The organism is Armatimonadota bacterium, from assembly GCA_016125185.1.
In the GTDB taxonomy this organism is placed as follows: Bacteria; Armatimonadota; Fimbriimonadia; order Fimbriimonadales; family Fimbriimonadaceae; genus Fimbriimonas.
Genome location: WGMG01000002.1, coordinates 461236 through 509399, shown reverse-complemented (window position 1 = coordinate 509399; position 48164 = coordinate 461236). Strand labels below are relative to the sequence as shown.

At 57.6% G+C, this 48164-nt stretch carries 31 protein-coding genes and 1 pseudogene (1 of these 32 running past the window's edge); 25 read left to right on the top strand and 7 right to left on the bottom strand.

From position 1 onward, the window contains the following. Window positions 1-149: 149 nt before the first annotated feature. The 6 genes and pseudogenes from GC165_05385 to ilvD all read left to right on the top strand — a co-directional run bounded on the left by GC165_05385 (window position 150) and on the right by ilvD (window position 8904). A pseudogene (locus GC165_05385) lies at window positions 150-392 on the top strand (hypothetical protein). A 1622-nt stretch (window positions 393-2014) separates the two neighbouring features. Further along, entirely contained in the window at window positions 2015-3721 is a 1707-nt protein-coding gene (gene ilvB, locus GC165_05380) for a biosynthetic-type acetolactate synthase large subunit (GenBank protein ID MBI1332292.1), read from the top strand. Further along, window positions 3718-4203 carry an acetolactate synthase small subunit gene (gene ilvN / locus GC165_05375; protein ID MBI1332291.1) on the top strand — a complete coding sequence of 162 codons (486 nt, stop codon included), beginning with the start codon at window positions 3718-3720 and terminating at the stop codon, window positions 4201-4203. The genes ilvB and ilvN overlap by 4 nt, the downstream gene beginning before the upstream one ends. A 3-nt stretch (window positions 4204-4206) precedes the next feature. Then, on the top strand, window positions 4207-5202 hold the full coding sequence (gene ilvC, locus GC165_05370; GenBank protein MBI1332290.1) for a ketol-acid reductoisomerase: 996 nt from the start codon (window positions 4207-4209) through the stop codon (window positions 5200-5202). A gap of 202 nt (window positions 5203-5404) precedes the next feature. Then, a complete protein-coding gene (ilvA, locus tag GC165_05365; GenBank protein ID MBI1332289.1) occupies window positions 5405-6943 on the top strand; it encodes a threonine ammonia-lyase, biosynthetic in 1539 nt (512 codons plus the stop codon). A gap of 275 nt (window positions 6944-7218) precedes the next feature. Further along, on the top strand, window positions 7219-8904 hold the full coding sequence (ilvD, locus tag GC165_05360) for a dihydroxy-acid dehydratase (GenBank protein MBI1332288.1): 1686 nt from the start codon (window positions 7219-7221) through the stop codon (window positions 8902-8904). Between the two features lie 251 nt (window positions 8905-9155). Here ilvD and tnpA read toward each other — a convergent pair whose 3' ends face one another. Then, window positions 9156-9596 (bottom strand): IS200/IS605 family transposase, encoded by a 441-nt coding sequence (gene tnpA, locus GC165_05355; GenBank protein ID MBI1332287.1) that lies wholly within the window; start codon window positions 9594-9596, stop codon window positions 9156-9158. Window positions 9597-9835: 239 nt separating this feature from the next. Between tnpA and GC165_05350 the strand changes: the two genes are divergently transcribed. Next, window positions 9836-13024, top strand: a complete 3189-nt coding sequence (locus GC165_05350) for a hypothetical protein (protein MBI1332286.1) — start codon at window positions 9836-9838, stop codon at window positions 13022-13024. Here the strand turns inward: GC165_05350 and GC165_05345 are convergent. Further along, window positions 12999-14090, bottom strand: coding sequence for an FAD-dependent oxidoreductase (locus GC165_05345; GenBank protein MBI1332285.1), 1092 nt, complete (start codon window positions 14088-14090; stop codon window positions 12999-13001). The two genes, GC165_05350 and GC165_05345, sit on opposite strands and share 26 nt — an antisense overlap. An 83-nt stretch (window positions 14091-14173) precedes the next feature. Between GC165_05345 and GC165_05340 the strand changes: the two genes are divergently transcribed. The 6 genes from GC165_05340 (at window position 14174) to GC165_05315 (ending at window position 21648) form a co-directional block, all read left to right on the top strand. Further along, window positions 14174-15139: a helix-turn-helix domain-containing protein gene (locus GC165_05340; protein MBI1332284.1), complete on the top strand. Its 966-nt coding sequence runs from the start codon at window positions 14174-14176 to the stop codon at window positions 15137-15139. A gap of 199 nt (window positions 15140-15338) precedes the next feature. After that, window positions 15339-16667 carry a family 43 glycosylhydrolase gene (locus tag GC165_05335; GenBank protein ID MBI1332283.1) on the top strand — a complete coding sequence of 443 codons (1329 nt, stop codon included), beginning with the start codon at window positions 15339-15341 and terminating at the stop codon, window positions 16665-16667. After that, window positions 16664-17980, top strand: coding sequence for an extracellular solute-binding protein (locus GC165_05330; protein MBI1332282.1), 1317 nt, complete (start codon window positions 16664-16666; stop codon window positions 17978-17980). Before GC165_05335 ends, GC165_05330 begins: the two co-directional genes overlap by 4 nt. Beyond that, complete coding sequence (locus GC165_05325; GenBank protein ID MBI1332281.1) at window positions 17977-18855, top strand: ABC transporter permease subunit; 879 nt, start codon at window positions 17977-17979, stop codon at window positions 18853-18855. The genes GC165_05330 and GC165_05325 overlap by 4 nt, the downstream gene beginning before the upstream one ends. Window positions 18856-19329: 474 nt before the next feature. Next, complete coding sequence (locus GC165_05320) at window positions 19330-20151, top strand: ABC transporter permease subunit (protein ID MBI1332280.1); 822 nt, start codon at window positions 19330-19332, stop codon at window positions 20149-20151. Between the two features lie 3 nt (window positions 20152-20154). Further along, window positions 20155-21648, top strand: a complete 1494-nt coding sequence (locus GC165_05315) for an alpha-N-arabinofuranosidase (GenBank protein MBI1332279.1) — start codon at window positions 20155-20157, stop codon at window positions 21646-21648. Between the two features lie 70 nt (window positions 21649-21718). Here GC165_05315 and GC165_05310 read toward each other — a convergent pair whose 3' ends face one another. Further along, window positions 21719-23383, bottom strand: a complete 1665-nt coding sequence (locus GC165_05310) for a hypothetical protein (GenBank protein MBI1332278.1) — start codon at window positions 23381-23383, stop codon at window positions 21719-21721. 266 nt (window positions 23384-23649) lie between these two features. Then, the gene (locus tag GC165_05305; GenBank protein ID MBI1332277.1) at window positions 23650-25440 is read right to left on the bottom strand and encodes a hypothetical protein; all 1791 of its coding nucleotides are present in this window, start codon (window positions 25438-25440) and stop codon (window positions 23650-23652) included. A 183-nt stretch (window positions 25441-25623) separates the two neighbouring features. Between GC165_05305 and GC165_05300 the strand changes: the two genes are divergently transcribed. From GC165_05300 to GC165_05275, 6 genes are all read left to right on the top strand, one after another. Further along, window positions 25624-26427, top strand: a complete 804-nt coding sequence (locus GC165_05300; GenBank protein ID MBI1332276.1) for a prepilin-type N-terminal cleavage/methylation domain-containing protein — start codon at window positions 25624-25626, stop codon at window positions 26425-26427. 81 nt (window positions 26428-26508) lie between these two features. Next, window positions 26509-26715 (top strand): hypothetical protein, encoded by a 207-nt coding sequence (locus GC165_05295; GenBank protein MBI1332275.1) that lies wholly within the window; start codon window positions 26509-26511, stop codon window positions 26713-26715. Window positions 26716-26766: 51 nt separating this feature from the next. After that, window positions 26767-28275: an alpha-N-arabinofuranosidase gene (locus GC165_05290; GenBank protein MBI1332274.1), complete on the top strand. Its 1509-nt coding sequence runs from the start codon at window positions 26767-26769 to the stop codon at window positions 28273-28275. Continuing rightward, complete coding sequence (locus tag GC165_05285; GenBank protein MBI1332273.1) at window positions 28272-29678, top strand: fucose isomerase; 1407 nt, start codon at window positions 28272-28274, stop codon at window positions 29676-29678. Before GC165_05290 ends, GC165_05285 begins: the two co-directional genes overlap by 4 nt. After that, window positions 29671-31317 (top strand): ribulokinase, encoded by a 1647-nt coding sequence (locus tag GC165_05280; GenBank protein ID MBI1332272.1) that lies wholly within the window; start codon window positions 29671-29673, stop codon window positions 31315-31317. The genes GC165_05285 and GC165_05280 overlap by 8 nt, the downstream gene beginning before the upstream one ends. Further along, window positions 31314-31961 carry a hypothetical protein gene (locus GC165_05275; protein ID MBI1332271.1) on the top strand — a complete coding sequence of 216 codons (648 nt, stop codon included), beginning with the start codon at window positions 31314-31316 and terminating at the stop codon, window positions 31959-31961. Before GC165_05280 ends, GC165_05275 begins: the two co-directional genes overlap by 4 nt. A gap of 110 nt (window positions 31962-32071) precedes the next feature. Here the strand turns inward: GC165_05275 and GC165_05270 are convergent, their stop codons facing one another. Both GC165_05270 and GC165_05265 read right to left on the bottom strand, forming a co-directional pair. Beyond that, on the bottom strand, window positions 32072-35200 hold the full coding sequence (locus GC165_05270; protein MBI1332270.1) for an MMPL family transporter: 3129 nt from the start codon (window positions 35198-35200) through the stop codon (window positions 32072-32074). Then, window positions 35187-36833, bottom strand: coding sequence for an efflux RND transporter periplasmic adaptor subunit (locus tag GC165_05265; protein MBI1332269.1), 1647 nt, complete (start codon window positions 36831-36833; stop codon window positions 35187-35189). The genes GC165_05270 and GC165_05265 overlap by 14 nt, the downstream gene beginning before the upstream one ends. A 420-nt stretch (window positions 36834-37253) precedes the next feature. Between GC165_05265 and GC165_05260 the strand changes: the two genes are divergently transcribed. The 6 genes from GC165_05260 to GC165_05235 all read left to right on the top strand — a co-directional run bounded on the left by GC165_05260 (window position 37254) and on the right by GC165_05235 (window position 47655). Further along, window positions 37254-38699 carry a hypothetical protein gene (locus GC165_05260; protein MBI1332268.1) on the top strand — a complete coding sequence of 482 codons (1446 nt, stop codon included), beginning with the start codon at window positions 37254-37256 and terminating at the stop codon, window positions 38697-38699. Then, window positions 38699-39700: a hypothetical protein gene (locus GC165_05255; GenBank protein MBI1332267.1), complete on the top strand. Its 1002-nt coding sequence runs from the start codon at window positions 38699-38701 to the stop codon at window positions 39698-39700. The genes GC165_05260 and GC165_05255 overlap by 1 nt, the downstream gene beginning before the upstream one ends. Before the next feature lie 202 nt (window positions 39701-39902). Beyond that, window positions 39903-44156 carry a hypothetical protein gene (locus tag GC165_05250; GenBank protein MBI1332266.1) on the top strand — a complete coding sequence of 1418 codons (4254 nt, stop codon included), beginning with the start codon at window positions 39903-39905 and terminating at the stop codon, window positions 44154-44156. A 1106-nt stretch (window positions 44157-45262) separates the two neighbouring features. Next, on the top strand, window positions 45263-45712 hold the full coding sequence (locus tag GC165_05245; GenBank protein ID MBI1332265.1) for a hypothetical protein: 450 nt from the start codon (window positions 45263-45265) through the stop codon (window positions 45710-45712). A gap of 179 nt (window positions 45713-45891) precedes the next feature. Next, window positions 45892-46146 carry a hypothetical protein gene (locus GC165_05240; GenBank protein ID MBI1332264.1) on the top strand — a complete coding sequence of 85 codons (255 nt, stop codon included), beginning with the start codon at window positions 45892-45894 and terminating at the stop codon, window positions 46144-46146. Between the two features lie 222 nt (window positions 46147-46368). Continuing rightward, window positions 46369-47655, top strand: a complete 1287-nt coding sequence (locus tag GC165_05235) for a hypothetical protein (GenBank protein ID MBI1332263.1) — start codon at window positions 46369-46371, stop codon at window positions 47653-47655. A 466-nt stretch (window positions 47656-48121) separates the two neighbouring features. On the opposite strand, the gene GC165_05230 is transcribed toward GC165_05235, so the two are convergent. Next, window positions 48122-48164 carry the end of a glycoside hydrolase family 92 protein gene (locus GC165_05230; GenBank protein MBI1332262.1) on the bottom strand. It continues 2078 nt past the right edge of the window, so the window shows 43 of its 2121 coding nt (coding positions 2079-2121); the start codon falls outside the window, past its right edge; the stop codon is at window positions 48122-48124.

The window sequence follows — 48164 nt, the reverse complement described above, 5'->3', positions numbered from 1 at the left end:
GGCTCACGGCTCACGGCTCACGGCTCACGGCTCACGGCTCACGGCTCACGGCTCACGGCTCACGGCTCACGGCTCACGGCTCACGGCTCACGGCTCACGGCTCACGGCTCACGGCTCACGGCTCACGGCTCACGGCTCAGAAATCGCTGCTAGAATCGCCACCACCGCCAGAGTCACCGCCGCCTCCGAAATCGAAGCCGCCGCCACCAAAGTCGCCGCCGCCCCCTCCGAAGTCGAACCCACCTCCGCCGAAGTCGCCTCCGCCGCTATTGTTGTTATTGCCAAAGTCGAAGCCGGAGCCGCCGAAGTCGCCTCCTCCTCCGCCAAATCCGCCGTTGTTATTGTTGCTCTCGTAATAGTTGTTGGTGACGTAGGTGTTGCCGCCACCACCATAATATCCGCTGCCTCCGAAGAGGCCGCCGCCCCAGCCGTAGCCGTAGTGGGGCATGAACATATTCGACAGGGCGCTGATCCCGATCATCTGCCAGATGAAGTTGTTGGACCCGTAGTCGCGGTAGGGGTCGTAGCCCGGCACCGAATACCACGGCATGAATTGGCCGTTCGGGTTATACGTGCCGCGCATCTGCGGCATTCGCCCGGCCATCAGTTCGTCTCGCTCCTCGGGCGTGACCATGACGGTCTTGCGAGAGCCGCCGAAGTTCACCTCGATGGGCACCAAATTGTCGGACGGCTGGCTGGAGAAGTAGGAAACGCCCTTGACCGGCTCGAAGAGCGGCGCCTTCTGCTGGTCGATGATGGGCGGTATCGTGTAGGCGACGCCCGAGCCGCCGGTGAGATTATTGAGGTGCTCTTTCGCACTCTCGAAGTCCTGTAGGACGCTTTGGAAGGTGTAGTTGGCTTGGTCGAACTCCTGCGTCGTGTTGGCGCGTTGGAGCATCGAGAGAGCCTGATCGTAGTTCTCTCCCATGCGGGTGCGGTACTGGTTCAGGGCGTCGGCGTCCTGTCCGTCCTTCGACAGCAAACCATCGTACGAGTCGATATAGGCAAGAGCGTCGGTGGCCATACGCTTGCGGTCTTCAGCGGCTCTTCGCGACCGTCCGATGGCTCCCTTCTTGCCGAGCACGACGGCACCGACGATGAAGGCAATGGGTACCGCGCAACAGGCGAGGCCGAAAATCGGAGAGATTCCCGACGACGGCTCGGGGTCGGGAATCGGCGACGAATTCGGGCCCGGGCCTGAGTACAACATCTTAACCGAATCGGCTTTGGCCTTCACGGACTTTGCCAAATCAGTAATGGCGATGTTGATGTCGCGAGTATCTCGGTACTCCTGGGCGGCGGTGGTGCTCAGCGAAGACAGTTCGGAAGCGGAGAGCTTTTGGTTGTAGGCAGAAAGTCCTTTGGCGGTCAGGACGATCATGATGCCCCTGTTGCCAAGGTCCAGCTTGGAGTCCATCACGTATTTGGCAAACGCACCGCGCTGCTCTTGTCCATTCTTGTTCCACTTGGTGCCCAATTTGGGCACCGCCAGCAGACGCAGTTCGTACGGCTTGACCTGATCGGCGGCGGCGCGAACCTTCGCGGTGTCCACTTTCCCGTTGAACGAGGGGTGGACGAACGAGGTGCTCGTCTTGAGGTCGCGATACACCTGGTCGGGATCCTGAGCCTGCGCAAACGCAGCGAGAAGGATCAAAATGCCCGGAAGCAGGCCCTTCGATTTCATATTGTCATTATTTGTTACGGCCCGGTAGGAATGCCGGATGCAAGCAAAAACACGTTAAAAAATCCTGGCAATGTTGCAATAAGGACTTTTTTCGGCTAACCTATAACTTAATGCGATCTTCTCGCACGGCCAATAACGGCATCCTAACAGGGCAAATTAGCCTTCTAGGTCTTGTCGTCATTAGCCTCCTTCTAGGCCTTATTATTTTGTGCTAGAAACCGGGAAGATTCAAAACCAGACTTGAGAAGCCTTCCCGGAATCCGGGAAGGCTTTTTTTGTTGCTCGACAATGACGTCGAAATCCAGTCCAGCGTGGGGCTAGGAACAGATGATGAATCAGAGATCAGGAGCAAAGATCGTCATGGAGAGCTTGGTGCGCCAGGGAGTCGATACGTTATTCGGCTATCCCGGTGGAGTCGTGCTTCCCCTTTACGACGAAATGTTAAATTGGCCGCAAGTGAAGCACGTTCTCGTTCGGCACGAACAATGTGCGGCACATATGGCGGATGGATACGCGCGTTCGACCGGCAAGGTTGGCGTGTGTTTGGCGACCAGCGGACCAGGGGCTACCAACCTCGTCACCGGCATTGCAACGGCGATGATGGACAGCATTCCGATGGTGGCCCTGACCGGCAACGTGAATTCGTGGGCGATCGGTACCGACGCCTTTCAGGAAACGGATATCCAGGGCATCACGATTCCTATCACGAAGCACAACTACCTCGTGCAGAACGTCTCCGACCTCCCGCAGGTTTTGGAGGAAGCGTTCTATTTGGCGAACAGCGGCCGCAAAGGTCCGGTGCTCGTCGATATTCCCAAGGACGTCTTCATTGCGACGACCGATGCTCCGTTCCCGGACAAGGTTGGACGGCGTGGCTACCGACCGGCGGCCGACATCAATCCGCTGTCGTTCGAGCGTGCGGCTCGCCTGCTGAAGGAAGCCGAGCGACCGATCGTCATCGCCGGTGCCGGCGTCATTTGGTCGGATACGTCCGAAATCCTCCGCCAACTCGCCGAGAAGTGCGACCTTCCCGTTATCTCCACTCTGCTTGGACTCGGGAATGTCGACCGAAACGACTCGCGATCGCTGGGCATGATGGGCATGCACGGCGAATACACGGGTACTCGGGCGGTTCAGGAGGCCGACCTGATTATCGGTATCGGCATTCGGTGGGACGACCGCCTGACTGGTAAGGTCAGCGGCTTTGCGCCCAAGGCGAAGATCATTCACTTCGACATCGACTACAGCGAATTCAGCAAGATCGTGACGACGGAAGTCGTGGTCCCCGGCGACCTCTCGATCAGCCTGCCCGAGTTCTTGGCGAACGTCGCCCCGAAGAAGAACCCCGAATGGTGGGGCATGATTCGCGAGTGGCAACGAGCCAACCCGATCGTGATCCCAGACAGCAAGAAGTTTGTGGCGCGGCACGTGCTCGATAAGCTCAACGAGCTTTCGAACAGCGACGCGTACGTCAGCACCGATGTCGGCCAGCACCAGATGTGGACGGCGCAGGTTTACAAGTTCCGGCGACCGTACCAGATGATGACGAGCGGCGGCCTTGGCACGATGGGCTTCGGCTTCCCGGCGGCGATGGGCGCAGCGTTTGCGCATCCTGGCGAGGAAGTGTGGGCCGTCGTTGGCGACGGTGGTTTCCAGATGACTCTGCAGGAGCTTCAGACTGCAGTCGAAAACCACCTGGACATCAAAATCTGCCTCATCAACAACGGCTTCCTCGGCATGGTTCGACAGTGGCAGGAGCTGTTCTACGACAATCGCTACAGCCACGTGTCGATGGGCAACCCCGACTACGCCAAGCTGGCCGAAGCGTACGGCGTCACCTTCTTCCGATGCTCCTCGCGAGCCGAGGTCGAATCGACGATCGAAAAGGCGCGCGCGGCCAAGGGGCCGGTGCTGTGCGAATTCCTCGTCGAGATGGAAGAGAACGTCTTCCCGATGGTCGCCGCTGGCGCTTCGAATGACAACATTATCACCGACCCGGCTCTGAGCCAACCGGCGATGGCGGAGGCCACTCAGTGAGCACCCGACTGCACACGATCACCGCGCTCGTACACAACGAATCGGGCACGTTGAACCGCCTCTCGTCGCTGTTCCGCCGACGCATGTTCTCGCTGGCTAGCATGAACGCGGGCGACTGCGAACAGGACGGCCTCTCGCGGGTCACGATGGTGGTCCAAGGCGACGACCACGACCTTCGGCAGTGCGTCCGCCAGCTCGATAAGTGCATCGACGTGATCGAGGTTCAGGATCTGAACAGCAATCAGTCGGTCCAGCGCGAGTTGGCGTTCATCCAGGTGCAAGCCGACGTGGAGTCACGCCGCGCGATCCTGGACATCGCCCAGGTGATGCACTGCGAAGTGGTCCACCTGGAACCCAATAGCATCACTCTTCAAGTCACGGCTGAGCCCAGCCGAATCGACCAAGTCGTGGCCCTTCTCAATCCGATCGGGATCACGCAAATCGTCCGCAGCGGCCTTGTCGCGATTCGGGTGAGCAACTAAACCATGGCAACTATCTATTACACGCAAAACGTCGACACCGACCTCATCAAATCGCTCAAGGTAGCCATCATCGGCTACGGAAGCCAAGGCCACGCTCACGCGCTGAACCTGAAGGACAACGGCGCCGACGTGAAGGTCGCGCTGTACGAAGGGAGCAAGAGCTGGGCGAAGGCGGAGGCCGACGGGCTTGAGGTTCTGACCGTTGCGGACGCGACGAAGTGGGCCGATGTGCTGATGTTCTGCACCCCGGATGTGCCGATGGCGGCGATCTACAACGACCACGTTGCGCCGAACCTGCGGGACGGCCAGACGCTGTTGTTCGCACACGGATTCAACGTCCACTTTGGACGCATCACCCCGCCGGCGAACATCAACGTTGCCATGATCGCTCCGAAGGGCCCTGGCCACCGGCTCCGTGCCGAGTTCGTGAGCGGAAACGGCATGCCCGCGCTGATCGCTGTCTACCAAGACGCGACCGGCAAAGCGAAGCAGATCGCCCTCAGCTACGGTTGGGGAATCGGCTCGGCGGCGGCTGGAATCCTCGAAACGACGTTCAAGGAAGAGACCGAAACCGACCTGTTCGGTGAGCAAGCTGTGCTTTGCGGCGGCCTTTCGGCGCTGATCAAGGCTGGCTATGAGACGCTGGTGGAAGCCGGTTATCAGCCCGAGGCGGCGTACTTCGAGTGTCTGCACGAGACTAAGCTGATCGTCGATCTGCTGTACGAAGGCGGCCTCAACTACATGCGGTACAGTGTCAGCGACACCGCCGAGTGGGGCGACTATGTGGCCGGACCGAAGGTCATCAACGACCAAAGCAAGGCGGCGATGAAGGAGCTTTTGGCCGACATCCAGAGCGGCAAGTTTGCCGACGAATGGGTGAAGGAGAACGAGAACGGTCGTCCGAAGATGGACGCGATTCGGGCTTCGGAGCAGTCGCATTCGATCGAGGAAGTGGGCAAGAAGCTTCGCGGCATGATGCCGTTCATCAACGCGAAATAGGAAGGGGCTCGACTGACATGAGGGCTCTCATCAATCCCCCGGTTCGTTCCTCACCCTCCACTTCGTGGACCCTCTCTCCATTCGGAGAGGTCTCTGGATTTGGAATCCATAGAAGGGCCGGTGAACGAGGTGCGAGTGAACCGGGTGAGGCGACCGAGCGAAGTGAAGAAAAGCTCCTGATGAGGGACGCCCAAAGAAAGAAATGACCAATCCTGCGACACTGGATCATCTGACACCTGCCGAGTATCTGCAACGGATACGGTCGTCAGCCGTGTACAACGTCGCGATCAAATCTCCGCTGGAATGCGCTCCTGTGATCTCTCAGCGGACCGGTTGCGAGGTCTTCCTCAAGCGGGAAGATCTCCAGCCGGTGTTTAGTTTTAAGCTTCGCGGGGCTTACGCCGCGATGTCGCGACTATCGCCCGCCCAGCTTCGGCGAGGGGTGGTGGCGGCGAGCGCGGGCAACCATGCGCAAGGCGTGGCTCTTGCCGCGCGGCAACTCTCGTGTTCGGCCACCATCGTGGTGCCGGTCACCACGCCCGAGGTGAAGACCCGAGCCATCGAGGCGCTGGGGGCGACGCTGGTGAAGCATGGCGACACCTACGATGACGCCTATGCCCACGCTCGCGAACTGGAATCCGAGCATAACTTTGTTTTTGTCCACCCTTACGACGACCCCGACGTGATCGCGGGCCAGGGGACGATCGGATTGGAACTCGACGAACAGCTTCCCAAGGATTGCGAGGCCGTCTTTGTCGCCATTGGCGGTGGCGGACTGATCTCGGGGATTGCCCTCGCGCTCAAGCAGTTGAGGCCTGGAATCAAGGTCATTGGGGTTGAGCCGGAAGACTCGGACGCGATGTTCCTGTCCCTCCGAGCGGGCGAGCGCGTGATGCTCGACCGAGTGGGCATCTTTGCTGACGGCGTGGCCGTGAAGCAGGTCGGAGCCGAGACTTTTCGGATCGCGAAAGACTGGGTGGACGAGGTGATCGTGGTCACCAACGACGCGATCTGCGCCGCCGTCAAGGACGTTTTTGAAGATCGGCGGGCGGTTTTGGAGCCAGCGGGAGCGTTGGCGATCGCGGGCCTGAAGGAATTTGCCGAGCGAAACGGTTTGCAGGGTGCGAGGCTCGCGGCGGTGGCGTGCGGTGCGAATGTGAACTTCGACCGTCTGCGCCATATTTCGGAGAGGGCGGCTCTGGGCGAGCATTCCGAGGCGATTTTGGCTGTGCGCATTCCCGAGCGCCCGGGGAGTTTTCGCCAGCTTTGCGAGACCTTGGGCAACCGGAGCATCACCGAATTCAACTATCGGATGGGCGATGCCGACGACGCGATCATCTTCGTGGGCTTGCACACTAAGTCGGCAGGCGAGGTAGAGACGATCCTTGCTGAGCTGTCGGCGAAAGGGTTCGAGGCGTTCGATCTGACCACAAACGAGATCGCCAAGACGCACGTTCGGCACATGGTGGGCGGCAAGAGCGCGCACGCCACCGACGAGCGGCTATTTCACTTCGATTTTCCCGAGCGCCCGGGGGCTCTGCTGAACTTCCTGAATAGTCTTGGGCAGAGTTGGAACATCTCGATGTTCCACTATCGGAACCATGGCGCCGACAAGGGTCGAGTTCTGTGCGGAATCCAGGTCCCGGCGGCTACGGAAGACGACTTTCAGCGGTTCTTAACCCAACTTGGGTACGACTATTCGGAAGAGACGGAAAACTTGGCGTTGAGGCTATTCTTGTGACGAAAGGCTTTGAGATATCGTCGTGTTCCCCTCACCCGGTTCGCCGCTCAAAGCGGGTTGAACAACAAAATATGTTGAGCGGCTTACCGGCCTCTCCATCCGAAGAGGCACCTTTCGGCCGTCAATTTCCCAAGTGTTCTCGTACTCAAGGAGGCTTCCCGTTTCAGGACCTTTTGAGCCTGTCGCCTGGTGAACAAGGAACGAGATGAACCGGGTGAGGGGAGTCGCCTGAGCACAACGACATACGATTTAAAATACTATCCAAAACACGAACCATGAGCAAACCATTCGATCCCCGCCAAAAATCTCGAACCATCACCGAAGGCGCCGATAAGACGGCCAACCGAGCCATGCTCCGCGCCATGGGGCTGGGCGACAAGGACATGACCCAGTCGTGGGTCGGTGTCGCGACCGTGTGGAGCGAGAGCACGCCGTGCAACGTAAACCTGGACGCCCAGGGGATTCGGATCGCGGAGGAGGTTACCAAGCGGGGGGCGACAACCCGGCGATTTAACACGATTTCGGTCGCCGACGGCATCGCGATGGGGCATGAGGGCATGCGCGCCTCGCTGGTCAGCCGTGAAGTCATCGCCGACTCGGTGGAGTTGATGATGCGGGGCCACTGTTACGACGCGCTCGTCGGCGTGGCGGGGTGTGATAAGAGCTTGCCGGGCATGCTGATGGTGATGGCGCGGCTCGATGTGCCGTCGATCTTCCTCTACGGTGGAACGATCCTTCCTGGTCGATTGCATGGTAAGGATGTCACGATTCAGGACGCATTTGAAGCCGCAGGAGCTTATGCGGCCGGAACGATCGATTCAAAGGAACTCCACGCGGTGGAGTGCGCGGTTTGCCCCGGAGCGGGCGCGTGCGGCGGTCAGTACACTGCCAACACGATGGCCTGCGTTGCCGAGGCGCTAGGGATGGCGTTGCCGGGTTCCTCGAGCCCCCCCGCCGAGGACCCGGATGGCAAGCGCGACGAGTTTTTTGGCCGCATTGGCGATGCGATGATGAACCTGCTGGAGAATGGCATCCTGCCCAGCCAGATCATCACGCGCAAGTCGCTGGAGAACGCGGTGATGGTCGGCGCGGCGACGGGCGGATCGACGAACATCGCCTTGCACCTTCCGGCGATCGCCAACGAGCTTGGCATTTCTCTGACGTTGAAGGACATCCACGAGATCAGTCAGCGAACGCCGATCCTGGCCGACCTGCGACCGGGCGGCAAGTACGTGATGTTGGACCTGCATAAGGCGGGCGGCGTTCCGGCGGTGCTGAAGGCGCTGTTGGATGCCGGATGCCTGCATGGCGACTGTATGACGGTGACGGGTAAGACGATGGCTGAGAACCTGAAAGACGTGGTGGTCCCGACCGACCAACTCGTGGTTCGGACGAAGGACAACGCGGTCTCGCCAACCGGGGGCCTGGTGGCCGTTTTTGGCAATTTGGCGACCCAGGGCGGAGTGATCAAGACGGCGGGCGTGAAGAAGCTAGCGCATACTGGCCCGGCGAAGGTTTTCGATTCCGAGCAGGAGGCGATGGCGGCGGTCCAGGCGCGCAGGATTGAGAAGGGCGACGTTGTGGTGATTCGAAACGAAGGTCCGAAGGGCGGTCCGGGAATGCGCGAAATGCTTGGCGTGACGGCGGCGATCGTGGGTCAGGGCCTGGGCAACGACGTGGCTCTGCTGACCGATGGGCGGTTCAGCGGCGCGACCAAGGGGCTGATGGTCGGGCACGTGTGCCCCGAGGCGTCCGAAGGCGGCACGATTGCGCTGGTTCAGGATGGCGACTCGATCACGGTCGATGCCGAGAAGTTCGAGCTAACCGTGCATGTTTCGGATGAAGTGTTGGCCGAGCGGAAGAAGGATTGGAAACCTTTGGCGCCGCGGTATACGAAGGGCGCGTTGGCGAAGTTTGCTCGGACGGTCGGACCGGCGTGCGATGGTGCGGTGACGCACTAGCGGCGGCTATTAGCTTTTGTAATTCTTACCGAGGGAGTCACCGGCGAATGGTCGGTTCGCACTCCCCCGGTTCACTTTGTTCACCGGCCCCCTCCATCCGAAGGGCATTTGGGTTGTCGAACACCTTAGGTTTGGAAGCGTTATCGGGAGCCGTGGATGACCCTGGAAGGGTCACGGAACTTAGCGCGGGGTCGAAGACCCCGGGTATGGGCCATCACAAGCGTTGCGACCCCGGAGGGCGTCGCGGAAAACTACTCTTGTTCCTCCGCATGATATTCAAGGCCCGCCATCTTCAGCAACATTTCCCTTTCCTCTTCGAATGACATTGTGTGGTGATGTTCTCGTTGGTTGGCGATGTACTTAATGACTCCGGCCATCCGTTCGGGGCTGACCGAAAGCGCCGCATATCCGATCTGCCACTCAAAATCCGGGTTTGCCTCTCGAATCCATAAGGTCGAGCGCTTCTTGACCTCGCGAACTATGTCAGCGATGCAATGATTAGCCTTAAGTCCGACCAGGAGATGAATATGGTCCTCGATGCCCCCAATCTGAACCGGAACAACGCCGAGCTTGCGAATGATGCCGCCGACGTACGCGTGCGTTTGTTCGAGGGAATCGCGGTTAAGAAGCAAGTCTCGGCGCTTGGTGGCAAAGACGATGTGTGCATTCAGACTTAAATAAGTCGATGGCATGAGAAGTTCATGTTATCCGAGTTCTCCGCGACGCCCTCCGGGGTCGCTGTTGGTCAACGGCCTATTCCCGGGGTCTTCGATCCCGCGCTAAGTTCCGTGACCACTCCGTGGTCATAGATCGCCACGGTAACTATCAGGGAAGGCGTGACCGCCTGCTTCGCTCAAGTCACCCACGGATTACGGCCAAAACCCAAAACCAAAGGACTGACAACTAACGGCCAAAGGCTAAAATAGACCTTATGCTGGTCGCCGCCCTCGCATCCCTCATCACAATCGACAAAGACGAATGCCTGATGTTCGTCAGCCGGAACCTGGCCAAGGGCGACAGCAACTGGTACACCTACTACACGATTTCCGACGCCAAGGTCACCTTCAAGAAAGGCGACAAGTTCACGTACGACATCTTCCTTGACCCTCAGAATCCGGTGGCCAAGGGCGCGATCGACATCGACGTTGACTCCGGCGACCCGCTTCGCGACTCGAATGTGAACGACACCAGCGGACATCGAGCGCACGGCGATACGGTGCTCGACGAGGCAAAGGGTCACTGGCTCCACCGCGAGATTCCGCTGGACAAGCTGAGCGGCAAGACGTCGGTGGCGTGGAACCTCAACTTTGAAGGCGATCCATACGGACGCTACATGATGGTGGTCGACAACGTGAAGGTCACCCACCCGGACGGCACGGTGGACGTGATCTACGAAGGCGGACGACCGAAGGTCGCCAAGCTCGACACCGCCGCAGGCTATTCGAAGTTCCCAGCCTGGCGCATCGTGGACCGAGCGGATATTCAGCCCGGTAAAGACCTGGAACCGATCATCGCCGCGACGATGGAGCAGGCGTCGAAGAAGCAGGCGCTTGAAGCGATCGACCAAGAGCTTGGCATCGTCGAGAAGTACCTAAAGGATAAGCCGATGGACATCCACACTCGGCAGCACCTCGACCAGACGCGCCAGTACCTCGATGCGCTCTATGCCAGCGACAACGTGACGCCCCAGCAGATCGAGGCCGCGCTCCATATGACCAGCCAGGCGATGGAGCACGCCCACCCCGAAATGCAGAAGTACACCGGACACCTGGTGGGCCACGCGCACATCGACCTCCAGTGGCTGTGGGAGTGGCAAGAGGGCATCGTCGCGAGCCACGACACTTTCAATCAGGCGGTCAAGTTCATGGACGAGTTCCCGGGCTTCACATTCAGCCAGAGCTCATCGGTCATCTACAAAGCGGTGCAGGACGCCTACCCGGACCTGTTTAAGAAGGTCCAAGCGAAGGTGAAGAAGGGCCAATGGGAGATCGTCGGCGGACGCGTGTGCGAAGGCGATACGAACATGATTTCGCCCGAATCTCACGCCATGCAGTTCCTGTATGGCCAAACGTATTTCAAGGAGAATTTCGGCAAGACGGCGGTCGTGGGCTGGGAGCCAGACACCTTTGGCCACACCATCCAGATGCCGCAGATTTTGAAGATGGGCGGCTGTAAGTACTACTACTTCTGCCGAGGCGGAAAGGGCAAGCCGCTGTTTTGGTGGCAGGCGCTGGATGGCACCAAGGTGCTGGCTTTCGACGAACCGGCGAGCGGGTCTTGGTACAACAGCGATATCTCGTACAAGCAGTTCCAGGAGATGTTGGACTTCGAGAACAACACGGGTAGCAAGGACGCGCTGATGGTGTACGGCGTGGGCAACCACGGCGGCGGACCCAGCCGCGAAATGATCCAAGAGGCGATGAAGATGATGTCCAACAAGGACCTTCCGCCGATCAAGTTCAGCACCGCCACCCAGTTCTTCAAGAAGCTGGAAACGTATGACCTGAAGAAGATTCCCGTCATCAACGAAGAGCTGAACCCGGTATTCGACGGATGCTACACCACACACAGCGAGGTCAAACAGCTCAACCGAGAGGCCGAGAACACGACGGCGACGGCCGAGGCGGTAGCGGTCATGGCGAATCAGTTCGGCTTTGCCTACCCTCATGCACAGTTCCGCAAATCGTGGGAAGATATCTGCTTCAACCACCACCACGATACGCTCCCGGGTAGCGGCATCCACGCGCCGTACGAGAACACGAAGGTGACGCTCGGACGCGCGATCGCCGACAGCAATGAGACGATCACGAAGGCGATGGAGCTTCTTTCGCTCCGGGTCACACCGAAGACGGGAGGTATGAGCTTCGTCGTCGCCAACCCGCTGGGTTGGAAGCGAAGCGGCTGGGTCGAGACGCTGGCGGTGCCGAGCGGCTGGAACGGGCAGAACATGGACCTCGATCAACTCGTCGCGTACGGACCCGATGGAACCTCTTATCCGGTCGAAGTGCTCGACCGAATCACGCATCGAATCCGATTCTATGCGGGCGACGTGCCGAGCTTCGGCTACAAAGTCTTCCAGGTGAAAAACGGATTGCCCGACACCATGAAGACGGTCAATCTGAGTGGTGAAGACGTCCTAGGCGATGGCCTGCATGCCAAGATCGATGGGGTTCATGGTGGCTTTAGCGAGTTGACTTTCCGCGGGAAGACTTTTAAGAATGTTGGTCAACTCCGGTTGGACTACGAACGACCGGGAGGCATGACGGCGTGGGTGATTCAGGGCATCGCTAAGTCTGAAACTTGGAAACCAGAACGGTATGAAGTTACCAAGCATAAAGACGGACTCGACGTGACCATGTACTATGCGATGGACAGCGTGAATCGTCCTGGAACGGCCACCACTGTAATTCAAAAGTTCGCTTTTCGCGATGGTGCGACCGAGATTCCAGTGACCGTCGATTGCGATTGGCACAACGTCGGTAGTTCGAGCACCGATAACCCAATGCTACGAGTGGCGTTCGATGTCGAGGGCGATAGCCCGAAGGCCGAATACGACGTGCCGTTCGGGTACCTGGAGCGACCGGCCGACGGCAAAGAGTATCCGGCGCTGAAGTGGGGGGCTCTGGGCGATCTCGCCATCTTGAACGATTGCAAGTACGGCTATGAAGCGACCGGCAACACGCTGACGATGACCTTGATCCGAAGCAGTTACGAACCCGATCCCGAGCCGAACCCCGGCCACCACACCTGGCATTACTCGATTCGTCCGAAGGGCGACGATGAGACATGGGCCGACGTGACGCGGGCCGGTTACGACCTTAACCAGCCTCTGCTGTGTGCGACGGTGCCTTTCGATGCCAAAGGCGCGGCTCCGCTGGAGTGGAGCGCGTTGTCGATGGACGATCCGTCGGCGATCTCGTACGGCCTGAAGCTGGCGGAAGGCTCGAACGACCCGATCGCCCGGCTTTATAGCTGTGGACCGGATGCGACCAAACTCGGGGTGCAGACGGTGTTCAGCGGTAAGAAGGTGAACGAGGTCAACTTCCTGGAAGACCGATTGAACGCCTTTAACCCCGTCCTGCGCGGATTTGAAATTAAGTCAATCCGCTGGTCGAAGTAAAGCGCGCGACGTCGAGAAAGGAAAGGTCATCTTCGAATTCCACCGTGGAATCGAGGATGACCCTGCCAATGATCGAACCAAATTTGAATCCGTGACCGCTAAACCCGCACGCAACGGTCAGGCCAGGCTCTAGTTCACCGATGATGAAGTGTCCATCTGGCGAGGAGTCATAGTCACAAGTGCGGCGATGGCATACAGACTTTGAGAGCGTGGGCAAAAACCTCTGGGTAAGTTCGCACAAACCACGTTCTTGCTGCGAGAGGGATTCACTCGAAAAGCGGTGATGCCCTCCAACCTTGACACCGGGCACATCGTCCACTGCCGGGAACCCGTAGAGCATTTCCTCTTCTTCGTTCATAATGCCAAAGCCAGGCAGTCCGGTCCAGTCGGGCGAATCGAACCATGCCACCAAATGGGGTTCACGGTCTACATACCGGCGAAGGGAAGGGATTAGGTCGACGGTTGCCGCTCCAGCGGCGACGATCAGCCGATCGCAGAAGTAAAGGCCGTTGGCAGTTGAAACCTCCCAGCGATGACCAATCGGAGAAATGGAGAACGCTTGATCGACGATCACTTGGACGCCGAGCCGTTCAGCCTTCGCGGCCATGGCGCGGGTGGCCTTTGCGGCGCGAATATAGCCGCCATCGGCCTCCAAAAAGCCGACGTACTCCTTGGGCAAGTCGAACTGGGGATAGCGCGAACGGACCTCGGCGGAGGTCAGAAGTTCATATTGGATTTCGTGCTCTAGGGCGCTTTCCAGCGACCCGGTGACGAGCACGCTGTCGGCGGGGCCGGCATAGAGTCCACCGACCGGAACATAGAGGTCCTCGTCAAGGCTCCGCCAAGCCTCGATCGCCTCGCGGAGAAGCGGCACGTAGGAAGCATGTTCGAAATAGCTGAGACGAAACAAACGGAGCCCATCGCCGCTGGCACTGAGCGGATTAGCGACTCCGTGGGCGTCGATGCAGGCGACCTGATTGGGCAGATTGTAGGCGGCTTCGACGGCGGTCGAGAGGCCCACGATTCCCGATCCGATGACGATTGTTTCGAATTCGCTAAATTGCATCGGTCAGTTGACCATACCCCTCGCATCCGGGCAAATGGTCAACGAGATATAATTGACTTAATCTCTCCCGGATAACGTAGTCCATGCCCTATCACATCAGCGATTTGTCGGCCGCCGAAAGTGTCGCCATCTTTCGAGCCCTAGCCTCGGAGTCCCGGGCGCGAATCATGGAAATGCTGGGCGAAAGGGACATGAACATCAACGAGCTCAGCGTCGCGCTGGGCCTAGCTCAGCCGAGCATCACCAAGCATATCCAGATTCTCGAAGAGGCCGGATTGGTCATCAGCGACTACCTGAGTGGCGCGCAAGGCATGCAGAAGCGGTGCCGAAAAGTGCACGACCGACTCATTGTAGATATGAGCGGCAAGGCGAAGGAAAAGGACTACGTCATCGAGATCGAGGTGCCAGTTGGGATGTACACCAAGGCCGAAGTCGTGCCGACGTGCGGCCTCGCGACCCGCGACCGTTTGGTCGGCGTCATCGATGACCCCTTGGCGTTTTCTTTCCCTGATCGGGCTCGCGCCGAAATTCTATGGTCCGGCGGCGGCTTTGTCGAGTACAAGTTCCCGAACTCGTTGCCGGTGACGAGCTTCATCGAGTCAATCGAGTTCATCGCCGAGGTGGCTTCGGAAGCGCCGGGCTACGCGAACGACTATCCGTCGGACATCACCATCTGGATCAACGATGTGGAGGTCGGGACCTGGATTTCGCCCGGTGACCCAGGTGGCGAAAAGGGTCGATTGAACCCGTCTTGGTGGGCCGACTACATGAACCAGCACGGCTTCCTGAAGGCGTGGCGGATCAACAACGAAGGAACCTACGTCGATGACCAAAAGCTTTCGAACGTGTCGATCGCCGATCTGAATGTTCAACCGTGGCAGGCGACCCGGATTCGAATTGGTATCAAGCCGGAAGACGCCAACCAGGGCGGCTTTACGCTTTTCGGCAAAGGGTTCGGCTCGTTTGAACAGGATTTGCTTCTGCGAATTCATCACTCCACGCGAGGCGGGGATTTGCCTGAGAACGTGAAGAAGCCTCCGGCGAAATGAGCCTCACGAGGCTTCAGCGGCTTTGTCGATTTCCCGCATAGCCTTCGGCTATACGGGCCACTAGAGTCACGGAATAGCTGTGCTCTGATCTCCGTCTTCTGATTCCTGTAAAAATCGACATACTTATTCCCGATTAGCTATGATGTATCGTATAATCGGGAGACGCTTCATTGTAGGTCAATGATGAACTCTACAGGTCATGCTCATCGCTGCGCTTGCCATTCACGCTATCGCCACGGGGTTGCCCATGCAACGCCCCGACGATAATTGGTCGATTTTTCCGGGGGACGGCGCGTACGCCGAGCACTCGGAGAACACTCACGACCCGATGATCATCGATCTGGGCGGGCAGGTTTTCTGCCTCAGTACCAGCGGAAACGGCTTCGGCGTGATGAAGTCCACCAAAGACTTCAAGACGTGGAAGGTCTGGGGGCCGATCATCCCCGAAGCGCCGGACTGGCTGAAAAAGCTGATTCCCGAGCATCGTTCTATCTGGGCACCGGACGCGGTTCAGGTGGGCAAGTCAGTCTGCGTTTACTACTGCGCCAGTCGGTATTTTGGTGGCAATGACTCGGTCATCGGCTTCCTGCAAAACGACCACTTCGACCCGGAAAAGCCGCACGACGGCTGGGTCGATCACGGCAAAGTCATCGAAAGCTCGAAGGCGAACGGCGATCACTACAACTGCATCGATCCCGACGTCAAGATTGACGAAGCGGGGCGGCACTGGCTGTACTTCGGTTCGTATTATTCGGGCCTTTACGTGGTTGAACTCGACCCCGAAACGGGCAAGATCAAGGACGGCGCGAAGCCTGCTCCGGTGGCGAACAACAAATCGAGCCGAGAGAACGCGCTCGAGGGAGCCGCGCAATGCTACCGCGACGGCTACTACTATCTGTTTGTGTCGTACGGTCTTGCGGCCCAAGGCGTACGCAGTACCTATCAGATCATGGTCGGGCGGTCAAAGACTCCCGACGGACCCTTTGTGGACGCCAATGGCACCACGATGACGGACGGCGGGCACGTCAACTTTCTCAAGACCTCGCCGCCGATGTTCTCGCCAGGGCACTGCGAAATCCTGCACCATAGCGACGGCCGCTGGCTGATGAGCTACCACTATTATGACGGTCGCCGGTTCTGGGTGGGCGACAAGTGGGGCTTGCCACGCCTCCAGGTGCGCGAGGTTCTATGGTCGAAGGACGGCTGGCCGTTGCCCGGTCTGCCGGTGGAATACCTGAATACCATTCACTTAAAGGAGCAGAAGTCGATGGTGGGCAAGTGGATCCACCAAGCCGACTTTACCGATGCCGACGAAGTGGAGTTCCGCGCCGACGGGACGATCAAGACCTCTCGCGAAGACGGAAAGTGGTCTTTGGACGGGAAAATGCTCACCCTGCGGTGGCCTAAGTTCAATTCTCCGGGCGAATACTGGACAGATGCGGTCCAACTGGAATATAAGGGGAATTACTACGTCGGGAGGAACCAGCAGGGAATGGTCATCCGCGGCGTGCGGAGCGACCTAAAGTGAGCACGAAAGCATCTTTAATTCTGTTGGTGGCCATCTGCGTCGTCCTCGGCTTCCTCCGGGGCGATTTTTTGTGCGGAACGTCGCTTTCGCATAAGACGGAAATCAGTTTTTGGAACGGCTTCACCGGGCCGGACGGCGTGGTCATGCTCCGTATGATCCGCGAGTTCAACCAGGAGAACCCGGACGTGGAGGTCACGATGCAGCGCATCCCATGGGCTCTGTACTACAACAAAGTCATGGTTTCCGGGCTCGATGGCCGCGGGCCAGAGGTATTCGTGGTCCACGCCAGCGCCTTGACGCGCATGCACCGCGCGGGTGTCCTGGCCGACGAAACGTCGCTGTTTGAGGGGCCCGACGCGATCCCCGCGAACGACTTCGACCCGTACGTTCTGGATCAGACGATTTTCGACGGGAAGCACTTTTCGGTACCGCTGGATATCCACCCGCAGGGCATGTACTGCAACGCGGACATGCTAAAGAAGATCGGAATGGTGAACCCGGACGGCTCTGCGCGGCCGCCGCAGACCAAGGAAGAATTCCTTCGGGCGGCGCATGCGATGATGAATCCGCCGAACAGCGAGCACCCCGACACCTACGGCTTCGCCCTCACGGCTTGGCAAAACAACTTCATGTCGCTCCTGCCGCAGTTCGATGGTCGGTTCCTCGACGAGAATGGGAAGTGTGACCTCAACAACCCAAATAACGTCAAGGCGCTGGAGTTTTTGGGCTCGCTTCACGACAAGGAGAAGCTCATTCCTCCGCCCGATAACCAGCTTGGCTGGGTGGGCTTCCGCCAGCAAAAAGTCGGCATGGTTTGGGAAGGCGTTTACATGCTTGGCGACCTGCTTCGGCTGGAAGGCATGAACTACGTCGGCGCACCGATACCCACCATCGGCAACCACCCGGGAACGCTGGCCGACTCGCACACGCTTTGCATTCGTCCGAACCTGAACCCGAAACAGCGCGAAGCGGTCGAGCGATTCATCCGATTCCTTTCTAAGAACAGCATCAAGTGGGCGGCAGCGGGCCAGGTTCCGGCGCGGCTGAGCGTGCGCAATACACCGGAGTTCAAGTCGATGCAGGTGCAGTACGCGTTCTCCAAGCAGATTCCGTACATGAAGTACATGCCCAGGATCACGACGCTATTCGAGATGGGTGTCGAAATCAACCTGGCTGTCGAGAAGGTGATTCGCGGACGGACGACAGCCAAGGAAGCTCTCGACATTGCCAACGCCAACTCCCAAAAGGCGATGGACCGGGATGAAGCGACCGAGAGGCGAGCGCGGGAGTTGCGCCAAGGGGTGCAACAGTGACCTACAAGAAGCAGACGGCGCGGACGGGCTACCTGTTTTTGGTGCCGTACGGGGCGGCATTCTTCGTATTTTTGGCCTTGCCGATCATCGTCGCCGGGGTGCTTTCGGTCATGCAGTTCGACCTGACGTCGAAGGAGACCACGCGGTTTATCGGTGCCCAGAACTACAAGGAAATGTTCGGCGACACCTACTTTTGGCAGGCGTTGGTAGCGACGACACGCTACGTCGTTTGGATGGTGCCGTGCGCGGTGATCACTTCTCTGGCCATCGCCCTTGGGTTGAACGCGATGTCGAAGGGGCGAAACATGATTCGCGCGTTGATTTTCCTACCCGGCATGTTCACGATTGCGGTGACGGCGATCATCTGGCAATGGTTCTACAACCTCGAGTTCGGCTTCTTCAACTATGTTCTGAAGCAACTTCACCATGACCCGATTCCGTGGCTCTCAGACAAGGCGCTGGCGATGCCGAGCATCGCGATGATGGCGCTTTGGTGGACGGCGGGCGGAACCTCGATCATCATCTTGACTTCGCTCCAACAGATTCCGAAGATGTACTTCGAGGCGGCGGCGCTCGACGGTGCGGGCGTTTGGCAACTGTTCCGGCACGTCACTTTTCCGCTCCTAAAGCCAGTGTTGTTGTTCGTAGTCTTGACGAGCACGATTGCCGCGTTCCAGATGTTCCCGCAGGCGTCCTTGCTGACGAACGGCGGACCGGAGCTTTCGACTCGCGGCGTGGTGCAGTACATCTATGAGACGGCGTTCCAGAACTACCGATTGGGTTACGCGGCGTCGATCAGTTGGGTGCTTGCGGCCATCACGATGGTGTTCGGTTTGATCCAATTTGCGCTGATGCGGAGGAACGCTCATGCGTAACCAAAGTTATTTGCCTGATGCGCTGGGGCGGGGTTTTACAACGGTTGCGAGGTTCGCCTCACCCGGTTCGCCAAAGCAGGAGTGGTCGCAGAAAGTCGATCCTTGCTGGCTCACCGACCTCTCCATCCGGAGAGGTATCCGTGTCGATGCATTCATGATCTGCCCTCGTCAACGCGACATTAGAACAGATTTTGCACCCTCATGCCAAAGACCTCTCGACGCCTTATGCGAACCCAAGGTGCCTCTCCAGATGGAGAGAGGGTTCACGAAGTGGAGGGTGAGGTACGAACCGGGTAGGTCGCCTGGTCAGAGCCGACAGATAGATAGAGTCCTGGAGAATCCCATACGACACGGTTCTGTCAGGCCGATGGAAGCGGGTTTCGATGCTGAGATGGTAGGAACTGGGATACCTCTCCGGATGGAGAGGTCGGTGAGGTACGAACCGGGTGAGGGGAATAACACGGGAGGCCGACGTTGAAGCTTTGGAGGCTGGCGACCTCGGCCGTGATGACGGCGGTGGCGATCATCTTTCTTTCGCCCATCGTTCTGATGATCCTGACCTCATTCAAGCGGGAGGCGGACGTGCTGAATCCGTCGTCGCCGATCCCCAAGATTTGGACGTTAGAGAACTACCGCAACGTCTTGGGCTGGGCGGAAGAAGCGCCGTTTGGTCGGTGGCTGATGAACAGCATCTTCGTGTCGTGTTGCGTGACGTTGCTGGTGCTTCTGTTCTCGTCGATGGCGGCGTATGCGATCACGCGGCTGAAGGTGCCAGGCGGGCGGACTTTCCTGACGGTCGTGGTTTTCTCGATGATGATCCCAGGCCAGCTCTTCCTCGTGCCGGTCTACTATATCCTCAGCAAGCTCCACTGGTTGGACACGCCGCTCGCGCTGATCGTCCCGGCCACGGCAGGCGGATTTGGGGTGTTCATGCTTTGCCAGTTCATGCGCGCGGTTCCGACCGCCATCGAGGAGGCCGCGCTGATCGACGGTTGCTCACCGGCTGGCGTTTACTCGCGGGTGACGCTCCCACTGGTTGCTCCTGCATTAGCGACGCTTGGCGTGTTTACCTTCATCGGGTCTTGGAACGACTACGTCGGGCCGTTGGTGTTTATGGATTCGGTGCGGAACTACACCTTGCCTGTCGGCATCGCCATGTATCAGTCGTCGTACTTGACCGAATATGGCAAGACCCTCGCTATCGGCACGATGGCATCGTTGCCGCTGATGCTCATTTTTCTCATCTTCCAGAAACAGATCGTGGACAGCATGTCTGCCACGGGATTGAAAGACTAGACCATGAAAAAGTCCACCCTTCACCTGCATTCTCGCTTCACCGTCGACGTTGTCGATCCCCGCATCTTCGGCGGATTTTTGGAGCATCTTGGCCGCGCCGTGTATGAAGGCGTCTACGACCCTTCGAGCCAGCATGCCGACGACATGGGTTGCCGAACCGACGTGCTGGACGCTTTGCGACGGCTCCGGTTTACGGCGATGCGCTATCCGGGCGGTAACTTTGTAAGCGGCTACCATTGGATGGATGCGGTGGGTCCGCGCGAGAGTCGGCCGCGAACCCGTGACTTGGCTTGGCAAAGCATCGAGACAAACCAGTTCGGCCCGAATGAATTTTTGGAACTTTCGAAGCGGATGGGTTGGACGCCGATGATGGCCGTCAACCTGGGCACTGGAACACCGGAGGAGGCTCGCAACTGGCTGGAATATTGCAACATCGACGAAGGTACCAAGTACGCCGATCTGCGACGCGAGCATGGGTATGAACAGCCTTTCGACGTGAAGCTGTGGTGCCTGGGCAACGAGATGGACGGCCCTTGGCAGATCGGCCATGTGCCGGCGGAGACCTATGCCATTAACGCCCAGCAGACGGCGAACATGATGCGCATGTGCGACCCCAATATCGAGTTGGTGGTGTGCGGATCGTGCGCCATCGATCTGCCGACGTACTTGGAGTGGGACCGCAAGGTTCTGGAGCATTGCCGCGACTACGTGGACTACATCAGCGTGCACCGCTACGTGGAGAACCACGAGCACGATACGCCGAACTTCTTGGCGGTGACGAACAGCATCGACGACCAAATCGAGGCGACGGCGGCGGTGTGCCATGCGGTGCAGAAGACGAAGAAGACTAAGAAGCGAATTGGGCTGAGCTTCGACGAATGGAACGTTTGGTACCGCGCTCGAAGCGGCGACCATCTCGACGGGCGAGCCAAGGTCGCCCCTCCGTTGTTGGAAGAGGTCTATAACCTGGAAGATGCGCTGATCGCAGCGGGCTTTCTCAACAGCTTCATTCGCCACGCGGATACGGTGAAGATCGCCAACATCGCCCAGATCGTGAACGTCATCGCGCCGCTCCTGACCCGCGGCGACGACCTCGTATTCCAGACGATCTTCTATCCCATCGAAATGATGGCTAAGCGGCGCGAGGGCGTTTCATTGCAAGTCCGTGTGGAAGGTGATGGTTACGAGTCGAAGAAGTATGGCTACGTGAACACGCTGGATACGAGCGCGATTCTGAATAGGAATGAACTAAGCGTGTTCCTGACCAACCGAGACGTGTCTCAGCCGCTCGAGGTGACCGTCGATCTGAGCGACCGAGCCGTTACGAAGCTGTTGAACGCGGAGATCGTGCATGGAACCGATCCGCGAGCGGAGAACACGTTCGACAATCCGAACCAGATTACGGCGGTTGACTTTGCCGAGGTGAGCATTGCCAACGGCAAGGCGACGGTGAAGTTGCCTCCGCTGTCGTTCTGCGCGGCGACATTTGCGGTTTAGGTTCGGCCAATACCCAGTTCTTCGAAACACTCACCGACCCCCTCACGCTTGAGGGGGAATGGATTTGTTCCTAACTTTGGGCGAGAAAGAGTTCGATCCTATTCTTTTCGGATCGAACTTCCCATTCGGAAAGCTTGCCGACTATTGCACCTTGGCGTACTTTCATCGCATACGACTGACCCTGCCATTCGTATCTCGCCTCACGAGCGTGGATTCCCACGAGGCTGGATTTAGCCAAATCCCATCGGAATGCGATGTTCAACTCCTCGCCATCCAGTTCGGCGGTCATCCTCTTCTCTTCGAACTGAATTCGAAGCGTCTTGCCGCCTTGGACGGGCAGTTCCACGGTCATACCTGAGCCATGCTCGACGATCTTGGGTGCGCCGGTTGCTCGAATTAAGGTTTCGCCGATACGGAACAAAGCGCCAGCCCAAGGCTCCTCGGCGGGATGCTGGTCGCGCCGCCAGTGATAGCCGTCGAGCACGGGAGGCATTTTCTGCTCGACGTCATTGAGGCGAGTTGCCTTGTCCAAGAAGGGCTGAGGAAACTCGTCACTATAGACCGTGATGTCTCGCAAGTAGGGAAGGTCTCCTTTCAGGTGGAGGTTCGCGCGGTAAAAGCGGCTTTGGTACCAAATTGAGCCTTCGGAGGGGTTGGTGTTCTCGAAGGGGTCTTCGAGTTGGACCTGTGTCTGGACAGGCGTTTGTGAGAATGCTTTTTTGAATCGACGTCCGGTCTCGCCCATCGTCTCGACGTGCACTTTTCCGGTTTTGGCGAGGGCGGCGAGGGCTTCCATCTGCATCGGATAGCCGTCCTTCTGCTGGTCCCAGGGGAAGGTATTTTCTTGGCCCATTTGGCAATAGGCGAAGCGGCCGGTTTGTTCGTCGGCGATCATGTGGAGGAAGCCTTCGACGAAGTGCTTGGATCGACCCGAGGTCCACGCCGGTTCCATCGTGTCCGGCTCGCCGATGCGTCGTCCGTCCGGGAGCGGGTACGAGCGTTCGTAGTAGTAAACCGGGTCTTGGCCGAGCATGCGGAAGATCGGCGTTGCGATCTGGTTTTTCTTTTCGAGAGCAGGGCTCCAGCAGTTGAGCTTGCTGGGGTAGTAGCCCGCGATGGGCGCGCCCCAAATGGTGAAGCCGTCGGTGGCGATTTGGTCGCGACAGACGGCATAGGCATCCACGCCGTACTTCTCGGTGAGGTGTTGAAGGGTGAAGGAGTCGAGATTCCAACTAGCAATCGACTTGGGATAGTGCCCCCAGATTTCTTTAAAGCGGTTCATCGCGGTGTCGGCGAGTTTGATGCGCTCGTCCTTGGTGTAGCCGATGGTGAAGGCGACCAGCGGCAGATGGTCCCACTCGTAGCCGGGGCGACCGCGCCACTCGACTCCGGCGGCTTTGACGTGCTTCTCGTTCATCTCGAACCAGAAGCCGACCTCGTGGTTCTTGCCCATATGCTCTTTCAGGTAGGGCACGAAGGGACCGGAGACCAGCGCGTCGAATTGAAGGAGCCATGTAGCCGGGAGGCCGTGTTTGAGGATCAGCTCCATTTGGCTGGTGACTGGGAGCATCATGTCCATCTTGAATCGCGGCTCGATTTCGCGAATGAAGTTGACGACGTTGATGCATCGCATCGCGCCGGATTCGAACGGAGTTGAGGCCAGGGCTCTCATGAGAGGGTTGGTTGCCAAGGCGGCGGTGCCGGTGGTTTTGAGAATCTCACGGCGCGTGATCACCTTTCGAGGGTACCTGGGGGATCGAATGGTTGGAAATCGCATTCTGAGAAAGGAGATTGCGGATTAAGGTCGGTGGGCATTCTCGACCTCACCTCTTCCCCCCGATTCAGCTTCGCTTCATTCCCTTTGCGATGCTCGACGGGTCTAACGACAAGCCTCTGACGTCACGGGAGGGTCCTCTCCTAGGAGGAGAGAAAAACGGGGCCTATCCGCGATTTCTTGAGTCCAACGTACGATGCGTCGATTGGCTTCGACGGCATTCTCCTTCATTTTGATATTCGCAGGAGGACGCAACCGTGCCAAGGGATATCGAGGTGGGTGGTTTTAGTGGTCAGAGTCCAGGTTTTGCCAGTCCAGAGATCGGTGACTTTTTTGCCGACTGCGCCGCCCACCGCGCTGAGGTCAAAGTTCATGTCGTAGGAGTCGCGCTCGTGGGGACCACCTTTCTTGAACCCGAAGACCAGCGGTTGGATCGTTCCGCCTTCTTTTTCCGGCATGGCCGTATCGTTGAGGGCGGCGAAGGCAGAGAAGGTTTCGGCGTCCTTGGGAAGGTCGAAGGTGACGATGGAGGGCGCGTGGGCGAAGATGCCTTCGGTGACTGGATTGCCAGCGACGGCGAGCGGCTTTTCGCCGACGGCGGCCGTGGTCGATATCTGACCGTAGCCGACTTGGGCGGTGTCCCACTTGGTCTTGGCGAGGTGAAGTTGGATGTTCTCACCAAGGTCGACCACTGGATCGACCCAGACGCCATGGTCCCATCGGTTGCCATCGCCGCCATCGGTGAAGACGAGGGCCATAGCAGAGAAGCCTTCGAGGTTCGCGAGGACTTTTGCACCTTGGCCAGGGGTCTGGCGATTGATGACCGGACCTTCGGAAATGAGCTCGCCGCGGGCGGGGTCAAAGCGGTCTTGAGCGTTGAAGATAGCGACGAAATGATCCTTGGTTTTTGGGTCGATAGCGGTCCAAGCGACGATTTTGTCTTGGGAGTAGAACGGATGGTTGTCGATGCTGTTTTGGTTGACATCGAGGACGGCGTCATTGGTCAGCAGGGACTCGGTGAACGGATCGAGCTTGGTCATGTTCGCACCGAGCATCAGGGGCGACTTGGCGATGGCCCAAAGGGTCATCAGAGTGTATTGCTCGTCCTTGGTGAAATTGGTTTTCCGAGTATCGAGTTGCAGGCTGCCGAGGGGAAGCATGTCGGCGTCCGGGTAGTGGCCGGGGCCGCGATACTGGTTCCACTTGACGAGGCGATCGAACTGTTCGAGAAGGGCTGGCCAGCTATCCCAAAAGTCGTCGCTGATGCGCCACATGTTGGCGTGGGTGATGACATGCTGGGCACCTTGGATATCGGTCTCGCCCGGCGAGAGACTGAGGACGATTTTGCGGTGGGTCTGGTCGATCGCCTTGCGAATGGCTTCGACCTCGGGGATGTTTTGGAGGTAGGGGCGGCTGAGGTCGTCGACCTTCACGAAGTCCACGCCCCACGAGGCGATGAGATCGAAGACGCTGTTGTAGTACGCCTGTGCGCCGGGCTTGCTCATGTCGACGCCGTACATGTCGGGGTTCCAGGGGCAGACGTGTTCCTTGTCGGCTATCTCGGAAGCTTTGAATTTGGTGCCGAGGATCGGGAGGTCTTTCTCGACGGCTTGGCGGGGAATGCCGCGCATCAGATGGATACCGAATTTGAGACCCTGGCGGTGGACCCAGTCGGCGAGGGGCTTGAAGCCTTGGCCTTCGGCGGCAGAAGGGAAGCGATTGGGCGCGGGCAGGAGGCGGCCGTTGGCATCGAGGGTGAGGACGGCTTTGGGGTTGTAGTCGAAGCCCTTGGCGTTGGGTTCGTACCATTGGATATCGACGACGGCGTATTGCCAGCCGTGGGGCTTCAGCTTTTCGGCCATGACCTCGACATTGGCGCGGAACTGTTCTTCAGTGATGGACGTTCCGTAGCAGTCCCAGCTATTCCAGCCCATGGGGGGCTTGGGAGCCCATTTCAGAAAATTTGGCACGTTTTGGCACGCGGTGCAGGCTAGGAAAGCAAAGGTAGGGAGGATCATCTTTGGAAACTCTGAGTTCGAATAGGGTACCTATATCCGAAATTTCGAATGGTCTCGAAAAAAAGTGCAAATATATTCCCACTTTTGAATAACCATATCATATAATGGTTCCAACTCTGCAACGAAGCTTTGTCTGCCCAATGGCAGAGTGCCATCATCACTTCACCGTTTGAAGGAGAAATCATGAAAACTCGAAGACGAGCCTTTACACTCATCGAACTTCTCGTGGTCATTGCGATTATTGCAATTTTAGCCGCGATTCTCTTCCCCGTCTTTGCTCAAGCCAAGGTTGCCGCTAAAAAAGCCTCCTGCCTTTCCAACCTTAAGCAGCACGGCCTGAGCTTCATCATGTACGCCACGGACAACGACGACATGAGCGTGCGACAGGGACTCGACCCCAATGGCTGGATTTATTGGTTTGCCGGTTCGGGCAAGGATCTGGGCTTTATGGACCCGACCGAATATCCGAACTGGGGCCGAGAGACGTATCCGTACGTTAAGAACCTCCAGCTCTACGTCAGCCCGGGCGCACCGCGCGACCCAGACCCCAACTACGGCTACCGCGATAAGGCGGGCGCCGGAAACGGAAGCTATGCGGCCAACGGCGCGGTGCTGGGCATCAGCATGACGTCGTTCTCGGACGCAGCCAACACGATCTACCTGCAGAGCAAGAACACCACGACCCGCGAAGCGATCGTCCAGCCGACGCCGCTTTATCCGCTGGGGCAGCCTTACATCGCGAACGGCATCGACATCAGTTGGGTCGGCGCAACGTTCGGCAAGGGTGGCAACTATGCTTGGTGCGACGGCCATGCTAAATACATGGTTCGAACGGGGATCAAATACCGAAACTACGGCATTTACGGTACGGTGCACTGCCACTATCCGGGATGCGGCGACGTTCCCAACACGACCGGCATGACCGATCCGTTGGTGAACCCGAACTACTGGGATACGTGGGGTACCGTCGACGTTAGCCAGATCTAACGAACTGTCCTCCTGACAACGCCGACGAGGCCTCTCGCAACCGTGGGAGGCCTCGTTTACCGATTCAAGCAATCAGAAAATATGAAACTCGATAAGAAATCTTGGTTCCTCCTCGCCGTTACCTTTGCGGCCATCGTCTTGGCGGGTTGCGACCCGAACCCAGGCGGACTCAGCGACGAGCAGAAGCTCGAAGGTGCGCGAAAGGCCCGCAATCAGCAGATGGGCCAGCAAGCCGGCAATATGCCGATGAACCGAAACGCGATGCCCGGAGCATCCAACGGTCAATAACTTAATGATTTTTTGTTGTCCGCCGAGTCTCTCGGCGGACATTCTATTGTTATGACTGCTCGCCTTCGCGTCCTCCAAGACGAAATCCATGGCCGAATTTCTCCTCGGCTCTATGGTCATTTTGCCGAGCACCTGGGGCGGTGCTGCTACGACGGTTTGTTCGTGGGCAAGAACTCGTCGATTCCTAACATCGAGGGCTTTCGGAAAGATGTGGTAAAGGCGCTGCGGGATATGCCGACGCCGATGCTCCGTTGGCCGGGCGGTTGTTATGCCGACCACTACCACTGGAAGGACGGGATTGGGGCCGATCGTCCGATTCGGCTGGGAATGTCGTGCGGGCTTCAGGTTTTGGACACCAACGAGTTGGGGACGGACGAGTTCCTGACTTTGTGCGCGCTGATCGGCGCAGAACCGTATTTGGCAGGGAACATGGGCTCGGGCTCGCCCGAGGAGCTTTGCCATTGGATCGAGTACTGCAATACGGCTTTGCCGACGGCTTTGGCCCAGCAGAGACGAGCCAACGGCCAAGACGAGCCGTACGGCGTGAAGCTGTGGGGCATCGGCAACGAGAACTGGGGATGCGGCGGCAACTACGATGCGGAGAGCTATGCCCTGGAGTATCGCCGCTACTCGCTGATGGCCCAGCATGTCGATCCGACCATCGAGATGGTGTGCTGTGGGCACGACACGGACTGGAATCGACAGTGCATCGATAAGCTCCGAAACCATTTGGGCTTCGTCGACCACTATTCGATCCACCGGTACTGGATCAACGGCGGGCACGGGACCGACTTTTCTGAGGACGAGTATTACGCTCTCCTCGACGAGGCGGACAAGACGGAGGACTTTATCATCGAGACTCGGCAGTTCTTGGACGAGGCGTCGGGCGGACGTCGGCACGTCGGGATTGCGCTGGATGAGTGGGGTGTATGGCATTCGGAGGCTCGCAACTGGGGTCCGGGTGGCTCGGCGACGGAGTCGAACGACTACACCCAGCCGTGCACGATGCGCGACGCGGTGGCGACGGCGATCGGGTTTGAAGTGTTCCATCGACAAAGCTCTTCGCTTTCGATGGCGAACCTCGCGCAGATCGTGAATGTGCTTCATGCGCCGCTCATGACGGACGGCGAGGCGATGTGGCTGACGCCGACATACCACGTGCTTTCGCTCAATCAGGGCCATATTGGCGGGGATGCCTACCGAGTGGAAGTGGAAGGCGGTCCGATGTTGCCGAACGGCACGCCAGCGATCAGCGCGACGGCGACGATGGCGATGATCACGCTGGTTAATCGACACATGACGGAAACGATCGAAGTCGAAATCCCGGCTCCTTACTGCATGGGGCAGGTTCTTGCGGCGGACCGACCTAATGCCCAGAATTCGGTGACCGAGAAACCAGTTCGTCTGGAAACCCTGCTGGGTACGGTGGACGGAGACGTGGTGCGGGTGGTTCTGCCGCCGTGCTCTGTTGGCACTCAGCACCGACCTTTTTGCCGCCACACCTGGAAGCGACGCTTCCCATCATCTAAAATCTCAAGACTGGACAAAAACGCACGATGAAAAAAGTAACTCTAGGCGTCATCATTGGAAACCGCGGTTTCTTCCCGACCCACCTTTGCGAAGCGGGACGCAAGGTGATTCTTCAAGTTCTGGAGGAGCAGGGATTCGACGTCGTGATCCTGCCCGAGTCGGCTCGACAGTTTGGTACGGTGGAATCCATTGCCGACTCGCGAGCGTGTGCGGATTTGTTCAAGCAACATCGCGATCAGATCGACGGCATTCTGATTACGCTTCCCAACTTTGGGGAAGAGACCGGCATCGTGAACGCGCTGAAGTTCGCGGGTTTGAACGTTCCGATTCTCGTTCACGCCTTTGGCGACGATGCGAAGCGCATGACGATCGCAGACCGACGCGACAGCTTCTGCGGCAAAATGTCGTGCTGTAACAACCTGCGGCAGTACGGCTTTAAGTACAGTTTGACGACGCTCCACACGGTCGATCCGACCAACGATTCCTTTAAGAAGGACCTGCAGAACTTCGGCGCGGTGTGCCGCGTGGTGAAGGGTCTGCGCAACTGCCGCATCGGCGCAATCGGCGCGCGGCCGGGGGCGTTCAACACGGTTCGGTATAGCGAGAAGCTGTTCGAAAACGCGGGCATTTCGGTTGCGACACTCGACCTTTCGGAAGTGTTGGGGTGGGCGAACCGGCTGACTTCGGCTGACCCTACCGTCAAGGACAAACTGGCGGCGATCCATGCCTATACGAAGACGGAGGGCATTCCGACCGAGGCGCTGGACAAGATGGCGCGACTGGGTGCGGCCATTGACACCTGGGCCAAGGATAACGCGATCGACGCGACGGCGATCCAGTGCTGGACATCGCTGGAAGAGTTTTACGGTGTGGTGCCTTGCACGCTGATGTCGATGATGTCGGACACGCTTCGGGCTAGCGCCTGCGAGACGGACGTGGCGGGCACGGTTTCGATGTACGCGATGCAGTTGGCCTCGGGAACGCCTTCGGCGCTTTTGGACTGGAACAATAACTACGGCGGCGACCCGAACAAGGCGGTGGTGTTCCACTGCTCGAACCTGCCGAACTCGGTGTTTGCCGAGCAGAAGATGGATTACCAGGAGATCATCGCGGGTACGGTCGGCAAGGACAATACGTTCGGCACGATTGTGGGCCGGATGAAGACGGGCGCATTCACGTACTGCCGCGTCTCGACAGACGACGTTTACGGCGAGGTTCAGGCTTACGTCGGTCAGGGACAACTGACCAACGACGTTTTGAATACGTTTGGCGGATTTGGCGTGGTCGAGATTCCAGAGATGCAGGACCTTCTCAAGTTCATCTGCAACAACGGTTTTGAGCACCACGTTGCGTTCAACCTCAGCGAAGTTGCCGACTCGGTCGAAGAGGCCATGAGCAACTACCTCGGTTGGAGCGTTTACCACCATGGCTAAGTACACGCTTGGCGTGGACTACGGCACCAACTCGGTCCGGGCGCTGGTGGTTGATACGTCGAACGGCGCGGAGATCGGCACGAGCGTTTGGAACTACGAGACCGGCGACGCGGGCGTGCACGAGGACCATCACGACGTGCACCTTGCGCGGCAGAACCCGGCGGACTACCTGAAGGGGTTCGTGGAGTCGGTGAAGGGGGCGATCGCGGACGCGAAGAAGACGGCTGGTTTCGACGTTTCGCAGATCGTGGGAATTGGCGTGGATACGACGGGCTCAACCCCGATCCCGGTCGATGCGGACGGCGTCGCGCTGGCTCTGAAGCCGGAGTTTAAGGGCAATCTGCACGCGATGGCTTGGCTGTGGAAGGACCACACCGGCTACGCAGAAGCGGCGGAGATTACCCAGAAGGCGCAGAGCTTTCCGTACTTGAAGAAATGCGGCGGGACGTACTCTTCGGAGTGGTTCTGGTCGAAGATTCTGCGCTGTAAGCGGGTTGCGCCGGACGTTTTTGCGGCGGCGCATTCGTGGGTCGAGCTTCAGGACTATGTACCAGCGTGGCTGGTTGGCAAGTCGAAGCCATCGGATGTTCCGCGAGGTATCTGTGCGGCGGGGCACAAGGCGATGTACCACACGGAGTGGGGCGGACTGCCTTCGAAGGAGTTTTTGAGCCAACTCGACCCGGACTTGGCATCTTTGCGCGACCGACTTTATGAGACGACTTTGACGGCCGACCAGGTGGCCGGACAGCTTTTGGACGAACATGCGCAGGCGACGGGCTTGCCGGCGGGGATTCCGGTCGCGGTGGGGGCGTTCGATGCGCACCTCGGCGCGGTGGGAAGCGGCATCCGCGAGGGCACGATCGTGAAGATCATGGGCACGAGCACATGCGACATCATGATCGGCGGCTCGGATACGCCGGACATTCCGGGCGTCTGCGGCATCGTGCCGGGCTCGGTGGTGCCGGGCTTTATGGGCATCGAGGCCGGGCAATCGGCGGTCGGTGACCTGTTCAATTGGTGCGTGGAGCACCTCGGGAACGGCTCACATGATAGCTTGACCGACGAGGCGGACGACTTGAAGCCGGGCGAGTCTGGTCTGTTGGCGCTGGACTGGAATAACGGCAACCGTACGATTCTGGTTGACCCGCTTTTGACGGGGGTGATCGTGGGTCAGACTCTGCATACGACGGCGGGAGAGATTTATCGAGCGCTGATCGAGGCGACGGCGTACGGTTCGCGGAAGATCATCGAGCGGATCGAGGAGTATGGCGTGGCGGTGAAAGAGGTCGTGGTGTGCGGCGGGATTGGCGAGAAGAGCCCGCTGACGATGCAGATCTACTCCGACGTGCTGGGGCGACCGATTCGGATTAGCCGGTCGGCGCAGACGTGTGCTTTAGGCTCGGCGGTGATGGCGTCGGTTGCGGCGGGCGTTCACGGCTCGGTGCTGGAGGCAGCAGAGGTGATGACCGGCTATAAGGACGTTGTGTACCAGCCGAGGACCGATGGCGTAGCGGTGTACAACCGGCTCTACGAGCTTTATTCGCTGTTACACGACTCGTTTGGGGTGGCCGGCCATACGGCTGACCTCAGCCGAGTGATGAAGGACCTGTTGGAAATTCGCCGAGAGGTGGTTGGTTGAGCCTTCATCTGCTTCGCGAGCAGGTGTGCTGGGGCAACCAGATGTTGCCGAAGGCGGGTCTGGTGACGATGCACTCGGGTAATGTGAGCGGCTACGACCCGGTGTCGGGAAAGGTCGTGATCAAGCCGAGCGGAATGGATTACGAGCGGATCACACCGGAGAATCTGGTGGCGGTGGACTTGGCGACGGGCGAGGTTGCGCCGGGCCAGGCGAAGCCGAGCGTGGACCTGCCGCATCACCTGTTCCTGTATCGGAACATGCCGGAATTGCGGTCGGTGGTGCACACCCATAGCAACTATGCGACGGCGTTTGCGGCGGTGCATAAGTCGATTCCTTGTTGTCTAACGGCGATTTCGGACGAATTTGGCGGCGAGATTCCGTGCGCGCCGTATATCGACAACGAAGGCGATCATATCGGCGAAGGGATTTTGAAGTATCGCGGGCGCGGCCCGGCGATTTTGCTTGGCAACCACGGCGTGTTTGCGTGGGGGACGTCGGTTTCGGGAGCGCTGAAGGCGGCGATCATGGTCGAGGATGTGGCGAAGACGGTCCACTTGGGGATGCAGATCGGGTCGGTGGTGCCGATCGATCAGGCGGAAGTGGACAAGTGGTGGAATCGGTATCACACGACGTATGGGCAGTGAGGATTTAGCTGCGAGCTTTTAGCTTCTAGCCACCAGCTTCTAGCCGAGAACCGCGAACCGAGAGCTGTAAACTGTGATCAGAGTTTTGTTGCTGAAGCCTGAAGCCTGTTTTACTTCGCTTCTTTTCTCGCGTAGTACTTGGCTTTGATGTCGTCGAAGATGGTGTAAACGGCGGGGATGACGAATAGGGTGAGGATGGTCGAGGTTGCGAGGCCGCCCATGACGGCAGTAGCTAGCGGGACGTAGAGTTCGGAGCCGGTGCCGATTCCGAGAGCGAGCGGAGCCATGCCGAGGATCGCGCAGAGCGAGGTCATGAGAATCGGGCGGAGACGGGTTGGTCCTGCGGTAAGAAGCGCATCGTGACGGTCGATGCCACGGGCGCGGAGTTGGTTGGTGTAATCCACCAGCAAGATGCCGTTTTTGACCGAGATTCCGACGAGCATGAGGAGGCCGATGAAGGCGGTAAGGCCGAAGGCGCGGTCAGTGAGGAAGAGCGCGAGGACAAAGCCGATGGCGCATAGCGGGACCGAAAAGAGCACGACCAGCGGGTAGAGGAACGACTCGAACTGTGCAGCGAGAAGCATGTAGATGAGTGCGACAGCGAGGACCACGGCGAGGCCGAGACCGGAGTATTCCTGCCCCTGCTGAAGCTGGCGGACGCCGAGGGTGTAGTAGGTGCCCTCGGGCATTTTGAGCTTGGCGAGGGCGGCAAGAGCGTCGGCTTGGACGTCGCTATCCGACCGGTCTTGGACGTTACCGCCCACGCTGATGACGCGCTGTCGGTTTTGACGAGAAATCTGGGTCGGGCCCATGCCGTATGCGGCGTTGGCGACTTGGCCGAGGATGATGGTGGTTCCGTTCTGAGTGGTGACGGGCAGGTTTTCGAGCTGTTCGATGGTCTGCCGCTTGTCCTCAGGAACCTGCACGTAAATCGGATATTGGAAGCCTTTCTCCTGGTAGTAGCTGGAGAGTTTGCCGCTGGTGCTACTGGAGATGACGCTGGCGACGTCGTTGAACGAGACGCCTAAGGTCGAAGCCTTTTCGCGGTTGACGGACATCTCGATTTCCGGCAAGGTGTCGTCAACGCTGACGTCGACGTTTTGGAGGCCCGGAACCTTGCTGAGGGTTTCCTCCACCATCTTGGCGGCGGCGGTGAGAGAGGGGAGGTCTTGGCCATAGACATCGACGCCGAAGCCGGTGCTGTTGCCGAGGATGTTCTGAACGACGTCGAGAGGCGAGACCTGGGCGCGGACACCGGGGAGGACGGCTAGCTTGCCCTGGAGCCGCTTGATGACCTCTTCGGTGGAGGACTTGCGATTGAGTTTGAGCTGGACGGTGGCAGAGCCGTTATTGGGTCCGCCACCACCGGCGCCGCGGAGACCGACGTTTGCACCGGCTCCAGCGATGACGACATCGACGTCCTTGTCGGCAAGGATGATCGCTTCCATCTGTTTGACGAGGCCGTCAGTGACGTTGACGGGGGTGCCGATGGGGAGTCGGAGACGGACGTTGAGGTTGCCGCTATCGCTCTTGGGGAAGTTTTCTTTGCCGACCATCGGCCAGATGAGGAGTGCGCCAATGACGCTGAGCCCGCCGATGAGAAGTACGGTTCCGCGTCGGCTGAGAGTCCATTCCAATCCTCGCCGGTAGGCTGAATCGAGGCGGTGGAGGACGGTTCCGGCCCAATCCATGAACCGCGTGACGGGCGTGACCTTTTTGTGGGGATGGTTTTCGGGGTCGGCTTCTTCGAGCACTTCCTCTTCGCTGACCATGCGCGAGGTGAGCATGGGGACGATGCTGGTTGCATCGAGAAGCGAGACAGCGAGGGAGAAGATGATGACGAGCGCGAACTGGGTGAAGATCTGTCCCGACTGGCCCTTGATGAGCAGAAGCGGGAGGAAGACGATCATGATGGTGAACGTGGAGGCGAAGACGGCGGAAAGGATTTCTTGAGTGCCGGAGATGGCGGCGTCGACGCGCCCCTGCTTGGCTTTTTCGATGTGCCGATAGATGTTTTCGAGCACGACGATAGCGTCATCGACGATGAGACCGGAGGCGAGGGCTAGTCCGCTGAGCGAAATGGTATTGAGCGTGAATCCGCAGAAGTAGAGCAGGGTGAAGGTCGAGATGATCGAGATAGGGATCGAGAGGGCGACGACGAAGGTGCTCTTGAGGTTGCGGAGGAAGAAGGTGATGATGAGGATGGCAAGGATTGCGCCGATGACTGCGGTGTGGAAGAGGTCGTCGACGGAATCGGAGATGAATTTGGCCTGATCGTACGCCTTGGCGAAGTGCAAACTCGGGTCGCGATGCTCGATATCGGCGAGGACCTTTTCGACGTTCTTGGAAGTCTCGACGGTGTTCGCGTCGTTTTGCTTCGTGACGGTCATCACGAGGGCGGGCTTGCCGTTGACGCGCGTGTAGGAGAGGATGTCCTGGCTGGCGTCGCGGACGTTGGCGACCTCTTGGAGGCGGACGAGGTTGCCGTTGTAGCTTCCGATCGGCATCATGCGAAGCTCGTCGAGGCTCTTGAAGTAGCCGACGCTTCGAATGGTGTATTGGGTTTTGCCCTGAATGGCGGAGCCAGCGGGAAGGCTGATGTTTTCGGCGCTGATCTTGGCGGAAAGCTGGGCGATGGAGAGGTTGCGCGACTTCAGTTTTTCGGGATCGACCTCGACCATGATGGCGCGGTCCTCACCACCAGAGATGTTGACGGCGGCCACGCCGTCGGCGGCTTCGATCTGCGGGCTGATCTCGTTGATCATCTTGGAGCGAAGCTTGATCAGGTCTTCGTCGGGGCCCTGGATGCCGTACATGAGGATCGGCAAGGTGGACGGGTCGAACTTGAAGATGCGGGGCGGGGAGATCGTTGGATCGTTGGGGAAGCTGCCGACGGCACGCTGGACCATCTGCATGACGTCGATCGACGCGGCGTCGACATCGACCCCGTAGTTGAGCTGGACGCGGACGAAGGTGCTCCCCTGGGACGAGCTGGAACTGACCATGTTGAGGCCGCGAAGAGAGCCGACAGCCTGCTCGATGGGACGCGTGATCTGGGTCTCCATCTCCTCGGGCGAGGTGTTTGGCCAGTTGACGGAGACGGCGACGATGGGGATGTCGATGCGAGGGAGCAGGTCGATAGGGAGTCGCAGAAGGCAGATGAAGCCGAGGACGACCAGGCTGGCGATGCGCATGGTCACCGCGACGGGGCGAGTAACGGCGAACTTAGCTAGATTCACGCTTTCCTCGGCCCTGCTTCTTTGATCCGTCGTCGGGTTTGTCGCCTTTGTCCGCTTTGTCGGAGCCGATCTTGACCTCGGTGCCGTCCTTCAGCGGGTTGTAGCTGAGGGTGACGACCTTTTCGCCGGCTTTGACACCGGACTTGATCTCGATGGTGGTTTCGTCCGCAACGCCGAGGACGACATTGCGAATTTGAATTTTATTGTCGTCTCCGACCACGGCGACGGTGGTTTTGTTGACGCCGTAGGTGATGGCTTCTTTGGGGAGAGCGACTTCGACACGGCGAGCATCGATGGGGAAGTTGATTTTGCCGAACATACCGGGGCGAAGGCGGTGATCGGGGTTTTCGACGCGGATGCGGAGGGCGATCTGGCGGCTGGCGGGGTCGGCGGAGGGGTTGATGCTCGTGATTGAGCCTTGGACCGTTTTGTTTCCGATGCCTTCCATCTGGATGGTGGCGCTTTGGCCGACATGGACCTTGTCGCCCTGCTCGACGGGGATAGAGGCGACGAAGAACAGCCAATCGAGGGACTGGATGACGAGTACGGGGTTGCCGGGGGAGGCGAGCGCCCCTTCGTCGGCGTTGCGGGCGGTGACGACACCGTTGATGGAGCTTTTGAGATCGGTCTCGCTGACCAGGACGCGGGCCTGGGCGACCTGCGCCTGGGTGACGGCAACGGCAGCGGAGAGGGCCTTGATGTTTTCGTCGTAGGCAGGGTTCATCGCCTTATTGGCCTTGGCAACGGCGAGGCTGGATTGGGATTGATTGACTTTGGCCTTCGCGGCGGCGATGTCGGCTTTGCCCTTAGTCTTGGCGATGTCCAGTTGGGTTTGAGCTTGGGTTGACTGGTTTTTTGCGGTCTGGACAGCGAGCTTGGCGGAGGCGACGTTGGCGATGGCGATTTGGACTTGCTTGTCTTGGACGTCGAGGGCGGTGGTGGCGTCTTCCCAGTCCTTTTGGGCGATATAGCCTTGATCGAGGAGCTCTTTGGCGCGGTCGGCTTTGATTTTTAGGTTTTCGCGGGTGGACTTTTCTTTGGCGAGATTGGCGTTGGCGGTGGTGAGACTTGCTTGGGCGGTGTCGACCTTCGCCTGGGCGTCGCTGACGGCGCTGGTGAGACTGCTGATGTTGGCATCGACGGTCTTTTGGGTTTGGGTGAGCTCGGCCTGGGAGCTTTTGAGGGCGGCGCCTTGTTGGTCGATCTGGCCGGAGACGGAGGCGGAGTTCGGGGCGGCCTCGATCTTGGCTTGGGCGAGTCGGGCTTGGGCCTGGGCGAGGTTGGCTTCGGCTTGGTTTAGACCGGCGATGGCGGTAGCGGGGTCGATTTTGACCAGGGTTTGACCGGCGGTGACGGCGTCGCCTTCGCGGACGCTAAGGCTGAGGATTTTGCCGGCGGTGCGGGGGGCGAGCTGGACCTTGTAGGGGGAGTCGAGGCTTCCGGCGGCGATGATGGTTCCAGCGATGGTGGCTGGTCCGGCGACGACGGCTTCGACGGATTGGGCCTTGCCGCCTCCTCCGCGCATGCCTCCTTTAAGCTGTTGGTCCGTGCCGGATTTGGTCTTGACCCGCCAGCCGATGAGCCCGCCGAGGATGACGAGGGGCACCAAAATCCAAGCGTATCTCCTAAGCATATATGTCGCGACCGTTCGGTCCTGAGTGTACTACGCACGCGTAGTACAAAAGATCGGTTTGGAGGGTGTCAAGATCGCGTTAGATTTTGGTCGGGGTTTGGGTGGGCGGAATGGCACAAAATGGCTCGGCGAGATTAACCCGAGGGTTAAATAATCTTGCGTGTCCCATGAAGGCGTTTCAGCACATGTGAAGGGACGGTTAAGGGTTTTGCTAGAATTCCAGGAATTCTCAGAGAGTATGTCCTGTCGCCTAAATCGCGTTTTGAACCATAAAAAATACATGATAATTATGATAAGTTGATTTATTGGTCAAAATATGTTCGAAATTCATACTATTGATTTCTGAAAAGTCGCGTATGATTACTAGCTAATGGCCCGTAATGGGTTTAAGGGACTGTTTTGGAACGCGGTAGTACAACTTTGAAATCGCTGGCGGTCGTCGGGATTCTCTTAGCGGGAATTCTCTTTTCGAGCGCTCAGCCTGGTGCGGGTACGACGGGTGTGCAGGTCACGAGCGGAACGACGAGTACGTCTTCGACAACTAGTACGACATCGACCACCAGTACAACTTCGACAACGAGCAGCACTTCAACGACCAGTACGACGGGGACGACTGGCGCGACTGCCGGGGACGGCGGAGGGTCGAGTCTTGTTTACGTGACCTTGACGAAGTTGGAGGAAAAGCTTCACGCTCCTTCGCAGTATCTGTCGGGTGGAAACCTGGTTTCACCTCAGTCAGATCGGCATGTCGTTCGCCTCAAGATCATTTGTCCTTGCATTTACAACAGCAATCCGCATGGTCCTGACTACTCTTTGATTACTGGTGTCGCAGTCCCCAGCGGAGTTGAACTAGGAAGCAGTGGTTCGTTGCCGACGATCTACTCCAGTACCATCACCCCAGTTTACGACACCAACAACAACCTCCTGTCAGACGTTGCCTGCGCGGTGACTGACGCGCCTGGGTATGGCGGTGTCAATCAGCTATCCGACTGGCCAGCCTACGTTCAACTTGGTAACCAGAACGCGGCCCTTTCGAGTGGAAGTCTGAACTTCTATGTTCGAAAGGATACGGCCTATACCTACCTAATTCCAGGCTCAAACCCTCCTGCATACAATACGACCTATGGTTCGAACTGGTACAAGATCGCACTTGAGGTTGACCGAGTCAACCTGACATCCATCAGTCTGGACTCGCGGCGGGTCTTCGGAAAAGCGAACATCGATGGCGAATTGCCGGGTGATCCGAACGCCGACTTGACGACGAACGTGTTCCAGCCCTGGATTTTTCATGGCGGGCATTTCGTGGGGAACTTGTCCTACAGCTCGGCGAATGACCAGAGCGGCACCGCGCGGACACAGTTGCAATTGACAACAGCCGGAGACGCGACCACCTATCTGTACGCTTGTCTGACTTGCTTCGACACCGGTGCGAGGATGCTTCATGGCGGTTCGTCGGTGAGCTCCGGCACGATTGGTTTGTTTCGGCCTTCCTCCTCGGATACGTACATTTCTCAAGGTCTGAACGCAAACTGGACTCGTCGATGGACGGTTAATCCCGGCGGAACACAGACGGCGGCGGGCGACTTCATCAATGCGCCGTACTATACGGTGGCACCGGGCTCGACCGACGTCGACAACTTCCTCAACTGGCAGACGCCGCCGGTCAGCGAAGTTTGGCAGACGGCTTACGGTGGAGACGGGAACAATACCCACAACAGTATGTGGAGCAACTTCGCTCTGTGTCAGACGGACGAAACGGCCCAAACGTGGCAGTACTTCGGTTCGACATGGCTTGAAGCGGTCAGTGGCCAGGTGTATCCCTACACGGACAGCCAGCCCCGAGTTTGGAAGGTGAAGTACCCGTAATGAAGATGGCTTGGAAAGTCGGATTCGCGGTCGCCGCGTTGGGTGCCGTCGCGGCAGGAGTGGTTTTGCTGGCTCCCCACAAGAACAACGGCCATCCTTTGCCGGCCTACGCGACGAAGCCTCTACCGAGGAAGGAGTTGTCCGAAGTCAAAGACGCTCCGAAAGAATTCATCGCTCAGAACGAAAACTCTTCCGATAAAGAAGTGCAGTCGCTGGTGACACGAGCCCGAATCATGGAGGGTTACGAAGCGGCGAAAAAGAAGGACTTTGGGGCGGCTCATGCGGAGTTCGTCGAAGCGGCCTACAAGCACAAAGGCACGAACGCGATGGACCCCGACTACGGGACGCTGAGCGACCAAGCGGCCTACCAAGCGATTGTGTGCGTGGACGCCGAAGGGAAGAAGGACGAGGCGGAGAAGGAGTATCGCCAGTTCATGGAAGAACGAAAGGAGAGTCCGTTGATCACGGCTTGCTTCCGCCGCCTTGAGCGTTTGCACGGGAAAAACCTTCCCGAAGATGAAGCTCGGCTACAGGCCGGGATTGCGGCGCAAGAGAAGCGGATTCGGTTCGAAACGAGCGTGTGTGGTCCGAAGTGCATAGAGAAGATTTTGCCAATCCTGGGTCAACCGCAAAAAGACTATAAGGAGCTGGCCAAGCTGTGTGGGACTACGGACAGCGGAACCACATTAGAAGGCCTCAAGAAGGGTTGCGACGCGATCGGCCTTGAAGCGGTGGGTGTCGAGCTCAACGCTCGGGACTTCTGCCATCTGACCAAACCGTTTGTTTGGCTCCAGAACGACCACTATTTGGCGGTCCTGGAGATTAAGGAAGGTCGGATGAGAGTCTACGATTCTCGCTATGACAACGAGGTGTGGCGATCCCTGCCTGCCCCCGACAACGCCGACTTTCGGGCGATGGGACTTGCCTTCGAGCTTCCGAAAGCTGACCTGGTCGCCGAGCCGACCAAGCCCGAGAAGCCGCTAGCGGGAGGGAAGTCGTGAGGAGCAGGCTTCAGGATTCAGGATTCTGCTGCGGGCCTTCTGCTTTCTGCCTTCTGCCTTCTGACAAACGAGGACGTGAAACTTGGAGCCAAGAAGTAGGCTCCGGTTGCCAGCAACTAGCTTCTAGCGCGTCGCCCATCACGAACAATTTCAACTTCGTCACTTTTTCTGCCAACTGCCAATCGCAAACTGGAAACTCACTATGATTCGCATCAACTCGCCGTTTGGAAAATCCGTCGCTGTCTTCAGCACGTTTACCCTTGTCTTCTGCTTGGTGCCTGGGCTTGCCTGGGCGAAGACCGTGCGGGATACCAAGGCGTGGGTGAAGGCTCAGTTGCCGCCGGTCACGCCGGATTCAACGCCGTCAAAGATCCTCAGCGCGAAGACGATGAAGACGGCGCAGGGCAAGTCCGGCGAGAATCCGTATGCGGCCGGTCAAAACAAGTGGGATGTGATGTACAAAGGCGTCGACCTGATGACGGGGAACTTTACCATGTCGGCGACGGACTTGAGCTTCAAGGACGGTTATGGCATTCCCGTGAATGTGACGCGAAGCTATAGTGCCAACAACGCGGAAGAGGGTCCGCTGGGCAAAGGGTGGAATCTGTCGGTCGACGTGCGGAGCACGGCGGGAGGCATCATGAAGTCGGGCAGCGCTCCCGTTCGCTCGGTGCCAACGAACTTCAAAGAACGTCCGTCGGCGCAGATCGACCCGAATGCGGTGTACGGCAACGGGACCAGTGGAGGCTCCTCAACGAGTTCGCCAGTCACGGCGGTAATGGCAACCGACTCGGCGGGGACGGAGGAGACGATCCAGCGCGACGCGGATGGAATTCTCAGCACGCCGCCGTGGGACAAGAATAAGATCGATTCAGAGTACGAAACCCAAGTCATCGACGGCGTGAACTACCAGGTCATGACGCACAACTACGTCAACACCCCGGAGGGAACGGTTTACGAGTATCAAAAGGAAGGATGGTACGAAAACCCAGACCATTCGCTTTTGGCGTCTCGACCATATGATGATTCGGGGGCAACTGGTGAACCATCCAATGTGCTCAAAATTACAAAGGCAACCGACCGGCATGGCAACGAGACCACCTACACTTATAGCTCGACGGCTTGGGTCAATTTTACGAAATCCAATGGCACGACTAAGGAGCGTCCGCTCACGGATGTTCAAATGCCAAACGGCCATCATATCACCTTTGGCTGGACGGGTAATCGCCTTACATCGGCCACGGATGGAGTTCGTACCGTCACTTATGGCTACGATTCTTACAGCAGTGAATACCTGACATCCTTTACATCAGCAGGAGGAAAGACGACAACCTACGGCTACGGCAATGCGGTCGAGAACTACAACTATGGTCCCGATGCCGCGACCGGACTGATGACGTCGATCACGGATCTGCGCGGCCTGACAACGTCTATCTCATACACCATGGAGTTTGTTCCTCGATATGGCTGGACTCCCGCCGCTCGGCGCCAAATTGCGCCAAACGGCGTAAAGACGGACTACTTCTTCCTCTTCGATGGCGCAACCCAAACCATCCCGGTAACCGATGTGTTCGACTACACCGGTACCGATTACGACGGTACCGCCGGCCAGGGGCCCTACAACCTCATACACGGATTTGAAATTGTTCAAAACGTTTCGGGAACGACGTTCAGCGTGATCGCGCGGCAAACGAACACAACCTACGTGGTCTTTACGGGCCTCAGCGACCTCTGGCAAAAGGACTACGATACGCCGAGCCAGAACCTAATGACGGAAACCTACCGGGTGTACGATCACTCGAACCAGCCCAGCCGGTTCCACAGTACCTACAGCCCAACGCCCGATGGTCCAGCGATGACGAATTACGCGACTTCGACGAATACCTATAACTTTATGGGCAACCCGCTCACAAAAGTTGGTTCTGAGTACACGCGAAGCGGAAGCAGCATGGTTCTCGACCGGACGACCTCGACGGCCTACGCCTATTGGGGAGCCGAGAAGTACTATCAGCAAAAAGCCATTAAGGATTCCTATGGCCGACTCAGCTACACGGACTACTATGATGATCAGGCAACCCAAGGCAAAAAGGGGCAAACCTATCGGGTTTACGATCAAGCACGAGCAGACATCAATGTTAACACAAATATTCAGCCTCCCGACTATGTAGTTCAGGGCCAACCTTCTTCGACATGGTGGCGGTATCAACTAGAAGTATCGGATCCTAGCGATTACTCGGTTCTGTTCGACTACGATAGTAAGGGACGGGCAATTGATGTCTGGAAGGTTCAAAGTACGTCGACGAGCCCATATACCTACGTCCGATCCCACACTAGTTATGGGGCCGATACCGACGGAAGCTGGGGGCAAGCCAATGAAGTCATAGAAGACTACGGAGGCATCAATCGAACGACCGACACTCTCGCTTATGATTCGAAGGGAAGGGGGGTCACAATTCAAGACGCTTCAGGGAATGAGTACCACACGACGTACCTCAACGATGATGATCAAATTGAAAGCATCGAAAAGATCGACGGTTCGATCTCGACGCCAGTGGTGACCTACACCTATGGAACGACGGGCGTCACTAACGGACAGGTTCTTAACTTTACCGACAATCTTAGCGGGGTGTCCCAGTCGATGACATATTCGTCTTCCGGGATCTCGATCGGAATGCCGACGAGCGTCACCGAAACCAATGGAAGTGACACATATTCGACGTCGTACACCTACAACTGGGCCGGTGACCGAGACACATCTACGTATGTCACTCAATCGGCACTTGGACTTTCGAACACGGTGAAATGGCAGTATCACGATTATGTGGATGTCGGAGCCGAGCAACCTAGCCGTATATTCCAAGCGCTGACGAATATAGACGCCAGCACCGGCAACGCAACTTCCGAGGAATTTCACTATGCCTTGGATTCGTCCGGTCGACCACGTCAAGTAACCTTCGCGATGACGCCGCAAACCTGGACTCCGAGTGGGGGCGCCTCGTACTACGACAGCAGCCACAAAGCTGCGACGCGGGGCCGTACATTCTATAGCTATGACGGCGGAGGACGGGCGCTTGGCGTCTACAACTGGTGGGATACCTACAACCCGGGAACGAGTTCATACGATTCCACGCCTATCCGCGCCAACGAGTGTGTGTACGAGACGACCGGTCTGAAACGGGGTCTCAAAACCCAGAATAAGTTCTATAATGTCAGTAGCGGAAGTTGGAACCTTCAACGAACGGAGTCCTACGGATACGACGCTAACTTGGACTACCTGACCTCGGCGAACTACGGTGATGGACTGAGCAACGCGACGCCTTCCTGGACGTATGATGCGGCGGGTAATCGCGCCTCCGATTCGACGAATTCGGGAACGTGGTCTTACGACAATCTTAATCGTATGACGGCCTCGCCGGGAGTGACCGGAGGTTATACCAACGACATTTTCGGAAATCGCCTTACAAAAGGTTCTGGAACGACCGCTACGACGTATTCGTGGGACGACTTGAATCGCTTGACCTCGTTGGTATCCAATGGTACTACGAGCAATTACTTGTATCGAGCCGACGGCCTTCGAGTGCAAAAGGAAAGCCATGCCGGTTCTACCAATAGCGATATGACGCAGTATCGCTACGACGGCCAGATGGGTATTGAAGATGTCGAACTGAATTCGACCAATGGGGGTGTGTCCTATTCAGTCACGGCCATAACCCGTAACGCCCTTGGGGCCAGAGGCATCGACGCCATATCCCGTTCCACCAGTTCAGGAACAACAGTCGCCTATCCACTATACGATGCTCACGGCAACAATATAGGTATGCTGTCGAAGTCAGGTTCGTCTTGGTCGCTTTCTGACGAACGAACCTACGATGCCTGGGGGCAGGTGCGCTCAGGCGGAGCCTCTGGTGATCAGAAGGGGCGATATTGCGCCAATCTCGGTCACAAGCAAGACGACGAATCTGGTCTAATCTACATGAAGGCTCGTTACTTTGACTGCCAGGTGGGTCGCTTTGTGAGCGAAGATACTGCTCGACAAACTTCAAATTGGTTCAGCTATTGCAAAAATGACCCTCTGAATCGTGTGGACGGAAGCGGCAAAAGTACTGTGGGTGAAGCACTAATCCAAGTGATTCTGCACTTTCTCGAATACCTTTGTGTTAAGGCGGGCCTCGACTGTCCAAAAACGCGGGAAGGTAATAGGATCTTTTCTGAGACTATCCATGATATGCTCATGTGGTATGGGATTGGTGAACTTTGCAACGCTATTACGGACTACTCTATCGCTGCTGTGATCGCCGCAGTTGGCACATGTGATTTGCCTGGACTAGTGCTCGGTTGTTTTGGAGTCGTACTAGGTGCGGCCGGTGGCCTTGCTTGTATAGTAATGTATTTCTACGCTGAATTTAACGGGGCACTTAGGTTACTAATACTAGCGACCAATGGAGATGATCCATAGTGAAAAGATTCGCTATGGAGTTTATTGAATGATCGTTTCTGACATTTTGAGTTGACGAGACTTTTCACAGGAGATATGGTTTGGTTGAACATCTTGTTCTATGGCGTGAAAATATGCATAAGATACAAACGGGCCAATCATAAGTTCGAATCACTCGGTGGTCAAAGCCAAGGAAGGTAGACCACGCGACATAATAAGGATCTTCAAATGATTTGGAATATCGCCTGAGTACCAAAGTGTATTTACTTTGAAAAGCTGGTACTTCGCATCACTAGTGCGGTTATATAGTAGCCTTGAGCCTGAATGATCCTTATTTCATAAGTATTCGCTATCGAATGAATCAGGCGACTAAAGGTAAGGCACCGTTGGTACTTCAGGGACGTATAAATCATGCTAGTCTCGCTCCGTGAGGCTAGAAAAGAATCGCATTGATCTCCACGGACATTTTGATTTTAACTGAAATTGACTCATAATGTTCCCATTTCGCAGAGAAGTGTGATAACATGAATGTCATCATTGTCATGGTTGCAGATTCAATATTAGTACCAGTATTATTGCTTGCGGGTGCCTTAAGCGTGGCTTTTACCATACGAGGCTATTTTCGAGTAACTTGTTTATGGTTATTGATTCTGGCCTTGACGATTCTAAGTCCATTGGTCATGCTGTTTGGGTCGGGTCTGCTTGGTTTGATCGGTAACGTTCTTTGCTGGATCATACTTTTTGTCCTTCCTCTGATAATAAGTTTGAGCAGAAAGTATGGGCCCGCTAGTGGCCTGGAGATTAGAGAAATGTGGACTCAACTGACATCAGGACTCCACGATAAGCGGGCTAAATAACTACTTCTTTGACTGGCGAGCCACTGCGTGTCGAAGATTCCAGGTGTTGGAGCCGAATAGGGAGGCGTCCCGATGCGCTTGGGGCTTTCGGGATGTCGCTCCACTCCAGAGTAAAACTCACAACTAGGGGTGGCCTGTATCCTCCTTCGCCTCCGGCTTCGGCGGACGGGCATCCGATCATGTGCGACTTGTCCGCCGTAGCGCTTGCGCGAAAGCAGGAAGCTCCGAGGTTGACCTGTCCGCTGTAGCCGTTTCATCCGCCGGAGCACCATGTCCGCCAAACTCCTTGGCAAGGGCCGGAAGGAGGAAGGCGAAAGAGGATGCAGGAATGCAGCGCAGAACAAGTATTACAATGTATCGAATGGCTCATGGAACATCCAACGAACCGAAACCTATGGATACGATGCGAATTTGGACTACCTAACAAGTGCTAACTACGGGGACGGACTATCCAACGCGACGCCGTCGTGGACCTATGATGCGGCGGGCAATCGAGCGTCGGATTCGACGAATTCAGGAACGTGGTCTTACGACAATCTAAATCGCATGACGGCTAGCCCAGGAGTGACCGGTGGGTACACCAATGATATCCTTGGCAATCGCTTGACCAAAGGTTCAGGAACGAGTGGTATAACCTATACATGGGATGATCTGAATCGGATGACCTCGTTGGTATCCAACGGAACCACGAGTAACTCGCCTACCGTGCTGATTGGCTAGATTTTTAATAGTAGAATATGAGATATAGCGGTCGCTTTGGAATATTAGCAAAAAATTACTCTGCGAAATCGTATGAATCAATGAGACCAAGGTGGCGCTTCTCAAGAAGAAGAGAGAAATCTTCGCCAGAGGATAATGCGAATAAGAATCGCGCAACTCTTTGCCTACTAAATAGTTGTATGATTCTTGACACAATGGAGAGAGAGAATGGTTCTTATTTGTCGATAGGCGAAGATAAGATTCGTTTTTTAGCGAAACTCCCCGTATTTGAGTCGTTCTTAGATGAAGTTGAGTGGCTTGCCAATTATGATGTGGAAGTTACGGCTGAGCTTAATAAGCTATGTGTGTCTATCTTCGGACGAGAATATATTGAGGTCATTTGTGATGGTCTTAAATTGGTACTCTCTGCCAGGCGCAGCGCCGAGGGTTGGTGAAGAGCATTACTCTTCGGTGAAGTGAACTTCTTTGCTTACAAATTCGCCCGCCAGGCTCTGAATCCTGTGCCTTGTGGTCGGCAACCCTGCACAGAATGGTCAGCCCAATATGAATTGGACTATTCGTCATGCGTAGGTGTATCGTGTCAATTAGGCAAGTTGTCCGGGCTTCTTGTGTAGGGGGAATGGGTGTTCAATGAGCTGAGGCGGCGGCCGCTCTTTGTGTTTTTCATTGGCCTGTTGGTCGGGATCAGTTTTCCGGCGGTTTCCTGGCTTTCGTGTGTTGGTGTTGGGGCGGGGTGGACGGTGCGGCGGTATTGGATCGCGACGGTCAGCCTTGGCATCTTGGTCGGTGGGCTATTGGTGGGATGGCGGACGCCGGCGCCTCCGATTTCGGCGGGCGAGGTTCATGAGCGGGTTGAGATTCGCTCGTTTCCCGACTACCAGAAAGGGAAGGCGGTGTACTCATTTCGGACGTTGGGGGCGGAGGCTCGGACGGGGGTTTTGCGGGTCGATCCGTCGGTGGTTTTGTCACCATTTGCCGTCGCGGACGTGCAGGGGATGGCGGCGGCCACGAAGTCGGGGAGCCTGACGACCGACCAGGTGCGGGTGGTTTCGCGGTGGGCGGTGTTCGACTCGTTGGTGCAGTTACAGAAGCGGGCGATCGCGGGTGTGAACGACGTGTTCGGAGTCGAGGATGGGGCGTGGGTGACGGCGCTGACGTTCAATTTTCCGTCGGATTTGAGCTCGGACGAGAAGTCGGACCTGCGGTACAACGGGACGTTCCACATGGTGAGCGCGAGCGGCGTGCATGTGTTTGTGCTGGCGGCGGCGCTTCAGTTTCTGCTGGTCGGATTGGGAGTGCGGCGGGCGTGGCAGGTTGGCTTGGTCACCGCGCTGTTGATGATTTATTGCTGTCTGACCGGGTTCCACGCGCCGACGGTTCGGGCTTCGCTGATGTGGCTGGTGGGGTCGTCGGCGTACCTGTTTCGGCGGTCGTCGGACGGCTTGTCGTCGCTTTGTTTGGCGGCATTGGTCTGGCTGTTCTTCGTGCCAAGCGACATCTTTACGGCCGGGTTTCAGCTTTCGTTTCTGGTGTCGGGGTTCCTGCTGATGTATTTCGACCGGCATCGGGCCGAGCCGATGCCGAAGCTGAGATCGGTGGTGATGGCGTCGCTGGTGGCGACGGTTGCGGCGGAGCCGTTGTGCGCATGGTGGTTCGGGCGGATCGTTTTTGTGGGTGTGCTCAGCAACCTGCTGATCGAGTTTCCGTCGTCGGCGGTGATGGTGCTGGGGTATCTGAGCCTGATTCCGTTCGTGGGTTGGCTGTTTGCGTTGGTGGCGTATCCGCTAATCTGGTGGATCAAGCTGGTGACGCTGTATACGGCGCAGGCTCTGTGTCTGCTGGTGTATCGGCATGCGGTGTCGCCGTGGGCGTATTTGGCTTATTACGCGTTTTGGCTGTGGTACTTCTTGGGGCGTCCGGTTGGGGTGAAGGAGTTTGAGTGATTCAGGGCAAGTGCGAGTGCAGAGGGGCTTATAATTGTCTTTGAGTTTGGCTGGGCAATTTGAGTTGCAAGGGGGGCGAGTTCGAAAGTGAAACGCGGTTTGGGCTTCGTGTTAAGGGTTTTGGTCGCTACTATTTGTGGCCTTCTCGTTGGCGCTTTGTTTCACATGCCCCTTCTTGGAATAGCCGTTACCAGTCTCGTAGCGTGTTTGCGTTGGGGGTTCTCGCACAAGTTCGCATAGTGATTTGGCAAATTGACACCTCCGTCTTCGGCCCATTACGGACCTCCCTATTAATTGAGGTGCTCTGGTTGGTCGTGTCTTACAGTCTTTAATGCTGAGTATTTAGCGGACTGGCCCTCACCCGTCACCTGACACGAATCAGGTGACACCCTCTCCCAAATCAAAGAATTGGGAGAGGGGAATGGGGTCGCGTCCTATACCCAGATCTTAGCCTTTGTTCGATCCTCTAGCTTCGATCGGACATCGTGAATTCGAGCGTTCCTCCGGAG

Excerpts from the sequence above, each read along its gene's own strand:
- ilvC (MBI1332290.1), top strand. The coding sequence starts at position 4,207 with ATGGCAACTATCTATTACACGCAAAACGTCGACACCGACCTCATCAAA.
- GC165_05245 (MBI1332265.1), top strand. The coding sequence starts at position 45,263 with ATGTCCGCCAAACTCCTTGGCAAGGGCCGGAAGGAGGAAGGCGAAAGA.
- GC165_05335 (MBI1332283.1), top strand. The coding sequence starts at position 15,339 with ATGCTCATCGCTGCGCTTGCCATTCACGCTATCGCCACGGGGTTGCCC.
- GC165_05265 (MBI1332269.1), bottom strand. The coding sequence starts at position 36,833 with ATGCTTAGGAGATACGCTTGGATTTTGGTGCCCCTCGTCATCCTCGGC.
- GC165_05340 (MBI1332284.1), top strand. The coding sequence starts at position 14,174 with ATGCCCTATCACATCAGCGATTTGTCGGCCGCCGAAAGTGTCGCCATC.
- GC165_05345 (MBI1332285.1), bottom strand. The coding sequence starts at position 14,090 with ATGCAATTTAGCGAATTCGAAACAATCGTCATCGGATCGGGAATCGTG.
- GC165_05305 (MBI1332277.1), bottom strand. The coding sequence starts at position 25,440 with ATGATCCTCCCTACCTTTGCTTTCCTAGCCTGCACCGCGTGCCAAAAC.
- tnpA (MBI1332287.1), bottom strand. The coding sequence starts at position 9,596 with ATGCCATCGACTTATTTAAGTCTGAATGCACACATCGTCTTTGCCACC.
- GC165_05315 (MBI1332279.1), top strand. The coding sequence starts at position 20,155 with ATGAAAAAGTCCACCCTTCACCTGCATTCTCGCTTCACCGTCGACGTT.
- GC165_05300 (MBI1332276.1), top strand. The coding sequence starts at position 25,624 with ATGAAAACTCGAAGACGAGCCTTTACACTCATCGAACTTCTCGTGGTC.
- GC165_05295 (MBI1332275.1), top strand. The coding sequence starts at position 26,509 with ATGAAACTCGATAAGAAATCTTGGTTCCTCCTCGCCGTTACCTTTGCG.
- GC165_05240 (MBI1332264.1), top strand. The coding sequence starts at position 45,892 with ATGATTCTTGACACAATGGAGAGAGAGAATGGTTCTTATTTGTCGATA.
- GC165_05250 (MBI1332266.1), top strand. The coding sequence starts at position 39,903 with ATGATTCGCATCAACTCGCCGTTTGGAAAATCCGTCGCTGTCTTCAGC.
- GC165_05285 (MBI1332273.1), top strand. The coding sequence starts at position 28,272 with ATGAAAAAAGTAACTCTAGGCGTCATCATTGGAAACCGCGGTTTCTTC.
- ilvB (MBI1332292.1), top strand. The coding sequence starts at position 2,015 with ATGAATCAGAGATCAGGAGCAAAGATCGTCATGGAGAGCTTGGTGCGC.
- GC165_05350 (MBI1332286.1), top strand. The coding sequence starts at position 9,836 with ATGCTGGTCGCCGCCCTCGCATCCCTCATCACAATCGACAAAGACGAA.
- GC165_05280 (MBI1332272.1), top strand. The coding sequence starts at position 29,671 with ATGGCTAAGTACACGCTTGGCGTGGACTACGGCACCAACTCGGTCCGG.
- GC165_05290 (MBI1332274.1), top strand. The coding sequence starts at position 26,767 with ATGACTGCTCGCCTTCGCGTCCTCCAAGACGAAATCCATGGCCGAATT.
- GC165_05255 (MBI1332267.1), top strand. The coding sequence starts at position 38,699 with ATGAAGATGGCTTGGAAAGTCGGATTCGCGGTCGCCGCGTTGGGTGCC.
- ilvA (MBI1332289.1), top strand. The coding sequence starts at position 5,405 with ATGACCAATCCTGCGACACTGGATCATCTGACACCTGCCGAGTATCTG.
- ilvD (MBI1332288.1), top strand. The coding sequence starts at position 7,219 with ATGAGCAAACCATTCGATCCCCGCCAAAAATCTCGAACCATCACCGAA.